This is a genomic window from Sphingomonas sp. GW821-FHT09E03 (assembly GCF_059416225.1).
This window is the reverse complement of the sequence record NZ_JBWKOS010000005.1, coordinates 55,750-113,420: the sequence shown is the minus strand read 5'-3', so window position 1 is coordinate 113,420 and position 57,671 is coordinate 55,750. Positions and strand designations below refer to the sequence as shown.

44 protein-coding genes and 1 pseudogene (2 of these 45 only partly in view) are annotated in these 57,671 nt (G+C 67.8%); 15 read left to right on the top strand and 30 right to left on the bottom strand.

Annotation, left to right across the window (positions count from 1 at the left end):
- On the bottom strand, positions 1–74 hold the start of the coding sequence (gene rplJ, locus AC07M8_RS13290; protein ID WP_267393757.1) for a 50S ribosomal protein L10. It extends 448 nt beyond the left edge of the window; only the first 74 of its 522 coding nucleotides appear in the window; its start codon is at positions 72–74; its stop codon lies off the left edge, out of view.
- Between the two features lie 475 nt (positions 75–549).
- On the opposite strand from rplJ, the gene AC07M8_RS13285 reads away from it, so the two are divergent.
- Together AC07M8_RS13285 and AC07M8_RS13280 are read left to right on the top strand one after the other, a co-directional pair.
- Positions 550–1,086, top strand: a complete 537-nt coding sequence (locus AC07M8_RS13285; protein WP_495174805.1) for a PilZ domain-containing protein — start codon at positions 550–552, stop codon at positions 1,084–1,086.
- Positions 1,087–1,239: 153 nt separating this feature from the next.
- Positions 1,240–2,091 (top strand): oxidoreductase, encoded by an 852-nt coding sequence (locus AC07M8_RS13280; RefSeq protein ID WP_495174804.1) that lies wholly within the window; start codon positions 1,240–1,242, stop codon positions 2,089–2,091.
- A 140-nt stretch (positions 2,092–2,231) separates the two neighbouring features.
- Here AC07M8_RS13280 and AC07M8_RS13275 read toward each other — a convergent pair whose 3' ends face one another.
- The 8 genes from AC07M8_RS13275 to AC07M8_RS13240 form a co-directional block, all read right to left on the bottom strand.
- Positions 2,232–2,909, bottom strand: a complete 678-nt coding sequence (locus tag AC07M8_RS13275; RefSeq protein WP_495174803.1) for a TadE/TadG family type IV pilus assembly protein — start codon at positions 2,907–2,909, stop codon at positions 2,232–2,234.
- Positions 2,906–3,559 (bottom strand): TadE/TadG family type IV pilus assembly protein, encoded by a 654-nt coding sequence (locus AC07M8_RS13270; protein ID WP_495174802.1) that lies wholly within the window; start codon positions 3,557–3,559, stop codon positions 2,906–2,908. Before AC07M8_RS13270 ends, AC07M8_RS13275 begins: the two co-directional genes overlap by 4 nt.
- Complete coding sequence (locus AC07M8_RS13265; protein ID WP_495174801.1) at positions 3,556–5,367, bottom strand: TadE/TadG family type IV pilus assembly protein; 1,812 nt, start codon at positions 5,365–5,367, stop codon at positions 3,556–3,558. The genes AC07M8_RS13270 and AC07M8_RS13265 overlap by 4 nt, the downstream gene beginning before the upstream one ends.
- Positions 5,368–5,632: 265 nt before the next feature.
- Positions 5,633–6,601 carry a CsgG/HfaB family protein gene (locus AC07M8_RS13260; protein WP_495174800.1) on the bottom strand — a complete coding sequence of 323 codons (969 nt, stop codon included), beginning with the start codon at positions 6,599–6,601 and terminating at the stop codon, positions 5,633–5,635.
- A gap of 374 nt (positions 6,602–6,975) precedes the next feature.
- Positions 6,976–7,668 (bottom strand): 50S ribosomal protein L1, encoded by a 693-nt coding sequence (rplA, locus tag AC07M8_RS13255; protein WP_267393770.1) that lies wholly within the window; start codon positions 7,666–7,668, stop codon positions 6,976–6,978.
- A 4-nt stretch (positions 7,669–7,672) separates the two neighbouring features.
- Positions 7,673–8,104 carry a 50S ribosomal protein L11 gene (gene rplK, locus AC07M8_RS13250; protein WP_495174799.1) on the bottom strand — a complete coding sequence of 144 codons (432 nt, stop codon included), beginning with the start codon at positions 8,102–8,104 and terminating at the stop codon, positions 7,673–7,675.
- A 150-nt stretch (positions 8,105–8,254) separates the two neighbouring features.
- Positions 8,255–9,106, bottom strand: coding sequence for a PEP-CTERM sorting domain-containing protein (locus AC07M8_RS13245; protein WP_495174798.1), 852 nt, complete (start codon positions 9,104–9,106; stop codon positions 8,255–8,257).
- Positions 9,107–9,289: 183 nt separating this feature from the next.
- The gene (locus AC07M8_RS13240) at positions 9,290–11,641 is read right to left on the bottom strand and encodes a TonB-dependent receptor (protein ID WP_495174797.1); all 2,352 of its coding nucleotides are present in this window, start codon (positions 11,639–11,641) and stop codon (positions 9,290–9,292) included.
- A gap of 155 nt (positions 11,642–11,796) precedes the next feature.
- Between AC07M8_RS13240 and AC07M8_RS13235 the strand changes: the two genes are divergently transcribed.
- Positions 11,797–13,632 (top strand): glycoside hydrolase family 15 protein, encoded by a 1,836-nt coding sequence (locus AC07M8_RS13235; protein WP_495174796.1) that lies wholly within the window; start codon positions 11,797–11,799, stop codon positions 13,630–13,632.
- A 40-nt stretch (positions 13,633–13,672) separates the two neighbouring features.
- Here the strand turns inward: AC07M8_RS13235 and AC07M8_RS13230 are convergent, their stop codons facing one another.
- The 4 genes and pseudogenes from AC07M8_RS13230 to AC07M8_RS13215 all read right to left on the bottom strand — a co-directional run.
- Entirely contained in the window at positions 13,673–14,341 is a 669-nt protein-coding gene (locus AC07M8_RS13230) for a spermidine synthase (protein ID WP_495174795.1), read from the bottom strand.
- A 22-nt stretch (positions 14,342–14,363) separates the two neighbouring features.
- Positions 14,364–14,756 (bottom strand): MAPEG family protein, encoded by a 393-nt coding sequence (locus tag AC07M8_RS13225; protein ID WP_495174794.1) that lies wholly within the window; start codon positions 14,754–14,756, stop codon positions 14,364–14,366.
- A gap of 52 nt (positions 14,757–14,808) precedes the next feature.
- Positions 14,809–15,810 carry an inorganic phosphate transporter gene (locus tag AC07M8_RS13220; RefSeq protein ID WP_495174793.1) on the bottom strand — a complete coding sequence of 334 codons (1,002 nt, stop codon included), beginning with the start codon at positions 15,808–15,810 and terminating at the stop codon, positions 14,809–14,811.
- Between the two features lies 1 nt (position 15,811).
- Positions 15,812–16,468, bottom strand: a pseudogene (locus tag AC07M8_RS13215) (DUF47 domain-containing protein); the annotation flags it as partial.
- 261 nt (positions 16,469–16,729) lie between these two features.
- Between AC07M8_RS13215 and AC07M8_RS13210 the strand changes: the two are divergent.
- From AC07M8_RS13210 to AC07M8_RS13195, 4 genes are all read left to right on the top strand, one after another.
- Positions 16,730–17,248 carry a biliverdin-producing heme oxygenase gene (locus AC07M8_RS13210; protein WP_495174792.1) on the top strand — a complete coding sequence of 173 codons (519 nt, stop codon included), beginning with the start codon at positions 16,730–16,732 and terminating at the stop codon, positions 17,246–17,248.
- A gap of 147 nt (positions 17,249–17,395) precedes the next feature.
- On the top strand, positions 17,396–17,953 hold the full coding sequence (locus AC07M8_RS13205; protein WP_495174791.1) for a helix-turn-helix domain-containing protein: 558 nt from the start codon (positions 17,396–17,398) through the stop codon (positions 17,951–17,953).
- A gap of 36 nt (positions 17,954–17,989) precedes the next feature.
- Positions 17,990–18,337, top strand: coding sequence for a hypothetical protein (locus AC07M8_RS13200; protein ID WP_495174790.1), 348 nt, complete (start codon positions 17,990–17,992; stop codon positions 18,335–18,337).
- Between the two features lie 38 nt (positions 18,338–18,375).
- Entirely contained in the window at positions 18,376–18,873 is a 498-nt protein-coding gene (locus AC07M8_RS13195) for a hypothetical protein (RefSeq protein ID WP_495174789.1), read from the top strand.
- A 238-nt stretch (positions 18,874–19,111) separates the two neighbouring features.
- Here the strand turns inward: AC07M8_RS13195 and AC07M8_RS13190 are convergent, their stop codons facing one another.
- Positions 19,112–21,256: a histidine kinase dimerization/phosphoacceptor domain -containing protein gene (locus AC07M8_RS13190; protein ID WP_495174788.1), complete on the bottom strand. Its 2,145-nt coding sequence runs from the start codon at positions 21,254–21,256 to the stop codon at positions 19,112–19,114.
- Between the two features lie 142 nt (positions 21,257–21,398).
- Here AC07M8_RS13190 and AC07M8_RS13185 point away from each other — a divergent pair, with 142 nt between their 5' ends.
- The gene (locus tag AC07M8_RS13185) at positions 21,399–22,493 is read left to right on the top strand and encodes a catalase family protein (RefSeq protein ID WP_495174787.1); all 1,095 of its coding nucleotides are present in this window, start codon (positions 21,399–21,401) and stop codon (positions 22,491–22,493) included.
- A gap of 124 nt (positions 22,494–22,617) precedes the next feature.
- Positions 22,618–23,403 carry a metallophosphoesterase family protein gene (locus AC07M8_RS13180; protein WP_495174786.1) on the top strand — a complete coding sequence of 262 codons (786 nt, stop codon included), beginning with the start codon at positions 22,618–22,620 and terminating at the stop codon, positions 23,401–23,403.
- A gap of 75 nt (positions 23,404–23,478) precedes the next feature.
- On the opposite strand, the gene AC07M8_RS13175 is transcribed toward AC07M8_RS13180, so the two are convergent.
- Positions 23,479–25,926: a glycoside hydrolase family 3 protein gene (locus AC07M8_RS13175; protein WP_495174785.1), complete on the bottom strand. Its 2,448-nt coding sequence runs from the start codon at positions 25,924–25,926 to the stop codon at positions 23,479–23,481.
- Positions 25,927–26,086: 160 nt separating this feature from the next.
- Between AC07M8_RS13175 and AC07M8_RS13170 the strand changes: the two genes are divergently transcribed.
- Positions 26,087–27,175 carry a LacI family DNA-binding transcriptional regulator gene (locus AC07M8_RS13170; RefSeq protein WP_495174784.1) on the top strand — a complete coding sequence of 363 codons (1,089 nt, stop codon included), beginning with the start codon at positions 26,087–26,089 and terminating at the stop codon, positions 27,173–27,175.
- 133 nt (positions 27,176–27,308) lie between these two features.
- On the opposite strand, the gene AC07M8_RS13165 is transcribed toward AC07M8_RS13170, so the two are convergent.
- From AC07M8_RS13165 to AC07M8_RS13145, 5 genes are read right to left on the bottom strand one after another with little or no spacing between them, the layout of a single operon-like run.
- Positions 27,309–28,148, bottom strand: coding sequence for an aldose 1-epimerase (locus AC07M8_RS13165; RefSeq protein ID WP_495174783.1), 840 nt, complete (start codon positions 28,146–28,148; stop codon positions 27,309–27,311).
- Positions 28,148–29,575, bottom strand: coding sequence for a sugar porter family MFS transporter (locus tag AC07M8_RS13160; RefSeq protein WP_495174782.1), 1,428 nt, complete (start codon positions 29,573–29,575; stop codon positions 28,148–28,150). The genes AC07M8_RS13165 and AC07M8_RS13160 overlap by 1 nt, the downstream gene beginning before the upstream one ends.
- 37 nt (positions 29,576–29,612) lie before the next feature.
- Positions 29,613–30,491 (bottom strand): SMP-30/gluconolactonase/LRE family protein, encoded by an 879-nt coding sequence (locus AC07M8_RS13155; protein ID WP_495174781.1) that lies wholly within the window; start codon positions 30,489–30,491, stop codon positions 29,613–29,615.
- 3 nt (positions 30,492–30,494) lie between these two features.
- Positions 30,495–31,280: a D-xylose 1-dehydrogenase gene (gene xylB / locus AC07M8_RS13150; protein WP_495174780.1), complete on the bottom strand. Its 786-nt coding sequence runs from the start codon at positions 31,278–31,280 to the stop codon at positions 30,495–30,497.
- Between the two features lie 53 nt (positions 31,281–31,333).
- Complete coding sequence (locus tag AC07M8_RS13145; protein ID WP_495174779.1) at positions 31,334–32,485, bottom strand: fumarylacetoacetate hydrolase family protein; 1,152 nt, start codon at positions 32,483–32,485, stop codon at positions 31,334–31,336.
- A 124-nt stretch (positions 32,486–32,609) separates the two neighbouring features.
- Here AC07M8_RS13145 and AC07M8_RS13140 point away from each other — a divergent pair, with 124 nt between their 5' ends.
- The gene (locus AC07M8_RS13140) at positions 32,610–34,262 is read left to right on the top strand and encodes a DUF5597 domain-containing protein (protein ID WP_495174778.1); all 1,653 of its coding nucleotides are present in this window, start codon (positions 32,610–32,612) and stop codon (positions 34,260–34,262) included.
- Positions 34,263–34,270: 8 nt separating this feature from the next.
- On the opposite strand, the gene AC07M8_RS13135 is transcribed toward AC07M8_RS13140, so the two are convergent.
- Complete coding sequence (locus AC07M8_RS13135; protein WP_495174777.1) at positions 34,271–35,782, bottom strand: tryptophan halogenase family protein; 1,512 nt, start codon at positions 35,780–35,782, stop codon at positions 34,271–34,273.
- Between the two features lie 251 nt (positions 35,783–36,033).
- Here AC07M8_RS13135 and AC07M8_RS13130 point away from each other — a divergent pair, with 251 nt between their 5' ends.
- The gene (locus AC07M8_RS13130; RefSeq protein ID WP_495174776.1) at positions 36,034–39,015 is read left to right on the top strand and encodes a TonB-dependent receptor; all 2,982 of its coding nucleotides are present in this window, start codon (positions 36,034–36,036) and stop codon (positions 39,013–39,015) included.
- Positions 39,016–39,268: 253 nt separating this feature from the next.
- Here the strand turns inward: AC07M8_RS13130 and AC07M8_RS13125 are convergent, their stop codons facing one another.
- The 8 genes from AC07M8_RS13125 to AC07M8_RS13090 all read right to left on the bottom strand — a co-directional run bounded on the left by AC07M8_RS13125 (position 39,269) and on the right by AC07M8_RS13090 (position 51,809).
- The gene (locus AC07M8_RS13125; RefSeq protein WP_495174775.1) at positions 39,269–40,900 is read right to left on the bottom strand and encodes an alpha-L-fucosidase; all 1,632 of its coding nucleotides are present in this window, start codon (positions 40,898–40,900) and stop codon (positions 39,269–39,271) included.
- 2 nt (positions 40,901–40,902) lie between these two features.
- Positions 40,903–41,715: an SGNH/GDSL hydrolase family protein gene (locus tag AC07M8_RS13120; protein ID WP_495174774.1), complete on the bottom strand. Its 813-nt coding sequence runs from the start codon at positions 41,713–41,715 to the stop codon at positions 40,903–40,905.
- Between the two features lie 106 nt (positions 41,716–41,821).
- Complete coding sequence (locus tag AC07M8_RS13115; RefSeq protein ID WP_495174773.1) at positions 41,822–44,215, bottom strand: hypothetical protein; 2,394 nt, start codon at positions 44,213–44,215, stop codon at positions 41,822–41,824.
- Between the two features lie 297 nt (positions 44,216–44,512).
- Entirely contained in the window at positions 44,513–46,861 is a 2,349-nt protein-coding gene (locus AC07M8_RS13110) for a glycoside hydrolase family 31 protein (RefSeq protein ID WP_495174772.1), read from the bottom strand.
- A gap of 130 nt (positions 46,862–46,991) precedes the next feature.
- A complete protein-coding gene (locus AC07M8_RS13105) occupies positions 46,992–47,834 on the bottom strand; it encodes a GDSL-type esterase/lipase family protein (RefSeq protein WP_495174771.1) in 843 nt (280 codons plus the stop codon).
- Positions 47,831–48,805, bottom strand: a complete 975-nt coding sequence (locus AC07M8_RS13100) for an alpha/beta hydrolase (RefSeq protein ID WP_495174770.1) — start codon at positions 48,803–48,805, stop codon at positions 47,831–47,833. The genes AC07M8_RS13105 and AC07M8_RS13100 overlap by 4 nt, the downstream gene beginning before the upstream one ends.
- A 91-nt stretch (positions 48,806–48,896) precedes the next feature.
- A complete protein-coding gene (locus AC07M8_RS13095) occupies positions 48,897–50,405 on the bottom strand; it encodes an alginate export family protein (RefSeq protein ID WP_495174769.1) in 1,509 nt (502 codons plus the stop codon).
- A gap of 66 nt (positions 50,406–50,471) precedes the next feature.
- Entirely contained in the window at positions 50,472–51,809 is a 1,338-nt protein-coding gene (locus AC07M8_RS13090) for a dicarboxylate/amino acid:cation symporter (protein ID WP_495174768.1), read from the bottom strand.
- A gap of 238 nt (positions 51,810–52,047) precedes the next feature.
- On the opposite strand from AC07M8_RS13090, the gene AC07M8_RS13085 reads away from it, so the two are divergent.
- Together AC07M8_RS13085 and AC07M8_RS13080 are read left to right on the top strand one after the other, a co-directional pair.
- A complete protein-coding gene (locus AC07M8_RS13085; protein ID WP_495174767.1) occupies positions 52,048–53,787 on the top strand; it encodes a sensor histidine kinase in 1,740 nt (579 codons plus the stop codon).
- Positions 53,784–55,088, top strand: coding sequence for a sigma-54-dependent transcriptional regulator (locus tag AC07M8_RS13080; protein WP_495174766.1), 1,305 nt, complete (start codon positions 53,784–53,786; stop codon positions 55,086–55,088). Before AC07M8_RS13085 ends, AC07M8_RS13080 begins: the two co-directional genes overlap by 4 nt.
- A 117-nt stretch (positions 55,089–55,205) precedes the next feature.
- Here AC07M8_RS13080 and AC07M8_RS13075 read toward each other — a convergent pair whose 3' ends face one another.
- A complete protein-coding gene (locus AC07M8_RS13075; RefSeq protein WP_495174765.1) occupies positions 55,206–55,445 on the bottom strand; it encodes a hypothetical protein in 240 nt (79 codons plus the stop codon).
- Positions 55,446–55,668: 223 nt separating this feature from the next.
- Here AC07M8_RS13075 and AC07M8_RS13070 point away from each other — a divergent pair, with 223 nt between their 5' ends.
- A protein-coding gene (locus AC07M8_RS13070) for a TonB-dependent receptor (RefSeq protein WP_495174869.1) crosses the window boundary here: on the top strand, positions 55,669–57,671 show its 5' portion. The gene runs 7 nt beyond the window's last position; the window shows 2,003 of its 2,010 coding nt (coding positions 1–2,003); its start codon is at positions 55,669–55,671; its stop codon lies off the right edge, out of view.

Genomic DNA, 57,671 nt, shown 5'->3' with positions numbered 1-57,671 from the left:
ACAACCACCACACCGACCTCGGCAAAGTTACGGTTCAACTCGGCAACGGCCGCGGCCTTTTGAGCACGATCCATGCCATTCTCCACGTTTAGGGCACCCATCAAAGTAGTACTTTGACGGGACCCGATGAACGGATTGCCGAAGCAACCCGCCCGGTTACAAACCGGTGGGGAAAACCCCGCCGGGGTTGTCCATCGATGGGGAAGGCACCCGGCTAACGGGCGGCAGACCGGGCACGCTGATGCGCAGCCGGCATGAATTCCTGTCCCCGTCTCGGCAGGACATTAAGCCGCGGCAAATCCGTGGCACCTGCTGTCTTGGACGGATGCGCGGCGGGCAAGCCCACCGGCAAGCGCGGGCCTATAGCGGATCGCGCGACGAGGTCAACTCGCGTTTCGTGGCGGGGGCACCGACACAGGGGTCAGCAATGTTGCCCTATGTTACGCAAAATTAACGCAGGTGAGTCATGGCAGGGTTAATGGTCGCTGATCATGCCCTGTCATGTCCTGCCTGCGCCGCCCTGGCTGCGCATCGCGATGGTGGCCGGCCATGAAGAATCGCGAGCCCCGGCGCAAGGTGATGGTCCGGGCGCGGATGCGCACCGGCGCCGATTGGGGTGACGTGGTGATCCACAACATGTCGTCGCGCGGCTTGTTGGCGAGGTCCGAGCAGCCGTGCCGGCCCGGCATGGTGATCGAGATCCGCCGCGTCCACCATATCGTCATTGGCCGGGTGGTGTGGAGCAAGGACCAATTTTTCGGGGTACGCACCCAGGACAAGATCGACATCGACGGCATCCTGGAGGCCAAGCCGCCGGCGCATCGACCCGGCGCGCCGTGCGAGAAGCAGGCGGATGCGGATCGCCGTGCGACCGCGCGCAAGATCGGCCATGCCCATGTCGCCGAGCGGGCCGAGCGCAGCCGGCTGTTCGCCTCCGTCTTCCAGTCGTGCGCGATCGGCGTCGCGGTGATCGCCGCGTCGCTCATGATCGCCCAAGCGGTCGGCGGGCTGTTGTCGCGGCCGATGGCGACGGTGGGGGCGTATCTCGAGGGTGGGCAGGCCGCCGCGGGGGCGTCGGCGAAGTAGCGGGCAGCTGAGAGGTGAGCGGCCAGGGTGGCCCATGCCTCGCGTCGCCCGAGCCGAGCAATGAACGGCACCACCGGGGTCGACCGACCGGCGGCTGAACCCGCCGACATCCCGCTGCGTTAAGCATGCCTCCGCTTGCCCGAAAGGCCCCGCATGACGCTTCCCGCTTCCCCCGTCTGGTTCATCACCGGCTGTTCGACCGGCTTCGGCCGCGATCTTGCCAAGCTCGTGCTCGATCGGGGCTGGCGCGCGGTGATCACCGCGCGGGGCAAGGAGCGGGTCGCCGATCTAGCCCAGGGCATCGAGGATCGCGCGCTGGCGCTCGATCTCGACGTTACCGACCAGAAGCAGGTAGACGCCGCGGTGAAGGCCGCGATCGCGCAGTTCGGGCGGATCGATGTGCTCGTGAACAACGCCGGCTATGGCTATCAGGCGACCGCCGAAGAGGGCGAGGAAGACGCCATCAGGGCGCAGTTCGACACCAACGTATTCGGGCTGTTCGCGCTGACGCGTGCGGTGCTGCCGCAGATGCGTGCGCAGGGCAGCGGCCATGTGATCAACTTCACCTCGGTGGCAGGGCTCGTCGGCTTCCCGGGCTCGGGCTATTATGCCGCCTCCAAGCATGCGGTGGAGGGCTGGTCCGACGCGCTGCTCGCTGAGGTGGGCCCGCTCGGCATTGGCGTGACCTGCGTCGAGCCAGGGCCGTTCCGCACCGATTGGGCGGGGCGCTCGCTGCAGCAGACCCCCAGCCGGATCGAGGCCTATGCCGAGACCGCTGCGGCGCGGATGGCGAGCACCAAAGGCTATAGCGGCACCCAGGCCGGCGATCCGGTGCGCGCCGGCGAGGCGATCATTGCCGCGGCGCAAGCCGCCGAGGCGCCGCGGCATCTGGTGCTGGGCAAGTTCGGCTATGACGCGGTGACGGCCAAGCTGAAGGAGCGGCTGGCGGAGATCGAATCGCTGCGGGATGTGGCGCTGGGGGCGGATTTTCCAGACGCGGGGTAGGGGGGCTTCTTCATCTCTTCGTCATGCTGAACTTGTTTCAGCATCCATGGCCCGCACGACCCGCGGGCTTGCCGGCCGCGAGGGGCCATGGATCCTGAAACGAGTTCAGGATGACGAGGGTGAGCTGGCACGCGTGCCGTTCAACAGGTCGCGGCGGTCGTGCCGTTGACTGCAGTCGGTGCGACGCCGATCACGCGCTGGTCGCGGACCGCCATCGACGCGGTCTCGTCGAAGGTCGTCGAAGGCAGCACCACCTTGGTGAACAGCGGTTTGTAAACATAATAGACCTCGACGAACATCGTCGCGTTCTTGGGCTGCGGCTTGACCTTGTTGGTGCCGCCCATGCCGAGCGTGCTGGTCTGGCCCTGCAGGCCGTAGATCGAGGCGTGGCTGGTCTTGGTGCCGTAGCAGCGCTGCCAGCGGATGATGTAGTTGGTCGGCGTCGCGGTGGCGACGTCGGTGGGCTCGGCCGAGGACAGGATGACGCGGCCGTTGGCTCCGAGCTTCAACGCCGCCGACTGGAGCTCGCCGCCGGCGAACGTCTCGGTGATGTTGGACTCGTACACCGTCTTGCCCGAGGCACCGGCGACGCCCATCCGCGAGGCGTTGTCGGCGATCTGCAGCGCGATCTGGCTGACCTGCATCTTGGTGATCACCCAGTTCGCATATTCGGTGCCGGTGAGCCCGATGATCAGGATCAGCGGCGAGACCAGCGCGAATTCGAGCAGGGCAAGGCCGCGCCGGTCCTGGCGCAGCCGCGCGAATCGAAAGCATCGGGCGAGCAGCGGCGGGCGGGCGGGCAGGGCAGGCATCCTCATGTGCAGTGCAGCGTCTTTGGCGAGGCGCTGTAGCTCGACTGGTCGCTGTAGGGCTGGTTGGCGAGCACCGCGGTGGCGCTCAGTGCCACGGTGGACGAGGCGCCGATGAACTTCCACAGCGGGAACATGTGCGGATAGGAGACCTTGACGGTGTAGATGGTGCGGTCCTGCGCGCCGCCGCCGGGCGTCGACGAAGTCGAGCCGCCGTCGCCGCCATCGGCGTCCCAGACGCCGTTGCCGTTGGTGTCGGTGAAGGATTCGTTGTTGTCGCACACCTTGTCGCCGTTGGTGTCGTTCCAGCTCTCGGGCACCTTGGCGGCAGCATCATTGTAGTTGCGGTAGAAGCGGCGCGTCGGCACGACCGTGGCATTCTTGGCGAGCAGCTTCACCTGGCGGGTGATGTTGGCGTCGAGCGCCGCCTCCGCGGCGGCGGTGCTCATGTCCTGCAGCGTCGAATCACGCGCCGCCTTCTGCAACAGGCCGTTGAGCTGCGCCTTCATGTACAGCGTGTGCGCGGTATCAAAGAAGCCGAGCAGCATCACGATCAGCACTGGCGCGACGATCGCGAATTCGACGATGGTGGCGCCGTGTTGGTCGGGGCTGAGGCGGGCGAGTAGGCGCGGGCGGCGACGGCGCAGCAGGCGGCTCATTGCTCGAGCCTCAGCTGGGCGATGCGTGACGCGATGGTCTGGAAGGCGGTATTGAGCGCGGTGGCGTCGGTCGCGTCGAAGAAGTGGTCGCTGTCGCTGGCGCAGGTCTTGAGCCGGTCTTTGGTGGCCTGCTCGATGCCCTGACCACCGAAGGAGATCACCCACAGCAGCGTGTTGGGCTCGTTCTTCACCGCCGTGCAGAGCGCGACAAGGCGGGTGTTGACGTCCGCGGTGAGATTGTCGTCGTCGGTGGTGTAGCAGGAATTTCCCATCGTCGTGGTGGTGCGCTGATCCCACCAGGCAACGCCGTAGTTGGAATAGTCGCACGGGCCGGCCTGGGCGTCGCCGTCGGTCATGAAGATCACGTGGCGCTGGATCACCCCGCCGCTCGAGGTGGTTGCATTCTCCGACTTGAACATGCCCTCCGGGGAGATCAGCCGTCCGCCCCACAGCATGCCGATGTCGTGGTAGGTGTTGCCGGAGGGAGTGAGCGTGTTGACGTAGGAGTCGAACACCGTGGGCGTCCATACCGTCATGCCCTGCAGCTTCTGCGCCGGCGTCGGGCAGAAGTAGCGGAAGGAGCGCATCGAGTTGTTGTAGTCGCCGGTGCTGTAGCTGGCGGCTTTGGTGTAGGGTGAATTGCTGGCCGGCGAGCTGGAGGACGAGACCGTCCGCATGTAGATCGCGTCCGGCAGCACCGGGCCATATTGCGTTGCGGGCTTCGAAGAATCCGGCACCTGGTTGATATCGGTGGTGACTGTTTGCTCCTCGACGCAGCCGTCCCAGGCCACTGATCGATCGGCGCCGTTGGTGCCGATGCCGGCGACGGTGAGGTTGGCGGACGCGGGCGTGTTGGGCACCTTGGCGGTCGCGAACGATGACAGTGCCGACGCGACGTTCATCGGGACGCTGGTCGGGCCGTAGAGCCAATAATTGTACTGAACCTGGACCTTGCAATTATAGCCGGATCCGGTGGTCTGATAGCGCTGCATCGCCGTATCAGACGGCTGATTGGAGCAGCTGTAATTGGTATCCGACCAGTTAGTCCAATAGATCGAGCGCGCCCGCGACTGATACGACCAGTTGGCGGCGAAATACGAGGCCGGCAAGTTGAGCTGGCTGATGTCGACGTTTGACGAATATGGCACGAAGCCGAAACGCAGCTGCGAGCCAGAGTTGATACCCTGATAGCTGTTGGTGGCGCAGTTCGTGCCATCGGTCTTGGCCTGAGCGAGCGCCTCGTAGAAGCACTTCACCGCGTTCTTGAGCACACTGATCTTCGAACTCGAGGTGACGCTGCAGCTGCCGGACGCGCTGGGTGCGCACGCCATCGAGCCGGTGGTGTCGAGCACGAACATCACGTCGGTGTTGGGCAATTGCATCGCCGATTCGCAGGTGACGGTGAGCGCTCTGGGGCCAAACTTGAAAAACTGCATCACCGTCATGGGGACCGTGGTGCTGACGGTGCCCTGCACGTTGGAGCCGGTCGAGCTGAAGGCGGGCGTGGTGACGCCGCTGCCATAGGCGCCGGCGGTGAAATTGCCCCAGAAATATTGGGTGGCGCTGGCCTGGGCGGTCGCGTCCCACGAGCCGCCACCCATCTGCTTGCGCCCGGCGAGCGCGCCGGCGTCGCAGGCGTGCTGGAGCCGGACCTTGGTCATGTACAGCCGGCTGAGATCGAGCGCGCCGCCGACCATGCCGAGCAGCGGCAGCATCGCCGCCGCCGCGATCGCCAGGGTGTTGCCGGCGACGTTGCGGCGCAGCCTGGTTAACACACCGATGATCCGGACTGCCGCTATCGTACCCACGCGCTTCTCGCTCCTGCCCCCGCAACCAGCGGGCTCGCAGCGGTCAATAACGCGCTAAAGGTATGATAAAGTGGAACAACCTGGTTAACGAAAACTTGCGATCCAACCGGCGGCCGGATCGGGGAGCCGTAACTGCTACGCCCCCGTTAACCATGACCGGTTACGATCAGTCCGAAATCGACATGATCACGGCAGGCATCTATACGCGAACGGGCCGGGAGCATCCGCTCCCGACCCGCGGTGATACAATCCGGCAAGCGCGGACTTATTGCGACGGCGCGAGCCGCGTGTTGAGCACCCAGCCGACATTGTCATTCTCATCGGCGACTTCCCACCACAAGCCGTCCTTCTTGCCGGTGGGATACAGAACCGATCCCGGCGGCAGGGTGCGAATCGCGGCGCCGCCGGCCGCGGCGGTCTTGCGCATCGCCACCGCGCCGATCGCGGTAAACGTCTTGGCGGGCGCTGCCTCGGCGGTGCCGCCGCTACCCGGGCGGACCAGGTTGAGCGACTCGACCAGCCTCGAATAGGCCTGAATGAACGACAGGGTGACGATGCGGCCTATATCGGTGTTCTCGTAACCACCGCCAACCGCGCCCGCGGCGCCGCCGAAGAAGCCGAGCCCGCCGCCCGCGGCAAAACCGAGATCGTTCTTGGCGGCATAGCCGTCTTCGGTGGCGATCGTCTCGGTGGTGCGGACGTTCGTGACCGAGACGATCGTGTTCGCCTCCATCTTGCGGCTGCGCAGGCCGCCGAGCACGCCACCCAGCCGGCCGCCGATCAGGCCGCCGGCGGCGCCGCCGATCGCGCTGCCGCTGGCGTTGCTGTTGGCGCCCTGGATCTCGGCGACGAGCACGTAATCGGCGGCCTTGATCTGGCCCTGGCCGACGTTCGAGCCGCGCTGCAGCCCGAGGTTGCCGCCGATCGCGCGTTCGCGCTCGGCGGCGTTGAGGCCGGTACCGCGATCGACCAGGTTGAAGCAGCCCGAGCGCTGGATCATCACCTTGAGCAGCTTGGAGGGTGGCGCTAGCTGCCACTGCGTCCAGCGATAGGGATCGTCGCCATCGGCGACCGAGATGGTGCCGAGCTTGCGCGCGCAGCGCGGCACATCGGCCATCGTCGCCTGCTGGAGCTTCTGGCCGCTGGTCGGCTTCGCGAGTTGCTGCGCCGCTGCCGGCGCCGCTGTGGCGATCAGCATCGCAGCTGTCGCCAGACTTCCCATCGTCTTCATCATGATACCCCCGGGTTATGACCAGGGCAGCGTATCGCGATGATATGGCAGTGCCAATACGGTGGCGCGGACCTGCTGGCCTAAGCGTACCAAGTGCTGGCCGGGCGCCAGGGCAGCATCGGCGAAGATATTGGCTGAAGGAACAGGGTGTTAATGGGCGTGGCGCGGCACGACGTCTTGCCACGCCGCGGTTCGTTTCGCGCGCACGCCCATCTTGTTATTACTCGATGGGGGCTGTTGAGCGACGGCGCTCGACGGGCTCGGTGGTGAGGTGCCCCAGCGCCGGTTGCTTAAGCCAGGCGACTTCTGACGCAAAAAGGGCCGGGATTGCTCCCGACCCTTTGTGTTCGAACCAGTCGCGTTGACCGGCGGGTGCGTTAAGCGCCCGCGATCTCGGCGGTGTCGACCTTGATGCCGGTGCCCATCGTCGAGGACACGGCGACCTTGCGGACATACTTGCCCTTGGCGCCCGACGGCTTGGCCTTGACCACCGCATCGACCAGCGCGTCGAAGTTGCGGCGCAGGTCCTCGGCGGCGAAGCTCGCCTTGCCGATGCCGGAGTGGATGATGCCGGCCTTCTCGACGCGATACTCGACCTGACCGCCCTTGGCGGCCTTGACCGCCTCGGCGACGTTCATGGTCACGGTGCCGAGCTTCGGGTTCGGCATCAGGCCCTTGGGACCCAGCACCTTACCGAGGCGACCGACGATGCCCATCATGTCAGGCGTGGCGATGCAGCGATCGAAATCGATCGTGCCACCCTGGATGGTCTCCATCAGATCCTCGGCACCGACGACGTCGGCGCCTGCAGCCAGGGCTTCCTCGGCCTTGGCGCCGCGGGCGAACACGCCGACGCGGACGGTCTTGCCGGTGCCGGCGGGGAGGGTGACGACGCCGCGGACCATCTGGTCGGCGTGGCGCGGATCGACGCCGAGGTTCAGCGCGACCTCGATGGTCTCGTCGAACTTGGAGGTCGCACCCGAACGGGCGAGGGCGATCGCCTCGTCGATGGCGTGCAGCTTCTCGCGATCAATGGTGATCGCCTTATGCTTCTTGGTCAGCTTGGCCATGATCTCAGCCCTCCGTCACTTCGAGGCCCATCGCGCGGGCGGAGCCTTCGATGATCTTGGTCGCCGCCTCGATATCGTTGGCGTTCAGATCCTTCATCTTGGTCTGGGCGATCTCGGCGAGCTTGGAGCGCGCGATCTTGCCCGCGGAGACCTTGCCCGGCTCCTTCGAGCCCGACTTGAGGCCGGCGGCCTTCTTGATCAGGAACGAGGCCGGCGGGGTCTTCACCTCGAACGAGAAGCTGCGATCCGCATAGACGGTGATCTTGGTGGGCAGCGGGGTGCCCTTTTCCATGTCGGTCGTCGAGGCGTTGAACGCCTTGCAGAACTCCATGATGTTGACGCCGCGCTGACCCAGCGCCGGGCCGATCGGCGGGGCGGGCTTAGCATCACCTGCAGGAACCTGCAGGTTGATATAACCTGTGATCTTCTTTGCCATGTCACTCTCGTTTCAAGTTTAGCGGTGTAGCGGGTACCCGGAGGCGCCCTCCCGCAAGCATCCAGCCGCTGGCGCAAGCCGGCGGTGTGGAAGCGCGGGCGCATAGCGGAGCTTGAGTGATATGGCAACGGGCGCGATGTCGTGGCGTGGCTATCCGGTCCCGCCGCCCGGCAATACCCCCTGTGCCATCAGCTCTGCCGCGGCGATTGCCCGCAACTGGTGGGCGACGTCGGGATGGAGGCCAAGATCGTCGGCGGCCTCTTCCCTGCCGTCCAGAATGCGCGGATCGGCCTTGGTGACGGTGCCGAACACCATCAGCGCCTCGAGGTAATAGCCTTCGGCGGTGGCGTGATACTGGTCCCACGACCACAGGCTGACCTTGCCGAAGGCAATGCCGTCATAAGGGTTCGGGTCGGCCAGCCCCTCCGCCATGGCGCGGTTCCAGGCGGGACCGACCGCGACAACGGCGTTCACTGCGGACGGGCCGGCGAGCGCCTGCCGGCTTGCCGCCATCAGGTCGTCGGCCATGCGCGTGATCGGCTTGCCGAACCAGTGACCGGTGGGCTTGTAGGTCTGGTCGGCACGTGACCAGGTGGAGACGAGATCCACCTCGGCCCGAGGGTTGCGGGCGCGCATCAGCGCGGCGAGCGCGCGGGCTGCGGCGATGTGGCGGGTGGGGTCTCCCGGATTGTCAGCATCCAGTGTGCTGTAGCCCTGGAGGATGACAACGTCCCACGGCCGATCGATTTCGGCGCGCTTGTTGGCAAGATGATAGGCGAGGTCCTTGCCCGACGACGTCTCCAGGCTGACCGTCCAATCGAGCCCAGCTTCCGCCGCAAAGGTGGCAAACAGCGCCGGCACGCCGCCGACACCCTCGCGATTGAGATCCTCCACTCGATCGGGCCGATACCGATGCACCGGCGAGGCGGCGCCGAAGGTGAAGCTGTTGCCGACGAAGAGGATGCTGCGCGCTGGCGCGGGCGCCGCGGCCACCAGTATCATGGCCGAGGCTGAGGCGATCAGCGCGACGCGCCGGCAAAAGGAGCTGCTCACCATAAGCAATCAATCTGCGGCCAATCGCGCCAAGGAGCAACTGCCGTTGCGGCGGCGACGTCGAGCTCCGGTGCTCCCGTCGCCGCCGCAACGCATGCCCGAGGGGCACGCCCGCGGGGCTGCCCGACGGCCTTAGAACCCCTTGCGCAGCGACACGAACCACTGGCGCGGGGCGCCCGGCAGCAACGTCTGGCTGTCACCGCTGGCGGTGAAGCCGTTGGAGCCGACGGTGGCGATATACTTCTTGTCGGTAAGGTTGGTCACGCTGCCCTCGATCGAGACGCCGTCGAGGAAGCCCGGGCCATGGATACGGTAGCCGATGCTGGCGTCCACCAGCGCGCGTGCGCCTACCGACTGGTCGTTGGTGTAGGTGAAGTAGCGCTTCGACATCCAATCAACACCGGCGCGGGCGAGGAAGGTGTTGTCGTCGTAGACGATCTCGCCCTTGGCCATGTGATCGGGGTTGTCGACGATCTTGCGGCCCTTGCTCGCGACCAGCACGGTGCCGGCGGCGCTCAGCACGTCGTCCTGATAGGTCGAGTGATTGTAGGAATAGCTGGCGAGCGCCGAGAGCGCGCCGAACAGGCGGTAATTGATGGTCGCCTCGCCGCCATAGCTGTGGACGCTGCCGACGTTGTTGAGCGTCGCCGGGTTGCCGATGATGCCCGCGCCGTTGGCGAAGGCGAGCAGGCGGTTGGAGAAGTCGACGTAATAGCCCGCCGCCGACATCTGCAACCCGCCGGCGTGGAAGCGGACCCCGCCTTCCGCGGTCTTCGAACGCTCGGGCTTCAGCGTGGTGCGGATCGCGTCGAATCCGGCCTGAGTGGTGGAGAACGGCCCGGTGGTCGCCGAGGAGACGAAGGCGCGCATGTTCTCGGTATAGCTCGCGAACAGTTCGGCGCCGCCGCCGACGCGGAACAGGATGCCGGCCTGGGGCAGGAACCAGTCGCGCGATTCGATCTTGCCCGCGGCGAGCGTGCCGGTCTCGAGCGTCGACTGGTTCTTGACCTGGACGCCCTTCCAGCCGCCGTTGATCACGACGCGATCGTCGGCGAGCTTGAGCGTGTCCTGCACATAATATTGCAGCGTCTCGGTATCGTACTTGCCGTCCCACTGGGTAAAGAACGGGTTGTCCTGATACTCGAGCGTCTCGCGGTTGGGCTCGGTGCCCATCGCCATGCCGTAGAAGCGGCGCGCCTGGCGGAAGGTGTTGCTCTCATACCAGCCGCCGACTTCGAAGCGGTTGACGCCGACGTCATAGGCAAGGCGGCTGACGTTGCCGGCGCGATGGATGCTGTATTCGGTGGTGCGATAGGCGAGCGGCGCGGGGTTGGTAATCGGGTTGCCGTCTTGGTCAGGCGCGCCGACCGGGGTCGCCGTATAAGGCGTGATCCAGGAGCCCTGGCCCTTGTTGTTGTGGTAATAAGTAGTCGAGCGCAGGTTGAGCTCGGGGGTGAGGTTGGCATCGACGGTGACGCCGCCGAGATAGTCGCGGCGCAGGCCGCCGGCGTCGAAATAGGCGTCGTCCACCGTCGCGTAAGGCGCCGGGAAGGCGAGGCCGGCGGTGGGGTAGGGCAAAGCGGCGGTGGCGCTGCCGGCGCGGGTGGTCTGGTTGGCGTAGACTTCGGCGAGCTGGATCGCGAGCGCGTACTTGTCGCCGATATTGTCGTCGCGGGTGCCGAGGCGGCGGATCATGTCGAGGCTGAGATCCTGGTAATCGGTCTCACGGCGATCGGAGAAATCTAGAAAGGCGGTGATGCTGCCCTGGTTGCCGAGGTCCTTGACGATCTTGGCGTCGGCCTGGTGCTGGCGCTGGTCGCCATAGCCCTTCCACTTGTCGGTCTGCAGGAAGCCGTAGCTGAGATAGCCCTTTAGGCCGCCACCGATGTCGCCGCTCTCGAGACGGACGAACGCGCGATAGGTGTCGTCGCTGCCATAGGTGCCCGAGGCCTGGATGCCGGCGATGTCCGACGGCGCGCGGCTGGTGAACTGGATGGTGCCGCCGAGGTTGCTGGTCGACGCGGTGCCGAGCGAGCCGGCGCCCTGGGCGACGGTGGTGGCGCCGATATCCTCGGAGATGATCGCGCGGCTGATGTGGAGGCCGTTGACGTTGCCGTAGCTCATGTCGCCGAGCGGCACGCCATCGAGGGTGAAGCCGAGCTGGTTCTGGTTGAACCCGCGCAGGCTGATGCGGGTCGACCATTCGTAGGCGCCGAACGCGTCGGCCGACTGGAAGTTGACGCCGGGGAGCTTCGAAATCGCCTTGAGCGGCGAGGTGCCGGGGGTGAGCCGGGCCATGTCGGCGGCGGTGACCGACTGAACCTGGCGGCTTTCGCCGAAGCCAAGCACGACGATGTCGTCTTCCGGGGCGGGAACTGACGCCTGATCGATCGGAGCGGCGGTGGCTTGTTCCTGCGCGGCGGCGGGCGCGGCGATCAGCACGGCAGGCGCGACGCCCGCGAGCAACAGATATTTGGCAATCATGTAAGTGTCCCCAACCGATAGCGGCCTGATGAGGCTGGGTGACGACGCACCGTTACGCCGCCGTGACGATGATGCGACAGATCGGTGAAGTTGGCCGTTGTGCCGCGGGTGGGCGGCAAGGTGCGGCTAAAGCGCCACACAGGCGTTCAGCCGCGATGACTTTAATGGACAATCCGGCGCCGGGCCGGACGATCGGCGATCATGGCGTGATCGGCAATCTCGAGACGGCGGCGCTGGTCGCGCGCGATGGCGCGATCGATTATTGCTGCTGGCCGGCGCTCGACAGCCCGACGATCTTCGCCGCGCTGCTCGATCCTGCGCAGGGCGGGGCGTTCACCATCACCCCGGCGCTGGACGATGCGCGCACCAGCCAATGCTATATTCCCGACAGCAACGTGCTGGTGACCGGCTGGATGAGCGAGGCGGGCAGCGTCGAGGTCACCGACCTGATGCCGCACCCGCAAGCGTGCCGCGACGACGCCGACCAGGGCACGCGCTGCGTCATCCGCCGGGTAACGGCGACGCGTGGCCCGGTGACGCTGGCGGTGCGCTGCCGGCCGATGTTCGATTACGCGCGCGAGGCGCCGGTCGCGAGCGCGGTGGCCGACGGCCGCGGCGTGGTGTTCACCGGCCAGACCATCGCGTTGCGGCTGATCGCCTCGGTGCCGCTGACGCCGGGTGAGGGCGAGGCCACCGCCGAGGTGACGCTGGCGGCAGGCGAAACGGCGTGGTTCGTGCTCGACGACCCGGCGGCGCCGGTGCCGGAGGACCGCGACATCGACGCGCTGCTCGCCGGCACGGTGGCGGCGTGGCGCGGCTGGGTGGGGCGCTCGACCTATCACGGCCGGTGGCGCGAGGCGGTGACCCGCTCGGCGCTCGCGCTCAAGCTGCTGACCTCGGCGCGCCACGGCTCGATCGCGGCGGCCGCCACCTTCGGCCTGCCCGAGGCGACCGGCGCGGGGCGCAACTGGGACTATCGCGCGACCTGGATCCGCGACGCCTCATTCACCGTCTACGCCTTCATGCGGCTCGGCTATGTCGAGGAGGCCGAGCGGTTTCGCGGCTGGGTCGCCGACCGGGTCGAGCATGCCGACGCCGCGCACCCGATCCGGATCATGTATGCGATCGACGGGTCGGAGGCGGCGGACGAGCAGGAGCTGGCGCATCTCGCCGGCTATGCCGGCAGCCAGCCGGTGCGGATCGGCAATGGCGCGCACCACCAGACCCAGCTCGACATCTTCGGCGAGCTGCTCGACAGCGTTTATCTCTCGAACAAATATGGCGCCGCGATCAGCCATGACGGCTGGGGCCATGTGTGCGGCATGGTCGATTATGTGCTTAGCCACTGGAACGAGCCCGATGCCGGGATCTGGGAGCTGCGCGATGCGCCGCGCGCCTTCCTCCATTCACGGCTGATGTGCTGGGTGGCGCTGGATCGCGCGATCCGGCTGGCGCAGAAGCGCTCGCTGGCGGCGCCGCTGGCCGACTGGTCGGCGGGGCGCGACGCCATTGCCCGCGATATCTGGGATCATTACCGCCATCCCGACCACGGCTATTTCGTCCAGACGCGTGGCGGCACCGACCTCGATGCCGCGCTGCTGATGATGCCGCTGGTCCGCTTCGTCTCGGCGACCGATCCGGTGTGGCTGAAGACGCTCGACGCGATCGGCGCCGAGCTCAGCGACAATGCGATGATCTACCGCTACCGCAACCAAGACGGGCTGGACGGCGGCGACGGCGCCTTCACCACCTGCACCTTCTGGTACATCGAATGCCTCGCGCGCGCCGGGCGGCTCGACGAGGCGCAGATCATGATGGCCAAAGGGCTCGGTTATGCCAATCACCTCGGCCTGTTCGCCGAGGAACTCGATCGCCGGGCGCTGCCGCTCGGTAACTTTCCCCAAGCGCTGACCCATCTTGCCTTCATCAGCGCGGCGTTCTTCCTCGACCGGCGGCTGGCGAACGACCGGGCCGAGGTGTGGCAGCCGTGACGACAAAGGAGGTCGCTGATCAAGCGACCTCGCTGGCGCCTCAGCCCTTGCGCGCGAACCAGATCACATGGCGCGGGCCCTTGCCGTTGCTGCGGGCGCGGACCACCACCTCGTCGGTGTCGAAGCCGGCCTGGACGAGGCGACGGGCGAAGGCCTGGTCGGGGGCAGCGGACCAGACGGCAAGGATACCGCCGGGGCGCAGCGCGGCGCGCGCGGCGTCGAGCCCGCGGGCAGAATAGAGCCGGTCGTTGGCGTTGCGGGTGAGGCCATCGGGGCCGTTGTCGACATCGAGCAGGATCGCGTCATAGCGGCCCCGTGCCGCTGCGATCACCGCGGCGACATCGTCCTCAACCAGCTCGACCCGGGGATCATCGAGGCAGCCGGCCATCAGCGTCGCCATCGGCCCGCGCGCCCAGGCGATGATCTCGGGTACCAGCTCGGCGACGGTGACGCGCGCGTCTGCGCCCAGCGCCGCCAGCGCGGTGCGCAGCGTAAAGCCCATGCCATAGCCGCCGACCAGCAGATGCGCCGCCGGCTTGGCGAGCCGCTCGCAGGTCATCGTCGCCAGCGCCTCTTCGGAGCCGCTCATCCGGCTGTTCATCAGCTCGTTGCGATCGAGCACGATCATGAAGTCGTCGCCGCGGCGGAACAGCCGCAGTTCCTCGCCGCCGGGCACCAGCGCCGTGCCGATCAGTTCGCGAGGGGTCATGCGCAAGGCTCCAAGGGGGACGTCAGAAGAAGCGGATCAGCATCAGCAGCAGGCCGAGAATCGAGGTCAGCCAGCTCAGGCTGCGGATGTAGCGGATCCCAAACAGGTAGAGCGGAATATAGACCAGCCGCGCAGCGAACCACAGCACGGCGCCGATCGCGCCGACGCCGCCGGTGTGGCCGGTGACCGCCAGCCCGAGCGCCAGCGCGACGAACGCCGCATAGGTTTCCTGGAAGTTGGCGAGCGCGCGGGCGGCGCGACCCGCATAGGTGCCGAGCGGTTGTGTCTCGTCGTCGCGCGGTCCCGCGTTCCAGTCGAGCCCGCGCTCGCGCGTCGCCAATTGCCCCTGGAGCATGATGTGGACGAACAGCAGCACGGTGGACGCGCCGAGGAGGATCAGTTCAACGGGCATCATCATTCGTCCTCGGCCATGATCATGCGGCCGCCACCCGGCAGCCGCTCCACGATCAATGCGCGAAGAGCCGCGTCAGTTCATACGCGCCGGCACCGATCAACCCGGCGGCGGGTAGGGTAACCACCCAGGCAATGACGATGCGGCTGGCAATGTTCCAGCGCACCGCCGACAGCCGCCGCGCCGAGCCGACGCCGACGATGGCGCCGGTGATGGTGTGGGTGGAGGAGACGGGGATGCCCCCCATGGTCGCCATGAAAAGCGTGATCGCGCCACCGGTTTCGGCGCAGAAACCTTGCGCCGGGGTGAGGCGGGTGATCTTGGAGCCCATCGTATGCACGATCTTCCACCCGCCCGACATGGTGCCGAGCGCCATCGCCGCCTGGCAGGCGAGCACCACCCAGAAGGGGACATGGAACTCGCCGCCGAGCAGCCCCTGCGAGTAGAGCAGCACCGCGATGATGCCCATCGTCTTCTGCGCATCGTTGCCGCCATGGCCGAGCGAGTACATCGCTGCGGAGATCAGCTGCAATTTGCGATAGCGCTTGTCGACGCCCATCGGGGTGAGCTTGATGCTCGTCCAGGCGACGACCAGCACCAGCACCAGCGCGAGCACCAGGCCGACCGCGGGCGAGATGAAGATGCCCGCGACCGTCTTGCCGACGCCCGACCAGACCACGCCGGACAGGCCGACCTTGGAGATGCCGGCGCCGAGCAGGCCGCCGATCAGCGCATGGCTGGAGCTCGACGGGATGCCGTAGCGCCAGGTGATGATGTTCCAGGCGATCGCGCCGGCGAGCGCGCCGAAGATCACCTGCGCATCGATCACCTGGGCATCAACGATGCCCTTGCCGACGGTCTGCGCGACATGGAGGCCGAACACGGCAAAGGCGATGAAGTTGAAGAACGCCGCCCAGATGACGGCGTGGTGCGGCTTGAGCACCCGGGTGGAGACCACGGTGGCGATCGAATTGGCGGCGTCGTGAAGCCCGTTGAGGAAATCGAACAGCAGGGCCACGCCGATCAGCGCGACCAGGACCGGCATGGAGACCAGCATCTCAGGCGTGATCGATCACGAGACCCTGGATCTCGTTGGCGATGTCCTCGAAACGGTCGGCGATCCGCTCCAGATGGCTGTAGATCTCGCGGTGGACGATGAACTTCATCGGCTGATCGTTGCCGCACGCCTTGAACAGCGACTTCAGCCCCTGGGCGTGGAATTCATCGGCCTGGCCCTCAAGTTCGACGAGCCGCCCGGTGAGCGAATGCAGCCGCGCCGCGTTGCTTTCGAGCTTGCGGAGTAGCGGGATCGCCTCGGCGGTGACCCGCGCGGCCTCCACCGCCACCGCCGCCATCTCGCGCATCTCGGGCGCAAACTCGGTCACCTCGTAGAGGCCGATGGTGGTCGCCGTCTGGTTCATCTGGTCGATGGAATCGTCCATCACCCCGATCAGATCGGTGATCGCCGAGCGATCGAACGGTGTCACGAACACGCGGCGCACGTCCTGAAGCACCTCGCGGGTGATATCGTCGGCATCGTGCTCGCGATCGACGATCGTGGCGATGTGTGCCGCAATCTCGCCGTCGCCGCTGAACAGCTTCTGCAGTGCGTCGGCACCGGCGACCAGCGTGGCGGCGTGCGCCTCGAACTGATCGAAGAACCGCCCCTGCTTGGGCATCAGCGCCTGGAACCAGGCTACCATGGGAGACCTTTCAATGATGGCGCGGCGCGCATGGGGCCGACCGGGGGGGCGGCGCAAGCCGAAAGTGGTGCCGCGGCGATCCCGCGGCGGGTCATGCCACCTGCGTTGCCGCGCCTATGGGGGTGAATGGATGCTGAAGCATGTCGACCTGGCGGGGCCTAGACGGGGAACAAGTCAGATCCGTGACATAGCCGGATCGGCGTGGCCAGGGCCGACGCGGCAGCAGCAGAGGCGCTGCCTCGACAGCGGCGGCGCGGCGGGGCAATTGGGGCCATGTCGTTCATCAAGCAGCTTCGCGCCGAGACCGCCGCCGATCATGACCGGGTGGATATGCTCTACGGCCGGTTCGCCCTCGACCGTGCTGCCGACTACCGGCGTATGCTGATCGCGCATGCGGCGGCGTTGCCGGCGGTCGAGGCGGCGCTCGGTGTGGCTGACGATCTGCCCGCGTGGCGGCCGCGCACGCCGCTGATCGCGGCGGATCTCGCCGCGCTGGGCGTGGCGATGCCGGCGCCGGCACCCTACTCCGCACCCGACGACGCGAGCCGCTGGGGCGCGCTCTATGTGATCGAGGGATCGCGGCTCGGCGGTACGCTGCTGGCGCGATCGGTACCTGCCGGCCTGCCGTCGGCCTATCTTGCCGCCAGCCACCAGCCCGGCGAGTGGCGCGCGCTGCTCGCGGCGCTGGAGGGGCGCGCCGCCGTCGCGGGCGAGGCATGGCGGCAGCGCGTGCTGGCAGGGGCACGGGCGTGCTTCGGCCTCTATGCAGCGGTCGTGGGGCGTGAGGATTGACCCGACGGGTGATGGCGGTCATCGAACCGCGACCCCCGCGTGCTACCTCGATCAGTTGCGTGGTGACGTCATGACGGCCCAAGTAATTACAGCGGCTTCGCGGTCCTTTGGTGACTTGGCGCCGGTGGCTATGCACAAGCGCTCATTATGAACCCGATTCTGACGTCGCTCAGTCCGCGCCAGCATGAATGCCTCCGCCTGTCATGGGAGCGGCTGACCTCCAAGGAGATCGCGCTGCGGCTCGGCCTCAGCCCGCGCACGGTGGACAGCTATATCGCCGAGGCGGTGGAGGCGCTCGGCGCGGCCGACCGGCGCGAGGCGGCGCGGATGGTGTTCGGCGCCAGCCCGCCCCCCGTGGCAGGCGCCGCAACGGCCCCCCGTAACGATTACGGGGGGGAGCCCGCCCGGGTGGCGGCGCTTGCCGCATCGGATCACGACGAGCCAGCAACGACAGGGCAGGCAGCCGCCGGGCCGCCGGAGCCGACGCCGTTCCCCGAGGGAGCGGCGGCGGCGCCGGTTTCCCTCGGCCGCCCGTTCGCCACCAGGGAGCACCCGCGCAACACGCTGACGCCGGCGGCCACATGCTTGTGGATCGGCATCATCGCAATTGCCTCGCTCGTCATGCTCGCGCTGACCACGTCGATCGGATTCGGGCTCGCATCGATCGTCGCGGACTGGCGCGGAGGACATCAGACGCATCAATGACGCCGTGGCTCCTCGTCGCGGCGAGGGGAGAGTATCATGCGCAACGAACGTCTTGCCATTGCCCGCCGGATCGCCGGGCTGCTGATCCCGCATGAACAGGAGATCGACGACGCCATCATCCGCAACGCGCGGCTGACGATGGCGATGGTGGAGGGCCGCCGCGCCGCCAAGGCCCCGCTGACGCTCGGCCAGCAAAGCCTTGAGCTGATCGCGCGCGCCAATGCCAGCCTGCTCGAGGCGCGCGGCCACGTCGCCAACGCCCATCTCGAGCTGCGCGATGCCCAATTCGCGCTCGGCCTCGGCGCGGTGTCCTACGGCGACTATGGCGAAACGCCCACCGAGCCGGCGGCGCGCGCGCCGTTGAGCGTGGTCCAGGCCGCATAAGCGTTGACGGGGAATTCGCACGGTGGTTCGGCGTTCGCGTGAACACCTTCCTGCTCTTCGTGATCCTGCTGGGGTCGTGCGCGGGCTATGCCCTGCTGTTCGGCGGGGCGTGCGAAGCATGGGCGGCGGGGCTGCAGCTGGCGGCGTTCGCGGCAGGATGGGCGATCAAGGCCGGCCTGTCGCTCGCCCTGCCGTCGTCGCATCATGTCGCCACCGGGCTGTTCGCGATCGACCTCGTGCTGCTGAGCGCGCTGGTGCTGCTGGCGATCCGCGCGACGCGGTTCTGGCCGCTGTGGATTGCCGGCTTCCACTGCGCCTCGGTCGTCGCGCATGTCGCCAAGCTGCTCAATCCGGGGATGGTCGGTTACGCCGTGCAGATCCAGCTGTGGGGCTATCCAATGCTGCTGGTGATGGCGTTCGGCACCTGGCGGCATCGCCAGCGGCTGGCGCAGTTCGGCAGCGATCCGTCATGGAAGCCGCGGCGCGGGCAGGCAGCCGATGACCGGCTGGCACAGCCGGGGCTGCTGGACGGCTGACCGCCCCGGCGGCCCGCCGACCGCGGCCGCCACCCCGTTCAACCATCTATTCACGAGCTTGCGCGGGGCGAGGGCGGGGAGGCTCTCCGTCTCGTGCAGGGGCATCGGGACGGTCGCGCGTCATGCGCGATCCGGCGGCCGCGGGAACGGCAGCCGACCGGTGTGACGGTGTGAGGGTCCTGCGCGCCGTCTCCGTTTGCTCCGGGCGGCGGGCGGGGCCCTCATTATCCTGCGTAAGTCAGTCGACCGCGAGCCGCTGCGGCTCGCCGATCGGCGCGGTCATGATTACCCTGAGTCCCGGCGCATTGTCGCCGAACTCGATCTCGCCATCGAGGCGCTGAACCATCGCCGCCATCATCCGGCCGCCGAACCCTTCGCCATCGCCCTTGCCACGGCCCTCGTCGGCGACGATCAGGCGCAGCCGGGTGCGATGCTGTTCAAGCGCAATCGAGATCGGGCCGGCGGCGCCGGCATAGGCATATTTGGTGGCGTTGATCACCAGCTCGGTGAGGATCAGCCCGATGTTGACAGCGCGGTCGGTCGGCACCAGCACCGGGGCGAGATCGAGCCGCATCTGCGCGGCCCAGTCGGCGCCGAGCGAGGTCTTCATGTCTGCGACCAGCTCGTCGATGTAGCGCGACAGGTCGACGCTCTCGACCTGATCGTCGCGGTAGAGCCGGCGATGAACCAGCGCCACTGCCGCGAGCCGCGCCTGCGCCTCGGCGAGATGCTCGCCGACTGCGGGCTCGGTGCTGCTCTTGGCCTGGAGGCGAAGGAAGGAGGCGACCAGCTGCAGGCTGTTCTGCACGCGGTGGTTGACCTCCTTCATCAGGACGTCCTTCTGCGCGAGCAGCGCGTCTTTCTCGGCGAGCGACTTGCCGAGCTCGCGGTTGAGCCGGCGCACTTCCTGGAACTGGCGCGCCTCGTGGAAGCGGCGGCGGAGGCGATGGGACGCTTCGACTTCCTCGAGCGTCCAGCGCCGGGAGCGGCCGCGTACCGTCTGCGTCCAGCTGGCGAATGAGGCACGCGGGGTGAGCGGCTTGCCCGGCTCTGCGGTGACCGCCTTGTGCGGGTTGCCCGCCCATTCGATCTCCTCGATCTGCTCGGTGCGGAACCAGAGCAGCACCGCATCCTCGTCGAGCAGCGGCAGCGCGATGACGCCGCTGGCGGGGGCGACGCCGATCGCGGCGGGGTAGGTCGCGCCGAGCTCGTGGACCGCGAGCGGCTCGCCGCCGCGCGCCTGCACCCAGTCGGCGAGATCGACGATGAAGGCATCGGGTGGGCAATGGCCACTGGCGAAGACGGTGCCGCGGTCGACGAGGGCGAAGCCGTCCGCGCCCATCATCGCCTGCAGATCGCCCTTCACCGCCTGGACGGCGCGGCGCAGCGGCTCCTCGCGGTTGAGCCGCGGCACCACCAGATCCTCGGCGGCGCGCAACCGCAGCCGCTCGCGATAGGCAGTCGCCTCTTCCTTGGCGTGGATCTGGCGGGCGAGGCCGCTCGCCAGCGTGGCACCGGCGCTGCGGATGTCGGGCGGCAGCTGGCGCGGCGAACAATGGTGGCAGGCGACCAGCCCCCACAACAGGCCGTCCTTGACGATCGAGATCGATGCCGAGGCGGCGACGCCCATGTTGTGCAGGTACTGAAGGTGGATCGGCGAGACGCTGCGCAGCGCGACGTCGCTGAGATCGGCGCCGGCGAAGGACGCGGGGCGAACCGGTGCCGGCACGTAATCGATCGTCGGGATCGCGCGGGTGCGGTTGCGCACATAGAGCGCGCGCGCTTGGCGGGGGATGTCCGAGGCCGGGAAATGGTGGTTGAGGAAGCCGTCGAGCTCGGGGATCTTGTCCTCGGCGACGACGCGGCCCGCGTCGTCGTCGAGGAACTGGTAGATCATCACCCGGTCGAACCCGGTCAGCGCCCGGAAGGCGACGGCGGCACGCTCGCACAGCAAGGGCACGCTGGTGGCACGCTCGAAACCGGTGGCGACCGCATCCAGCCAGGCGAGCGTCGCCGCGGCAGTCATTGGCTCATGTGGCAGCGGCTCCAGCTCGACCATCACCTGCTCGCCGGCGCGGTGGACCAGCGCCGAGAAGCTGCCCGCGAGCCCCGTTACCGGCCGCGGCGCGACAGCGTGAACCGTGCCGACAGACACGCCGAGGCTGCCGACCTCCTGGCCGAGCAGGTCGGCGAGCGGCACGCCGAGCCAGTCGGCGGCGAGCAGCCCCTCGATGTCGCCGGCGCCGGCAAGGACGGGCCGATCGCCCGCGGCGCTTGCGATCAGCAGCAGGCCATGCGGCTGGATGGCACCAGGAATGTGGATCGGCTCGCGATCGCAGTCGGTCAGGTCGAGCCCTTGCTCACCGGGCATGATCGTTGCCATCTTCGTCTCCAGAGCAGGGCTGCATGGCCGGATCGCGTACCTGTTACAATGGCAGGCGAGTTGATCGGTGTTAATTAGCTGGCGTGGCGGAACGTGGGGCGGCGCAGGGGGTTGATCTGGCTCAATAAAAGGAACTCTGCCGATGCTTGCCAATCATCCGGTCCGATACAGCCCCGCCGTCGAGCGGGTGCAGCCCGACGAGGCCGAGACGATCAGTGAGCTCACCGCATCGTTCAAGGAGATTCTCGACACCACCTCGCAGGATTACGGCCATGCGGTGCGCGCGGTCCATGCCAAGGCGCATGGCATCGCCCGCGGCACGCTGACGGTGCATGACGGGCTGCCCGAGCAGCTTGCCCAGGGCATGTTCGCAACGCCGGGCAGCCACGAGGCGGTGATCCGCATCTCGACCAACCCCGGCGACATCCTCGACGATTCGATCGCGCTGCCGCGCGGCCTCGCGCTCAAGGTGCTCGGCGTCGAGGGCGAGCGGCTGCCAGGTTCGACAGGCGACACGGTGCAGGATTTTATCATGGTCAACGGGCCGGTGTTCTCGGCGCCCGATGCCAAGGCGTTCCTCAAGAATCTCAAGCTGCTGGCGAAAACGACCGATCGCGCCGAGGGCGCGAAGAAGGCGCTGTCCGGCGTGCTGCGCACCGTGGAAGCGGGGCTGGAGGCGGTCGGGCTCGAATCCTCGACGCTGCAGCAGCTCGGCGGCGCGCCGCAGGTCCATCCGCTGGGCGAGACCTATTACAGCCAGACGCCGTTCCGCTATGGCGACTATCTCGCCAAGATCGCGCTGTTCCCGGTGTCGCCGGCGCTGACCCAGCTGACCGGCGACACGATCAACGCGCACAACCGTCCCGACGCGATCCGCGAGGCGGTGCGCGAGGTAATGATCGAGCAGGGCGGGCGCTGGGAGCTGCGGGTGCAGCTCAATACCAACCTCGACGAGATGCCGGTGGAGGATGCCACCGTGGAATGGAGCCAGGAGGCGAGCCCGTTCGTCACCGTCGCCACGCTCGAGGTGCCGCCGCAGCTCAGCTGGCAGCACGGCGAGACCGAGCATACCGACGACGCGCTAGCGTACAGCATCTGGCACGGCATCACCGCGCACCAGCCGCTCGGTGGCGTCAACCGCGCGCGGCGGGAGACGTATGAGTTTTCGGCCGGTTACCGGTCGAAGTTCAACGGCTGCCCGATCCACCAGCCGCAGAAGCTGGCGGAGCTGGTCTGACGCTGCGGGCGCGCACTGCATTGCCGTGCGCGCCCGGCAACCCTGGCCTATTCACGCCGCTGCCGGCTAGAACCGCCGCCATCGTGCGGCGAAGCTTCCGGCCGCATCGTGCGTTCGAGGGACCATGATCAAGCTCTTCCACGTCAGTGATGTTCATTTCGGCGCCGAGGATCCTGCCGCCATCCGCTGGTTCGCCGAGCGGGTCGCCGCCGAAAAGCCCGATGCGGTGATCATGACCGGCGATCTGACGATGCGCGCGACCCGACGCGAGTTCGAGCAGGGCGGCGCGTGGCTTCAGAGTCTGGGCGTGCCGGTGACGGTGGAGGTCGGCAATCACGACATCCCTTATTATTGGGACCCGTTCCGCCGGCTGCTCGCGCCCTATCAGCGCTATGCCGCGGTGGAAAAGATGATCGAGCAGCCGCTCGAGATCAGCGGCATCACCGTGGTGCCGCTCAAGACCACGGCGCGCGCGCAATGGCGGTGGAACTGGTCAAAGGGCCGGGTGGGCGCGAGCGCGCTGCGCCGTGCGCTGGCGCTGATCGCCGAGGCGCCGAAGGGCAACCTCATCTTCGTCGCCGCGCATCACCCGCTGATCGAGGGCGGCACCAAGGGTACCGCCAAGACCCGCCACGGCGACGCGGCGCTGACCGCGCTGGCGGCGGCGGGCGCGCATGCCGTGCTGTCCGGCCACGTCCACGACCCGTTCGACGTCCCGGTCGAGCGCAACGGCTGGACGGTGCGGATGATCGGCGCGGGCACGCTCTCGAAGCGGGTGCGCAACTCGCCGCCGGCGTTCAACGAGATCCGGGTTGAGGGCACGCGCTTCGAAACGCTGGCGCGTACCATGTCGCCGGCGCCAAAGGCGGTGCTGACCGAGGACCGCCGATCCGGCGTGACCGCAGGATAATCACCGCCGCGACGGCGCACGTCGGCGAACCTTCATTTCGAAGGGGGTGTCGACGCGTCGACACCCCGCATCTACTCAGTTCGGGCAGACCGCGCCGGCAGGATCGGTGGCGAGGCGGAGGTCGGCGACCGCGACGGTGAACGGGCCGGTCGCGGCGAGTGAGAAGGGCGAGCTGACCTTGGTCATGTCGGCGCCATGCTCGCGGAAGCATTTGAGCGGCACGCGCACCGTCTTCCACTCGCCGCCCGCGGCGAATAGCGACGCGGCGTTGACCGTGCCGCCGCCGAGCGCGAGGCTGACCGCGCCGGCCGGTGCCCGCTCGACCCGATAGGTCATCTGCAGCATCAGATCGGCGTTGGTTTCGCGGGTGAGGTCCAGCGTCGGGCCGCCGATGCGCACGGTGGCCTGGCGCCCGGCCGGCCAGCTGAGCTGGATCGCGCCTTCCTGGGTCTGCGGGCCGTCCACCGCCTTGCGGGTCACGGCGCTGTCGGTGGCGAAGGAGAAGGGCTTGGGGACGCTGCCGCGGCTGAAGAACAGGCTGGTGTTGGCCAGGCTGGCGTCGACGCCCGAGACTTCGCTGAGCTGCGGCAAGGTGACGCGCTGGGCGTAGCTGCCACCGGTGCCGAGCGCGAACAGCGGGTCGTAGCCGGTCGTGCCCTGGTTGAGGGTGAACTGGCCGGCGGACTTGGGCCAGCTGAACGACAGGCGGCCGGTGAAGTCCTTGCGCGGGCGACCCGCCGCATCGCCGATCAGCACGTCGGCCACGCCGCCGCCCTCGCTGCCCGGGAACCAGGCGGCAACAAACGCATCGGAGGCGTTGAGCTCGGGGTTCACCCACAACGGCCGTCCGGACAGGAACACCGACACGACCGGCACACCCTGGGCCTTGAGCTTCTTGAGCAGCGCCAGCGCCTGCTTGTCGCCAGGCTGGAATTCAAGCGTGCGCACGTCGCCACGCATCTCGGCATAGGGCATCTCGCCAAACACGACGATCGCGGCATCGGGCTTCTTGGTGAAGCGGCCATCGGTGCTCAGCGTCGCACTGCCGCCGCCGGCCTTCATCGTCTCGGCAATGCCAGCGTAGATCGACTGGGCGTTGGGGAAATCCTTGTTGGTATTGCCGTCACCCTGCCAGCTCAGCGTCCAGCCGCCGGCCTGACGGCCGATGTCGTCCGCGGCATCGCCGGCAACCATGATGTTGGCGCTCGCCTTGATCGGCAGCACCCCATTGTTCTTGAGCAGCACCAGCGTCTTGGCGACCGCCTCGCGGGCGAGCGCGCGATGCGCCGGGCTGCCGACCAGCTCGGGCTTGCTCTCAAACGGGCGCGCGGGATCGAACAGGCCGAGCTTGGCTTTCACGCGCAGGATGCGGCGCACCGCGTCGTCGATCCGGCTCATCGGGATGGTGCCGTTCTTCGCTGCCGCCAGCGTGGTGTCGAACATGCCCTTCCAGCTGTCCGGCGCCATCGCCATGTCTAGTCCGGCGTTGAAGGTGGCGGGGCAATCGTCGTTGGTGCAGCCGGGGATCTGGCCGTGGCCGTTCCAGTCGCCGACAATGAAGCCGTCGAAGCCCATCCGGCCCTTGAGCACGCCGGTCAGCAGCGACTTGTTGCCGTGCATCTTCTGGCCGTTCCAGCTCGAGAAGGACGCCATCACGGTCAGCGTGCCGGCATCGATCGCGGGCGGATAGCCGGCCGAATGGATCCGGATCAGCGTGTCTTCGGAAACCTGCGCGTCGCCCTGGTCGACCCCGTCCTTGGTGCCGCCGTCGCCAAGGAAATGCTTGGCGCTGGCGGCGACATGGCCGTTCTGGATGGTGCCGGTACCGGGCTTGCCCTGCAGCCCCTCGATCATCGCGCCGGCATAGGAACGCACCACCGCCGGGTCTTCCGAATAGCCCTCGTACGCGCGACCCCAGCGATCGTCCTGCGGCACCGCAAGGGTCGGGCCGAACGCCCAGTCGACTCCGGTGGCGGCGGTTTCCTCGGCGGTGGCGGCACCGATACGGCGGATCAGGTCGGGATCATGCGCGGCGCCGAGCGCGCTATTGTGCGGGAACAGCGTCGCGCCGACGATATTGTTGTTGCCGTGGACCGCATCGATCCCGAACATCAGCGGGATGGCGACATGGCCGGCGCGCTTTTCCATCGCCACCGCGGCGAAGGCGCGCGCGGTGGCGAGCCACGGCCCGACCGGTGACCGCTCGGGCGCGCCGATCGGCGGGGCACTGCCGCCGGCGAGCACGCTGCCGAGCGGATAGCGGCGCAGATCCTCGGGCTTGATCGAGGCGATGTCGGCCTGGATCATCTGGCCGACCTTTTCCTCCAGCGTCATGCTCGCCATCAGCTTGGTGACGAAGGCTTCGGTCTTGGCGTCGATCAGGCCCGGGCTCTTCGCCTGCGGCCACAGCGCCGGATGGGCGACGCTGCTCGCAGGCGCAGGCGCGGTGGTGCTCTGCTGGGCGGCAAGCGGGGCGGCGACGCTCAGCGCCGTGGCGAGCATCATCAAGGTCTTGGTGCGCATCGGGGCCTCTCCTGGATCGTTTCGATTTGCCGCTGTCATAGCAAGTTCGCCTGCGAGCGCTACCATCCTTGCCAGGAAGATGCGGCAGTGATGCACCCCTTTTTGGTGCAGTGCAGGATTGTGTCTTCTCGCCGCCGGTGCCGCTGCTACAGTCCGTCACATGGCCACCCACCTCCGCAAGCCCCGCGCCGCCAAGCGCCAGAGCGGTGCGCCGACGATCTCCGACGTCGCGCTGCTCGCCGGCGTGTCGCCGATGACCGTGTCGCGCGTAATCAACGCCGACGCCAACGTCCGCGATACCACGCGCGAGGCGGTCAACGCCGCGATCGCGCAGCTGAACTATGCGCCCAACCCGGCGGCCCGCAGCCTTGCCGGCGCGGCGCAGCTGCGCATCGCGTTGCTCTATTCGAACCCGAGCGCGAGCTACCTCAGCGAATTCCTGGTCGGCAGCCTCGATTCCGCCGGGCGCAGCGACATCCAGCTGATCGTCGAGAAATGCGAGATCGGCGATCACGAGATCGAGGTCGCCGAGCGACTGGTGCGCAGCGGCATCGACGGCGTGGTGCTGCCGCCGCCGCTGTGCGATTCGCGCGGGGTGCTCGACGTGCTGCTCGGGGCGGAGATCCCGACCGTGGTGGTCGCCACCGGCCGCGCGCCGGAACAGGCGGCCTCGGTGAGCATCGACGACTTCGCCGCGGCCAAGGCGATGACCGAGCATCTGCTCAGCCTTGGCCATGCGCGGGTCGGCTTCATCGTCGGCAACCCCAACCAGACCGCGAGCGCCGAGCGGCTCGCCGGTTATCGCGCGGCGCTTGCCGAGCGTGGCATTGCCGCCGACGATGCGCTGGTCGCGGCCGGGCTGTTCACCTATCGCTCGGGGCTCGATGCCGCCGAGCAACTGCTCGACGTCGCCGATCCGCCCTCGGCGATCTTCGCCAGTAACGACGACATGGCCGCGGCAACGGTGGCGGTGGCGCATCGCCGCGGCCTCGACGTGCCGGGCGATCTCACCGTCTGCGGGTTCGACGACAGCGCGCTCGCGACCACCATCTGGCCCGAGCTCACCACCATCCACCAGCCGATCGCCGACATGTCGCGTGCCGCGGTGGAACTGCTGGTCGGCATCGTCCGTGCCGCGCGCAGCGGCAAGGCCGACGAGACCCGCCACATGCTGCTCGATTACACGCTGATCCGCCGGCAGTCCGATGCAGCGCCGCGGCGGCGGCCGCCGGTGCGGAGCCAGGGCTGAGGCGGACCGGACGGGGCGAACGCGCCCAGTCCATCCGTCACCCCAGCGTTCGCTGGCGGCTTGGTGCGCAGGGCGAAGCGCGAGCCGCATGTCACCCCGGCTTTCGCGGGGGTGACGGGTTGGAGGTGGATGCTCAGCCCGCCGCCGTCACCGACATCGCGATCGTCCTGGTCTCGCCCGGCGCGAGCAGCACCGGCGCGGCACGGTTGAGGCCGTCGGGCATCGCGGTCACCGGCTCGACGCAGAAGAAGTCCTCGCCCGGTGGCATGAACAGGTGGAGGAAGGGCGTACCCTCGCCGGCGAGGCGCAGGTCGCCATCGGCACGGGCAATGATCGCCTCGCCCGACCAGCCGGTATAGCTGTTGTCGATCAGCGTCGCGCGATCCGGCGTGTCGCCCCCGGCCCAGTCGCCGAGGCGATCCGCGGCGACCTGCTCGGTCGGCAGCAGCCCGGCATCGACCAGCCACACGCCGTCGGCGTGGAAGCGGACGGTGCTGACCGGCCCGCGCATGAAATAAGGGTGGAAGCCGAGCGACACCGGCATCGCTCGCGCGTCGTGGTTGGTGACCGACAGGGTGACGCGCAGGCCGTCGTCATCGAGCATGAAGGATTGTGTTGCGGCATAGGCCCAGGGCCAATGCCCATCGCCGGCATGGTCGTGGCGCAGCGTCGCGTGGCGATCGCTGGCCTGGTCGATCGTCCAGGGCACCAGCCAGCCGACCCCGTGGAGCGGGTGATCCTGACCCTCGACATTGCGCGGCAGCGCGTAATGCTTGCCATCGATCGCGAAGCGGCCGTCGGCGACGCGGTTGGCATAAGGGACCAGCGGAAAGCAGGCGGTGAGCAGCGGATGGTTGACGCCGGGCGCGGTGGGGCGGAAGATATCCGCCCCGCCGCGCCGCAACGCTGCCACCGAGCCGCCGAGCGCCGGCAGGAGATCGAGGTCCCAGCCGGCGTGGGTGAGGCTGATCATCAGCCCACCATGTCCTCAAGCTCGCGCCCGCGGGTCTCGGTGACCATGGCGCGCACGAAGAAGAAGGAGACCAGCGCGGCGATCGCATAGCCCATGTAGGTGATGGCGAGGCCGGGCGAGACCACCAACGAGGGGAAGCTCACCGAGATCACCGCATTGGCGATCCACTGCGCGAACCCCGACACCGCGAGCGCCGAGCCGCGGATCTGGTTGGGGAACATCTCGCCGAGCATCACCCACATCACCGGACCCCAGCTGACGTTGAAGAAGATGACATAGAGATTGGCCGCGACCAGCGCGATCAGCCCGATGTGGCCGGGCAGGGTGACGCCGCCAGTGGCCGAGGGAATGGCGTTGGAGAAGGCCCAGGCGACGACGCCCAGAGTCACGGTCATGCCGGCCGAGCCGACCAGCAGCAGCGGCTTGCGGCCGATCTTGTCGATCAGCGCGATGGTGAGCAGGCAGGCGCCGATCGAGAGCACGCCCGAGAGGATGTTGATCTGGAGGGCATTGTCCTCGGTGAAGCCGACCGCTTCCCACAGCGTCGCGCCATAATAGAAGACGACGTTGATGCCGACGAGCTGCTGGAACACGGCAAGGCCGATGCCGGCCCACAGGATCGGGCGGATCTTGCCGGTGCGCTTGTCGACGAGGTCAGACAGCTTGGGCTTGTGGTGGTCGACCGCGAGCGAGGCGCGGATCTCGGCGACCTTGCGGCGCGCCTCGCCGGCGCCGAGCAGGCGGGTAAGAACGCCCTCGGCCTCGGCATCGCGGCCGCGCACCACCAGATAGCGCGGGCTTTCCGGGATGAAGAACAAGGCGACGAGGTAAAGCGCGGCGGGGATCACCTGCAGCCAGAACATCCAGCGCCAGGCCTGATAGCCGCCCCAGAACTCGGCGGTGGAACCGCCCGCGACCCGGGCCAAGGCGAAATTGGCGACGAACGCACCGGTCAGGCCGGAGATGATCATCACCTGCTGGATGCTGGTCAGCCGGCCGCGGATGTTGGCGGGCACCACCTCGGAAATATAGACCGGCGAGGTGACGCTGGCGGCGCCGACGCCGAAGCCGCCGATGATCCGGGCGATGATGAACACGATCGACGAACCGGCGGCGCCGGCGCCCAGTGCGCTGATGATGAACAGCGCCGCAGCGAGCATCATGGTGTTGCGGCGGCCGATCATGTCGGCGAGCCGGCCGGCGCCGAACGCGCCGATCGACGAGCCGACGAGAATCGCGCCGACGTTGACGCCGATGCCGAAGCGGCCGAGGTCGAACGCCGCCTCGATCCCCTTCTGGGTGCCGTTGATCACGCCCGAATCATAGCCGAACATGAAGCCGCCGACGGTGGCGACCGCGACGATCATGGCGATTAGCGCGCCGTTGACGCGGCTCGCGTCGGGGGCGGGTATAGTTGTGCCGTTCACTTGGCTTCCTTCCACATGATGCGCTCTCGCGGCGCTTTTACGATTCCGCCAGGACCGGCGCGACGGGAACACCCGGCACGTCGACGCGGAAGGTGAAGATGTTGCCGGCGAGCGGCTGGGCGGCGAGTTCCTCGGCCGACAGCCCCTGTCGCGCGGTGCTGGCGAAGGCGGTGAGCCCGTCCTCGCCGCCAAGCGCGATCTTGGTGACATTGGCGACCGGGAAACGGACCTCGGCGGTTTGGGTGCCGTCCGGCGCGAACCGCCGGGCCGCCCAGCCGCCGTAGAAGCCGACCCAGACGCCACCCTCGGCGTCGCAGATCGCGCCATCGGGATGACCCTTGGCGGGATCGCAGGTGAGGAAGCGGCGGCCCTCGCCGACATGGCCAGCCTCGTCGACCGGATGGGCGTCGATCGCGAGCCCGAGCGTGTCGACCAGGTAGAGCGTGCGGCCATCGGGCGCGACCGCCGGGCCGTTGGTGATCACGATCGGCGCGACCGCGGCCTTGGTCACCGCGCCGCGATGCCAGTGGTAGACGTGACCGGTGGCGTTGGCCTCGTCATTGTCCATGGTGCCAAACCAGATCCGCCCGGCGCTGTCGACCGCGGCGTCGTTGAGCCGGTTGCTGGGGGCATCGCCCTCGACCTCGGCAAGCAGGGTGAAGCTGCCGTCGGCGGGATCAAAGCGGTGGACGCCGTTGGCGAGCCCGGCGATCCAGCTGCCGTCATCGGCGGGCAGCACCCAGCCGACATGCGCCGGCGCGTCCCAGCGATCGAGCTGCTGCGTCGCCGGGGTGTAGCGGTAGACGCAGGGCGCCTTGATATCGACGAACCACAAGGCCGAATCGCGCGGCGACCAGACCGGGCCTTCGGCGAGCTCGGCGCCGACCGCCACCAGCGGGAGGGCTTCGCTATCCATGACTCAGCGCCACCCTGCGTCGATGAAATAATCGTGACCGGTGCACATCTTGGCGTCATCCGAAGCAAGAAACAGGACAAGCGCCGCGACGTCGGAGGGCTGGATCCGGCCATCGAGGCACTGCGCGGCGACGATCTCCGCCTCGCCCTCGGGCGTGTACCACTTCTCCTGGCGCGGCGTCTGCACATTGCCGGGGACGATGGTGTTGACGCGGATGTTGCTGCGGCCGAGGTCACGCGCCAGCGCGCGGGTCAGGCCTTCGATCGCGGCCTTGCAGGTCTGGTAGAGCACCAGATCGGGCAGCGCGAGGTGCCAGCTGATCGAGCCGAAGTTGAGGATCGCGCCGCCGCCGGCGCGCTTGATCGCCGGCGCCGCTGCCTGGGCGGCGAAGAACTGATGGCGCAGATTGACGTTGAGCCGCTGGTCCCAATAGTCCGGCGTCACCTCGTCGATGGTATGGCGATCGTCGTTGCCGGCATTGTTGACCAGAATGTCGAAGCCGCCGAGCGCCGCCTCGAGATCGGCGAACACGCGCTTGAGGTCGTCGAGATCGGTGAGATCGCAGTGACGATACAGCGGGGCGTGAACGGAACCGGCCGACAGCCGCTCGACCAGGGCATGGCTCGCCGCATCGGCGATGTCCACGAACGCGACCTGGCACCCCTGGGCGACGAACGCCTCGACCAGGCCCTCGCCGATCCCCGATCCACCACCGGTGACGACGACGCGCTTGCCATGCAGGCTGGGGTAGATCGCCCGGCCGCCGGCTACGCTTGTTTGTTGCAACACTGATTCATTCTCCGTCTCGTCGGCGGCGGGCTCTATACGCCCGCCACCCGATATCATGCGCCGAGCAGCCCGCGGCCCGCGAGGTTGGTCATCAGCCCACCGATGCCGAGCGTCCACGCCGGCGCGTCGCGCGAGGTGGTGACGCGGTTGGTCAGCAGGCCAAGCCGCGGATTGGCGATCGTCACCACATCGCCGAGCTTGTGGGTGAAGCCGCGGCCGGGCTCGTCGCGATCCTGGGTCGGCGCGAACAGCGTGCCGAGGAACAGCACGAAGCCGTCGGGATAATGATGCTCGCTCATCGCCTGGGCGACAAGATCCTCGGGATCGCGGCTGATCTCGCTCATCTGGCTGTGGCCGTCGAGCGTGTAGCCATCCTCGCCCTCGATGCGCAGCGTCACTTCGCTCGTCCGGACGTCGTCGAGGCTGAAGCCGTCGTCGAACAGGCGGATGAACGGCCCGATCGAGCAGGAGGCGTTATTGTCCTTGGCCTTGCTCAGCAGCAGCGCCGAACGACCCTCGAAATCGCGCAAATTGACATCGTTACCGAGCGTCGCGCCGACCACCTTGCCGCCTGCGGTGACGAGCAGCACGACCTCGGGCTCGGGGTTGTTCCAGGTGGAATCCGAGCGGATGCCGATCGGCGCGCCCCAGCCGACCGTCGACAGCGTCGGGCTCTTGGTGAAGATCTCCGCATCCGGGCCGATCGCGACCTCGAGATATTGCGACCACATGCCGTCGTCGATCAGCGCCTGCTTGAGCGCAGCGGCCTCGGGCGACCCGGGCACCACCGAGCGGATGTCGCCGCCCATCCGCTGTTCGAGCCCGGCGCGGACCTCGGCGGCCTTGGTATAGTCGCCGCGCGCGCGCTCCTCGATGACGCGCTCGACCGCCGACACCGCGAAGGTGACGCCGGCGGCCTTGACGCATTGCAGGTCGATCGGGCTGAGCAGCCGCGCCGGGGCATCGACCGCGGCGGACAGGCCGAGCGCCTCGAGCGCGCCGAGCGGCACGCCGGCAGCGGCATCGAACGAGCCTTGCGCGACCAGCGCCGACACCGTCGGGGCGACGCGCGCCATGTCATAGACCTGGCCCTGCTTGATCAGGATCGGGGTGGGGCCCTCGCCGAGATCGACGCGGCCGAGCAGCAGCGCGCTGTGCCAGTCGGCGGGCAGGGCCGACTCTAGCGACGCGGCGATATGCGACATGAAAATCCTCTCTGGTCTTGTTACCGCTATCGTACCGGGCCATAACCCCTCGTCAAGTGACCGGGACCTTCAGCGAGGCGTCCCGGGTATCCAGAGCAAGCTGGACACGTCTGAGGGGATGATAATGATTCGATTGGCCACCCTGCTCGCGAGCACGCTGCTCGCCGCCGGCGGCGTTTCGCCCGCATACGCCCAGTCTGCCCCCGCACCGTCAACCGGCGCAGCGACGGCGGTGCCCCATATCGAGACGAAGAACGGCCGCCACGCGCTGATCGTGGACGGGGCCCCGTTCCTGGTGCTTGGGGCGCAGGTCAACAATTCGAGCAACTATGCCTCGGCGCTGCCGCAGGTCTGGCCGACGCTCGATCGGCTCCACGCCAATAGCGTCGAAATCCCGGTCGCCTGGCAGCAGATTGAGCCGCAGGAGGGCCAGTTCGACTTCTCCTTCGTCCAGACGCTGCTCGATGAGGCGCGCAGCCACGACAAGCGGCTGATCCTGCTGTGGTTCGGCACCTGGAAGAATACCGCGCCGGGCTACACCCCCGATTGGGTCAAGCTCGACAACAAGCGGTTCCCGCGGATGAAGGACAAGGCGGGCAAGGACCATTATGTCCACACCCCGCTGGCCCGGACCACGCTGGAGGCCGACAAGAAGGCATTTGTGGCGTTGATCGGCTACCTCAAGGCGCACGACCCGCAGAACACCGTGATCCTGGTCCAGCCCGAGAATGAGGTGGGCAGCTATCGCTCGCCGCGCGATTACAGCGCGGCCGCCAACACGCTGTTCGCCCAGACCATTCCCGCCGAGCTGGCGCGCAAGGTGGGCAAGAAGGGGACTTGGGCACAGGCCTTCGGTGGCCAAGCGGATCGCGCCTTCAACACCTGGTACACCGCGCGCTACGTCGGCGAGATCGCCGCGGCAGGCAAGGCGGTGAAGCCGATCCCGATGTACGTCAACGCCGCGCTCGCCGGCCCCTCCAACGTCCCCGATCCGACGGGCGTCGCCAGCGGCGGGCCGCAGCAGGATGTGCTCGACATCTGGAAGGCCGCAGCGCCGGCGCTCGATTTCGCCGCACCTGACATCTACGACAAGGTCAGCGCCAACGTCGTTCAGTATCTCGACAAGTACAACCGGCCTGACAATGCGCTGATGGTGCCCGAAATCGGCAATTCGCGCGAGTTCGCCCGCTTCTTCTATGGCGCGATGGGGCGCGGCGCGATCGGCTATTCGCCGTTCGGGATGGATGACACCGGCTTCTACAATTACCCGCTCGGCGCCCGCGACCTCAGCGACGAGACGATCGGCGGGCTTGCCAAATCCTATGCCGTGTTCGCCGGCATGGATCGTGCCTGGGCGAAGATCGCGTTCGAGCATCCCACCTGGGGCGCGTTCAAGCCCGACGATGGCGCCGCGCAATCGACCGTGATGGGCGACTGGACGATCACCGCCAACTGGGGCGAATGGCAGTTCGGCCAGAAGGACTGGACCTGGCTCAAGTCCGATCCGGCGCCCTGGGCGAGCCAGCCGGTCGGCGGCGTCACCGTCGCGCAGCTCTCGGCCAACGAATTCCTGTTCACCGGCGATCACGTCCGCGTCGCGTTCGGCACCCGCGCGGGCGGCCCCGCCAATGGCATGGTGGTGCGCGTCGAGGAAGGCCATTTCACCGATGGCCGCTGGGTGATGGACCGCATCTGGAACGGCGACCAGACCGACTATGGGATCAACCTGATCGATCGGCCGGTGCTGCTCAAGGTGACGATGGGGGCGTATCGGTAACGCGTTGGTCAGCCCGCCGCGGCGCAATGGGCGGCGATGAAGGCCTCGTGGGTCGGCATCGCCTCAACTGCCTTGGCAATGGCGCCGCGAATGCGGGGCAACAGGGTTGGCAGGCGCCCCGCCGCCAGTTGCGCCATCGGATCGGGGTGCTCGGGGCTAAGGCCCTGACCCTCCATCACCGCGATCCAGCTTGGTTCCAGGAACAGATCTAATGCTTCCGGAAAGAAACGCCCGTGGCTGCGGTAGAGCGCCAGGCGCGCGGCGAGCGTATCGGGGATCGCCATGGTCCGCACGTGATCCCAGAATGGCGAATCGGTGCGTTCGGTGACGTGATAATGGAGGATCAGAAAGTCGCGGATACGCTCATATTCCGCTGCCGTGGTGCGGTTGAAATAGTCGATGTCGGCGACGGCAAATCCGCGATCGGGAAATAACGCTAGCAGCCGAGTGACCGCCGACTGAACGAGATGAATGCTGGTTGATTCGAGCGGCTCAAGGAAACCGGCGGCAAGACCGATGGCGACGACGTTGCGATTCCATGCCTGCCGGCGCCGGCCTGCGGTGAAGCGCAGCATCCGTGGCTCGGCCAACGGCGTGCCCTGTGCCGTCGCGCGCAGCACGCGCTCGGCGTCGTCTGGGGTGGTAAAGGCGCTGGCGAAGACGTGGCCGTTGCCCATTCGATGCTGGAGTGGGATGCGCCATTGCCAGCCAGCGGTCTCGGCAATTGATCTGGTGAACGGCGGCGGCGCAGCATCACGCGTGGTCGGCATTGCCAGCGCGCGATCGCATGGCAGCCAATGGCTCCAGTCCTCGTAGCCGGTAGCAAGCGCACCCTCGATCAGCAGGCCCTGGAAGCCCGAGCAATCGATAAACAGGTCGGCGCCAAGCGTTCGGCCGTCTTCCAGCGTTACGTCGCGCACGCTACCATCGTCGGCTAGGCTCGTGCCAACGATGCGACCTTCCTGACGGATGACGCCGCCGATTTCGGCGCGGCTTCGGAGAAAGCGCGCATAGAGGCCGGCGTCGAAATGAAAGGCATAGGAGATGTTGGACAGGGTGTTGCGCGAATCCTCGCTCGGCCGGCAGAATTTGCCGGCTGCCGCCGCCATGGCCGGCAGGCTGTACGCACCGAGCGGCCCGGCAGCTTCGAGATCGACGGCCCGCAGCGCTTGCCAATAATGATGGAAGGGCAGCGGCCCGATGTCGGCACCGATGCGGCCGAACGGATGGAGATAGCGGTGGCCGACCGCGCGCCAGTTTTCAAAGGCGATGCCGAGCTTGAACGTCGCCTGGGTCGCGCGAACGAACGCATCCTCGTCGATCCCCAGCATCGCGTTCAGTTCGCGGATCGGTGGGATCGTTGCCTCACCGACGCCAACGGTGCCGATTTGATCTGACTCAACCAATGTTATCGATATGTTAGCGGCAGCAAGTGCACGGCTGAGCGCGGCGGCCGTCATCCAACCGGCGGTGCCGCCGCCGATGATGAGGATCGATCTGATTTGGGCGCCGTTAAACATTTGCATTAGGTCTCCGAGACATGCCGGGTCGCGAAGCACGTCATACGCAATTTGTTTGCAACCACTAGCGTCCATCTTGACGGCCGATCCGGTCCGCGGTAGCGATAACATCAAGACTGGCCCGTCTGCCATGCGGGAAGCGAAGGCCAGCTTGTGAAAGGGGAGGACCTGCGGCGCAACCGCTGCCGCGTCATTCCCTCATGGTTTTACAGCGCTCGGCTCTCGGATGAGCCGCAGCTTGGAGGGTTTCGATGCGTATTCGGTTCAACAGCAATGGTCAGCGCTCGCGCCTTTCCTGGCTTGCAGGGGCGTCGATCGTCGCAATTATCGCCACGGGTTCGGCTGCCCAAGCCCAAGACTCGACCGGCCCGGTCCAGGCCGAGGCGGCCAAGCCTGGTACTGGCGCGGCCGCCCAGTCGGCGACGTCGCCGACCGGTGCGCTCGGGACCCCCGTCAACGGCTCGCTGCCGCGCGACGCCAGCGGAACCCAGACCGCCATTCCCGCCGATCAGGCCGGCACTGTCGAGCAGGCCGATACCGCGGCGCAGGCCGATAGCGGCCCGGACATCGTTGTCACCGGCCTGCGCGCCAGCCTTGCGTCCGCGCAGGCGCTGAAGTTCAACTCCGACCAGTTCGTTGACTCAATCACGTCGACGGACATCGGCAAGCTCCCCGACAAGAACGTCGCCGAAGCGCTGCAGCGCGTCTCGGGCATCCAGATCAGCCGCAACTATGGCGAAGGTTCCGGCATCGCGATCCGTGGCCTTACGCAGGTCAAGACCGAGCTCAACGGCCGGGACGTGTTTGGCGGCAGCGGCGGTCGCTCGCTGAGCTTCGAGGACGTGCCTTCCGAACTGCTCGCCGGGGTCGACGTCTACAAGGATCCGTCGGCCAAGGAGATCGAGGGCGGTATCGGCGGCCTCGTCAACCTGCGCACCCGCATGCCGTTCGACGAGAAGGGCTTCGTGCTCTCTGCGAACATGGGCGCCAACTATTTCGACCTTGCCAAGGACGCGCGCTTCAACGGCTCGGTGCTGGTCAGCAAGACCTGGGAAAACACCGGGATTGGTGACTTCGGCTTCCTGGTTGACGCGTCCTATTATGAGAGCTCGTTCCGCCGTGATCAGGCGACAATCGAGCCCTATGTTCCCGTCACCAACATTCCCGGTTACGCCGGCCAGACCCTGTCGATGCCGGATGGCGCCGGTATCCAGGTGACCGAGGGCAGCCGCAAGCGCCGTGGTCTCTACGCGGCCGCGCAGTGGGAACCGGCAAGCAACCTGCAGTTCTACGGCACCTTCTTCCAGTCGCGCTACAAGTTGTACACCCCTAACTATTCGAGCTTCGTGACCAACAGCACGAGCACCGATTACCTCAACAACTTCCAGCCCAACGCCAGCGGCTTCAACTTCGACTCAAGCGGCAACTTCGTCTCCGGTGGCTTCAACGGCTTCACGCCGGCCTATTCGGTGCCGCCGTACGTCAACACCGCTCTCAACGTGCAGGACAACACCCAGGTCGCGTTCTCGACCACGACCACGACCGATTGGGCTGGCGGCGCCAAGTGGCAGCCTACCGATCGCCTGCATGTCAACCTCGACCTGCAGTATGAGCGCGCAACCGCCAAGGTCGCCAGCTATACGGCCTTTGCGCAAAAGGATCTGGCGGGCTACTCGATCGATCTCAGCGGCGATCTGCCCGCGATCAGCTTCCAGCCTGCGCCGGGCACCTCGCTGACTGATCTTGCGGGCTATCGCGCCACCGCACTGATGGACCATTTCGAGGACAGCGTCGCGACTCAGAAGGCAGCGCGGCTCGACCTCGAGTGGGATTTCGACGACGATAGCTTCCTGACCTCGATCCAAGGCGGTCTGCGTTACACTGACCGCGACGCGGTCAATCGCAGCACGCCGTACAACTGGACGGCGGTGACGGCTGGCACGACGCTTAACAGCGCAAGCGTTCCCGGGTTGCTCAGCCCGTACAGCACGCTGTTCGGCGGCGACGGCGCCAACATTATCGGGCAGGTGCCGTACATCTCGGCCAACCTGTTCGACAATGCGGCGGCGGCCTTCCAGTCGTTAACCGGGCGCGGACTGTCCACCTTCAGTGATCAGGACATCAACACGCAGCGTGAGAAGACTTACGCAGGCTATCTGGCGGCTTACTTCAAGTTTAAGGCGGGGCTACCGATTGACGGCAACGTCGCGCTGCGCGTGGTCAAGACCGATAATGACGCAAGCGGTTCGGTGCGCCTGACGTATCGGACGGATCTGCTGGCGGCGACCGGCACGACCACCACCGACTCACCTTATTCTGCGAGCCAGTCGTACACGAAGGTTCTGCCGAGCATCAATTTGCGCGCGCACGTCACCGACCGCCTGCAGCTTCGCGCTGCGGCGTCGGAGGGGCTGGCACGGCCGGACTTCTCGCAGCTCAACGCCAACCGCACGTTGGGTATTGGTTATAACGCGATCCTGGGTCCGGACGGTACGACCACGATCGGTTATGCGCCGAGCAACAACAACACCGGTACCGGCGGTAACCCGCTGCTGAAGCCGTTGACCACTGACCAGGCGGACGTCGCGCTTGAGTGGAACGCGTCGCGGACCACCTTCCTGTACGGCACGCTGTTCTACAAGAAGCTGAAGAACTTCACTTTCCAGACGACGCGCAATGAGACCTATGCGGTGCCGGGGCAGGCTGATCAGACCTTCCTCGTCACGGAATATGTCAACGGCACACGCGGCACGGTGAAGGGCGCTGAAGTCGGCGGCAACACCTTCTTCGACTTCCTGCCGGGACCCCTGTCGGGCCTCGGCGCGCAGGCCAACGTTACCTATGTCGACAGCAGCGCACCCGGCGCGAGCGGCACGCTGCAGAACGGCCAGACCGTGCCGACGCAGCTCCAGGGCTTGTCCAAGTGGAGCTACAACCTCGTTGGTCTTTACGAGAAGTACGGCCTGAGCGCTCGCGTTGCCTACAATTGGCGCAGCAGCTATCTCGCCGACAGCGCCGGCAATGGCACGGGCGGCATCCCGATCTACAACCGTGCCTACGGTCAGCTCGACGCCTCGATCGGCTTCAACTTCACCCCGAAGGTGTCGGTTACCGTCGATGCTATTAACCTGACCAAATCGCGGTATGACAGCTACCAATATTACGCGACCAATCCGCGTAACTATGAGCTGAACGACCGCCGCTTCGGCATCTCCTTCCGCATGCGCAACTGATCCGTCCGCGGCGGCTCAACGGCTGCCGCGGACCACAACGTTCCTCCCCTGATCGCCTCGGATGATCGGCTTCGGCCGGTGATCCGGGGCGACTTTTTGTTTATCGCGGCGCAAGCTGGTCTTGTGAGGCGAGCGCGGGGCAGGAGCCGTGAGAGATCCCAGCTTGCGCTGGGATGACGGCGTGATCGTAGACGGTGCAGAAAAATAAGGGGGGCGAGACTTGCCGGCGTGGCCGCGCTCGCGCCCCGCCCGCTCAGACGAGCCCGCGACCCTCGATCTTGAGCACCGGCACGAAGCCGGACGCCGTCGTGCCCGGCATCGCGACATGCAGCGCTGCGCCGTCACGGCGGTGCGGCAGCGTGCCGCCGCCGAGTAGCGTCACCCGCTCGATCCCCGCGTCCTTGAGGCGATCAAGGCCTAGCGTCTTGATCGCGACATCCCCGCGCGGCGGGCTGAGGAAGAAGGCGTAGAGCGCGCCCTTGTTGGTGGTGAAGCGCACGTCCTGCGCGGTGAAGGCGCCGGCCGTCTGCTCGTTCTGCATGCCGACCTGGAGCTTGGTTGGCCCCTCGCCATAGGCGCGCCACGGCCGCGAGCCGAACACGGCCTCGTCGTTGATCGCCATCCAGGCGGTCATGCCGTCGAGGATCTTTTCCTCCTCGCTGTCGATCGAGCCGTCGCCGGGCTGCGGCACCGAGAGCAGCAGATTACCGTTCTTGCTGATCACGTCGGCGAGCCGCTGGATCACCTGCTCGGCAGTCTTGTAGCTTTTGTCGTTGAGCCGGGCGACGTTGTAGAACCAATCGCCAAGGCAGGTGTCGGTCTGCCACGGCTCGTCCCACAGATGATCGGTGAAGCCGCGTTCGACATCCTGGACGATGCCGAAGCGCTGGTTGGGCTTCAACTGCTTGCCGGTGAGGACGACGTCGATCTTGCCGTGCCACTGGATCGACCGGTTGTAGTAATCCGCCGCGGCCTGCAGACCGACCGGGCCGAACGGCAGGCCGTAATCGTCGAAATAGCAGATGTCGGGCTTGTACTTTTCCATCAGGTCGATCTGGCGGAGGAGCCATTTGGTGACATAGCCGGGATCGTTCGGCGGCGGGGTCTCGACCCACTGGCCGTCGTTGGCGTCATGCCATTTGTTCATGCCGGCGATGCTGTCGATGCCGTTCGGCATCACCGCGTGGCCGCCGGTGTAGAGCTGCTGCGGGTCGAGCCCCTCCCACCATTGGCCCTTGCCGTCGGCCTTGCGCAGCCGGAACGCGTCGTAGCGCTGGCCCTTGTGCTCGCCGACCGGATCATAGCCATAAGCGGGCTGGTACCAATGCCAGCTGTGCGCGGCATGATTGGACACGCCGAACTTGAGCCCCGCGCGGCGCGCGGCCTGTTCCCAGGTGCCGACGATGTCCTTCTTGGGCCCCACCCGCAGCGAGTTCCAGGCGTGGTAGCGGCTGTCGTAGCAGTCGAGATTGTCGTGGTGGCAGGCGAGCGACATGAAATATTTGGCGCCGGCCTTCTGGTAGCGCGCGATCAGCGCGTCCGGGTCCCAGCGCGCCGCGGTCCAGCGGTTCTGGACCTCCATCATCCCCGACACGGTCGGATGACCGTAGGTCTTGAGGTGATGCTCGTACATCGGGTGGCCCTGCATGTACATGAAGCGGCCGTACCAGTCGCCCTGCTCGGGGACCGACTGCGGCCCCCAATGCGACCACAGGCCGAGCTTGGCATTGCGGAACCACTCGGGATAGCGATAGTGGTCGACCAGCGATTCCCAGGTCGGCTTCACCGGCCCGGCAGCGACGCCCATCGGGCTTTGCGCCAGCGCGCGGCTGGCGACGCCGGTCGCGGCGATGCCGGCGAGCAGCGAGCGGCGGTTGACGTCCATGGTCACTTGGCTCCCAGGGTTTGACGGATCGCGGCGAGCGCCAGCGGCTTCATGATCGCATAGCCGGCGGCGGTCGGATGAACCCCGTCGCTCGACAGCCCGGGCTTCATCCCGCCCTCGGGCGTCGCCAGCGCGGCATGATAGTCAACGAAGGTGAAGTGGTTCTGCGCAGCATAGTGGCGCAGCCAGCCGTTGAGCGCGACGATCTGCGGGCTCGGCTGCTTGCCGGGGCTCCACGGGAAGGCGGCGGCCGGCGGGGTGGAGGCGATGATCACCTTGATGCCATGGGCACGGGCGAGTTCCGCCATGGTCGCGATGTTGCCCTCGACGATCTCCATCGTCGAGGCACCGGTGTTGCCGGCGACATCATTGGTCGCGGCCATGATGTGGACCGCCTTGGGCTTCAGCGCGAGCACGTCCTCGCGGAAGCGGACCAGCATCTGCGGCGTGGTCTGGCCGCTGATGCCGCGATCGACCAGCCCGCCGACGAACATGGTCTTGTCGAGGTTGATCCAATTGTCGGTGATCGAGTCACCCATGAACACCACACGCACCGGTTCGCCCGATGCCCTGAGCTGCTGGTTCAGCGCGTGGTAGCGGCAGATCTGGCCAAAATCGCGGGTCAGCATGTGGAGGTTCCACGCCTGCCAGCCGGGGCCGTCGGTGGGCGCCGGGTGGGCGGGGCAGGGATCGGCGACGATGCCGACCGGGTCGCCTACATGCGGGTCGCCCGGCACCTTGGTCTGTGCGGCGGCCCCCGCGGCCGCCGTCATCGCGCCGAGCAGCAGCGTCGTGGCCAGGGCAATGCGGTTCATCGAGAATCTCTCCTGCTGGGCGGCGTACCTGTGGAGCCTGAAAAGAAGAGCCGCCCGGTAACGCTACCAGCCCGTGTCTATCGCGCCCGCCGGCTTGCGCAAGCGCTCAGCGTGACGAGGCGACCGTGACGATCGCCCCCGGCGCATCACGCAGCGATATCGAGAGGCCGCCGCCGCCGGGTCGCGGCACCGCCAGCGACGAGCCGGTGAATCCCTGCGGCACCTCCACCCGGGCTGGCGGCGTCGCCGCGTTGCTGACGGCGGCAGCGAGGAAGAGCCGGGTGCCACTGAGCGTGCAGGGCTTGTCACCACCCGGACAGGCTAGGTCGTCGATCACCGGCAGCCGCACCAGCGTCGCCAGCGGCTGCCAGTCGCCGCTCGTGCCGTTCTGGATCACACGCCAGCGCAGCGGGCCGTAGGCCGCCGGGCCCAGCGCGGTACCCAGCGTGATCGTGGCGACCACCACATGCGAGTCCTGCAGTGCCACGCCGTCGGCCATGGTGAGCAGCTTGCCGGCGCTGCCGTCGGCAGTCGCGACCTCCACCTGGGTCGCGGCGGAGAAGCTGGTCGGTTCGGTCGCGCGCAGCGAGAAGGACAGGCGCGCATCGGCCGCCACGTAGCTGTCGCCGACCAGGCGCAGGCGGATCGGCCCGGTGGACGACGGCGCTTCCGCGCTATGGCCCATCAGCGTCGCGACCGGGCGCGACGCATCGATCGTCATCTTGACCGGCGCGGTGCGGCCATCGGCGAAGCTCAGCTTGCCGGTGACCGCCTGGCCGGGTTGCCAGTTGCCCGCGGCGGTGGCCGTCAGCATCAGGTGATCGCCGTCGCTGCCATGGGTGAAGGCGCCGGGGCGAAAGGCGGTGCCGTCCACCGTCAGCCCGGTGACCTGGTCGAGCCGCGCGCCGGTCAGCTCGCCGCCGGCGTCGCCGGCGTGGAGCGCAAAGCCGTCGATCCGGCTGACCTCGGCATAGCTGCGCAACGTCACGTTGGTCGGCTGCGCGGCGCCGGCCTGGCTGACCTGCAGCGTTACCTCGCCGGGCCGCGCCTTGGTGAGCGGCAGGGTCACGGTCAGCCGTCCGTTCTGGCGCTGGAACGCCACCGGTTGCGGGGCACCGCCGCTGCCGAGGCGCATCGTGACGCCGTCGACGCACGACGGCGCGGTGCCCTCGAGCTCAATGGCATTGTCGCGGCCGATCACCAGCGTCGCCGGATCGTCGCCGGCGGTCCGCCAGGTCGCGTCGGAGGCGCTCTCGAGGCGAAACTTGGGGCCGTCGAACGGCTGGAATCCCCAGGCACCGTGGAGCGTGCCGTCCGCCACCCCGGCGAGGCGGAGCTTGTCCAGTGCTCCCGGTGCGGCGACATAGCCGCCCTGTTCGGGATCGGCAGTCAGCGGGATCTCGGCATCGGGGCCGTCCTTGGTGGCGACGCGCAGCGCCATGGTCCGGGCGAAGCCGGTGGAATAGATCAGCGGCGCGCCCTCCACCGGCAGGGTGAAGCCGGGGCGGCTGACGCACACCGCGGCATTGCCATCGGTCGGCTTGAGCGGCGGCAGGTGCGGCGGCTCGACTGGCGGCAGCGCGGTGACGAGCACCGATTGCGGCTTGCGAAACGACGGCGCGGCGTTGAGCAGCAGCGCCAGCGCGTCGCCGCGGTACAGCGCCAGCGCCGGGATGTATTGGAGCTGCGCGCTCTGGAAGGCGCCGAGCAGCCGCGCGACATCGCGAACCACGCCGATATAGGGGCTGTAATAGCCATAGCCGCCCTGCGGCGTGGCGCTGAGCTGCAGCGCAATGTCGGTCGGCGTGCCCGCCAGCGTCTCGGCGATCGACGAGCTGTGGCTGTCGGCGAGCACCAGTGCGTCATGGTTCTGGGTGAGGCACGCGGCCTGGAGATCGGTCGGCTTGAGCAGGCAGCTCTGGTCGATCTTGATCTGGAGGCTGCGCGCGAGCAGCGGCGACACCCGCTCGAGCTGCGCGGGGTCGCTCGCCTCGCGACGATGGATGCCATCGAGGAAGGCATCGAGCCGCGAGCGATCGAGCGCCGCCTGGGTGAGATCCTGCGAGGCGCGCACGAAAGTGCCTGGCTTGCCGCGCACCGCGCCGATCACGGCATCCACCCCGCCGCCGGTGTCGGGGACGAGGAACACGATCGCCTGCTGGGCGCCATCGGGCACGGTGAGGCTCAGCGTGTTGCGCTTCTTCTTCCAGGTCTCGGCCTTGAAGAACCAGTTCTTGGGCGGCGGATTGGTGGCGCCGCGCATGAACGCGGTGACCAGCACGTAATGAGCGGCCTGGTCGGGCGGCAGCGCCGCGGCGATCTGTAGCTTGTCGCCGCTCGCGAGGTTGGGCACCGCCGAGATCGGCAGCGTCGCGCTGCCGCGGGTGACGCTGATCTTGAGGCTGGGGCCGGTGAGATCGAACGGCGCCGGATCGGCGGCGGCGGCAGCGGGTAGCAGCACGGCGCCGAGGGCGCAGGCGCGAAGCAATCGGTTGGTCATCGGCAGGCGCAACTCTCCAGCGTCGGCGCCTGTTGCACATGGCAGGCGGCCGCCGTCAATTGCGGGAGGCCGTCACGAGGGTGTCATCCGGGTGCAAACTTCCATCTTCCACACGGGGGTGACGAACTCCCCCCTCGTCATCCCAGCGAAAGCTGGAATCTCCCTGAGGCGCGCTGCCCGCCCGCCAACCGCGAGCCCCCAGCTTTCGCTGGGGTGACGGGATGGGGGGCGGGGTGCCGGTGAGGGCCGGTGGAGCCAGGGTGCCGTGAAGCGAGCGATCACCTGTGACAGGCGCGCCTACTTTGCGCCCGTCACCCGTACCAACCCGCCAACATCCTGGCCGGTCGGCAGCTTGCCAGCGGCGGTGAGGCGGCCGGCGCGGTCGTCCCAGTGCAGCACCGCCTTGGTGCCGTTCTTGGCGGTCTTGTAGCCATTGGTGACGCCGTCGTCGTCGTACAGCGTGAAGCTCGCATCGGCGCCAGGATAGACGCGAATGCTCTCGAGCGCCTGCTTGGTCGCGGTGCTCGGCACCTGGACGCCCATCGGGATGATCGATCCGGCGCGGACAAACAGCGGGATCTTGTCGATCGGCGCCGCGGCGGTGACCGTCTGGCCGCCGGTATAGCGCTGATTGGTCCAGTAATCATACCAGTCGGCGCCGGCGGGGAGGTAGACCGGTCGGCTGGTCTGGCCCTGCTCGGTGACCGGCGCGACGAGGAAGGCCGGGCCGAACATATATTCGTCGCCGAGCGTCGCCGCCCTGGGATCGTTCGGGAAATCCATGAACAGCGCGCGCATGAACGGTGCGCCGCTCTCATAGGTATGGCGCCCGAGCGAGTAGATATACGGCATCAGCGCGTAGCGCAGCTTGAGGAAGTTCGCGAGGACGGGCTCCGCCGCGGTGCCATATTGCCACAGCGCGGTGCCGGGGCGCTGGCCGTGGATGCGCAGCGTCGGCGTGAACACGCTATAGCCGAACCAGCGGGTAAACAGCTCGGGGTAATCGGCGTAATCGGGCGCCATCGCCGTCGCACCGGCTGGATCGAGCAGCAACGGCTGCTGGGCTTTCGGCCCATGCGGATATTGCCAGCCGCCGATGTCGCTGCCCCAATAGGCCATGCCGGTGGCGGTGAAGCCAAGGCCGGTCGGGATCTGGCGGCGATAGGCTTCCCAGGTCGCCTGGATATCCGACGACCAGAACAAGGCGCCGTTGCGCTGCACGCCGAGATAGGCCGCGCGCGACAGGATCAGGTTGCGCATCGTCGGCCGGTCCTTGGCCGATCCTTCCGCGACGCTGTCAGTGTGGAGCAGCGGGAAGACGTTGTGGAAGCGGTCACCCGAGCCGATCGAGTAGAAGCTGCCGTCGGGCACCAGATCCGGCTCGGTCTCATCGAGCCAGAACCAGTCGAAGCCTTCGCTGGCGATGTTGTCGCGGATATGATCCCAGAACCAGTGGCGGGCATCGGGGTTGGTGCTGTCGATCAGCGCGCCGGCGCGGTCGGAGCGGATCGGCAGGCCGTCGACGACATTGCCGTCCTTGTCCTTGAGCAGCCAGCCCTTGCTCGCCAGCGTGTTGAAGTAGCGCGACTCTTTTTCGAACCGCGGCCAGACGCTGATGATCGAGTGCATGCCCATGCCATGCAGCTTGTCGTTCATGCCCTTGGGATCGGGGAAATAGGTGCGATCGATGTCGAGCTGGCCCATCCGGCTCCAGTAGAACCAGTCGAGCACCATCACGTCGAGCGGCAGGCCGCGGCTGCGATAGCCGTCGGCAATGTCGAGCAGCTCCTTCTGCGTCTCGTAGCGCGCCTTGCTCTGGATGAGGCCGAACGCCGCCTTGGGCGGCAACGGGGTGGTGCCGGTCAGCCGCGCATAGCCGGCGTAAAGATCGTCGGTGGTCTTGCCGGTGATGACGAAGAACGACACGCGCTCGCCGACATTGGACTGCCAATGGGTCGAATTGTGCAGCCCGGGCGAGACGGTGGTCGCCGAGGCATTGTCCCAGACGATGCCATAGCCCTTGTTGGTGACCATGAACGGCACGCACACGGTTTCGCCGGCGGGTGCATCGTAATTGTGGCGGCAGTCGATGGTGCGGCCCTTGAGGTCGAGCACGCCCTCCTGATTCTGGCCGAGCCCGAAATAATGCTCGTCCGGCTGCACCGCGAAGCTCGCGCCAACGCGGAAGGTGTTCTCGCCGTTCACGACGTGCGGCGACATTTCCCACCCGGTCATCTCGGCGATCGGCTTGCCCGCCGCATCGGCGACGCTCAGCGACACCGGCGGCAGCGACGGCGCGAAATAACGCTCCATCTGGGTCGGCGCCTTGGGCCAGGGCTGTGCGTTGACGGTGAGGGTCAGGCCCGACGAGGCGAACACGTCGCCACTGGCATCGGTGCGATGGGTCCAGCCGGTGGCGTCGGGCTTGGCGTTGGGGCCTTCGCCGGGGGGCGCATCGACCTGCTTGCGATCGACCGCGATGGTGACCCGGACGATGTTGGGCGCATAGGGCTCGACCGAGACAAGGCTGCCGTTGCGGTTGAGCGTGGCGAGCGGATCGGCCTGTGCGGCACCCGCGAAGGCGACCAGCGAGACGCCGGCGGCCAGCGTGTGCAGCAGCGGGGCAAAGCGGGATCGAACGGTCATGCAGGCTCCTCTTGGTCGGCGCGCGACGGGGCGGAGGCGCGAGGCGCTGTGCATCTTTCTCTCCCCCGACACGGCTCTGTTCTTACGATACCGCTACCATAGCGGCGGTAGGGCGGGTCGGCTAGCGTCGTTATGTTGCTGGTTTGCCGGACCGCTTCGACGCCGGCTGAGCCTGCAGCGCCCGCTCGATCGCGGCCTCGGCCACGGGTGCCATCCGGGCGTAGCCGGCGGCAAGGGGGTGCACGCCGTCGTCGCTGAGGCCGCGTTCGAGCAGCCCCGATTGGTCCACCAGCCGAGCATGATAATCGGCATAGGCATAGCCGCGGCGGGCGCAGAACGCCCGCAGCCAGGCGTTGAGCGCGCGCAGCTCCGCCGGCTTGCGCTCGACGAGCACGTCCTTGGCCTTGTCGGTGTAATTGTTGACCGGGAGCAGCGAGGCGAACACCACCTTGATGCCATGACGGTCGGCGAGATCGGCCATCGCCTCCCAGTTGGTCTCGATCTGCTCGGGCGTTTCCTGCTGCAGGAAGCCCTGGACGTCGTTGATCCCGGCAAGGATCACCACCACGCGCGGCTGCAGCCCGACGACATCCTGATGGAAGCGCAGCACCATCTGCGCGGTGACCTGGCTGCCGATACCGCGGTTGACGTAGGGCTTGCCGGGGAAGCTCGCCGCCAGGTCCCAGCGGTCGGTGATCGAATCGCCGAGGAAGACGACGCGGCGTTCGCCGGGGCGGGGCGGCGGCAATGCCCGATCCGCCTCGGCATAGATGTAGCGCTCGCCGAAATCCTGCATCAGGCTCGGCACCAGCTTGGCGCGGAACGGCCCAAGCCACGGGCCCCAGTCCTTGTCCTGCACCACCCGGCGCTCGGGCGAGCTCTGGTAGACGGTCGGCGCTGGCGTGTTCGCCGCGTGCTGGGCACCGGCGGCGCTGCCGGCGCCCAGCAGCACCGCCAGCAGCGCGCGCTTCATGCGAACACGCCCTTGCGCACGGCATAGCCGTGGAACAGGTCGGGCCAGGCGGAGGTGGTCACGCTCTTGGGCGGGCGGACGCCGAAGCCATGGCCGCTCTCGTCGAACACGTGCAGCGCCGCCGGGCGCTGGGCGGCAAGCAGCGCGGTATAGAGCGCGATGCTGTTGGCCACCGGCACCAGCCCGTCGTCGCCCGAGTGGACCAGGAAGGTGGGGGGCGTCGCCGCCGTGACCCGCGTCTCCACCGACGCCGCCTGGCGCAACGCCGCCGGCGCGTTCTGCCCCAGCAGCATGTCGCGCGAGCCGCCATGGGTAAAGGGCGCCGCCATGCTCACGACCGGATAGATCAGCCCGGCAAGGTCGGGGCGCGCCGACAAGGTGTCGGCCTTGTCCACCGGCGCATAAACCGGTTCGGCGAACCGCGTCGCCAGCGATCCGGCGAGATGGCCACCCGCCGAGAAGCCGAGGATCGCGACCCGCGCCGGATCGACACCGAACTGGCCCGCGCGCGACCGGATCACCCGCATCGCCCGCTGGGCGTCCTGCAGCGGCACCAGCTCGCGCTTGTCCCAGCCCTCGCCCGGCAGACGATACAGCAGGATGAACGCGGTAATGCCGCGGGCGTTGAGCCAGGCGGCCTGGTCGACGCCCTCATTGTCATAGGACAGGAAGCCGTAGCCGCCGCCGGGCATGATCAGCACCGCCGCGCCATTGGGGCGGGCAGGGCGCTTCACCACCAGCATCGGCTGCGCGATGCCGGTGACGAACCGATCGTGGCGGGCCGGATCGTGCGATTGATCGTCGGCCTTGCGGACGATCCTGGCGTGGCGATCGCCCGGGATCGCGCCCGGCCACAGCGGCACCGTCTCGTCCGCTACCCCGACCTGCGCCGCGGCGGTCGTGCCGAGCAGCGTCAACGAGGCCGTCGCCCCGGCGATCAACGATCGCCGACTGATATCAATAGTGTCCACCCGCTGCTCCTGCGATCCGCTCCCGAGCGCGAGGCTGTGGCACAGCAGGCGGCGGTGCGACAAGCCGCGCCGATCGCACCGGCGCTTCGGCTCAGAAGCGGAAACTCACCCAGCCGGCGAGAAAGTCGGAGCTCGCATAGCCGGCGCGGGTCAGCGACGGGCCGGCGGCGAGGTGCTCGTAGCGGCCGGTGAACGACAGGCGCGGGCTGTACGAATAGACCAGCTGCAACCGCGCGACATCGGCGATCTTGCTCGCGGCCACGTTCTGCGTGCCGGCGAATGCCGATCCGTTAGCCCGGTACACCGCGTCGCGAACGTCGTCGCGCCAGGCGAGCTGATATTCACCGGTGATGCGCAGCTTCTTGTGCGGCGAGAAGGTGACGTTCGGTGCCAGCGCGACCAGGTTGGTCGGGGTGAGGAACAGCGCATAGCTGTAGTAGATGTTGTTGCCGAACGGCGCGAAGCTGTTGCGCAGCGTGCCGCCGGTGTAGCTGCCGCCGCCGCTGGCGTAATCGGCATGGAAGCCGATCCGGGGCGCGGTGCTGCTGGCGCCGAGCCGCCAGGTCTGCGCCATCAGCACCTGCCAGGCATCGATCTTCTGGCCGTTGAAGGTGCCGCCCTGGTGATTGACCGTCCAGTCGAGCGTCACCCGGTCGACATCGCCCCACAGCCGCGCACCGTAATAATCGCGCACCTCGCGGCCGCTCGTCGCGCCCCACGTCGTGTGGGTCGAGCGGAGCCGCCACACGAACGGGTCGAGGTAGAGCTTCGATGTGCCGAACCAGTCCGTCGGCACCACCACGCCGGCGGTGACGCCGGAAAAGCGGTGACCGTGGTCGGTGACATCGTCACTCGGACCACCGGTGCCGAAGGTGGTGTATCTGAGGTCGAACACATCGGCGCGCAGCGTCTTGCCACGCGCCCAGCCGCGCAGGCCGTTGAGCACGAAGCGAATGGTGTTGTTGTCGCGCTGCGAGGTGAGCAGGTTGGAGCCATCGGTGAACTCCTGCCGGCCGTAGCGCACGCCGAACTCGACGCCCGCGACCGTCGCGTCGCCTTCGACGAACGCCTGCTGGACGACGAGGCCGTTCTCGAGGTTGGCCGCAGGCGTGCCGATGTTCTGGCCCGAGATGCCGGCATGGGCGACCTCGCCATAGGCCCGAAGATGCGGCCCGACATGAAGATCGGCGCCGGCGACGAGGCGGTTGATGTCCTGCCGCTGTGCCTCGCTCGTGCGCAAATTGGGGTTGGTGACCTCGTTGACGCGCAGCCGCAGCTCGCCCGACAGCGTCAGATAGACGTCGCCGTCGCTATCGAGGGGGAGGAACTTGAGCCGGTCGAGCGGATCGTCGCGCTTGGCGGGATCGGCATAGCGGCGCCAGTCTTCCGCCCAGCGCGACAGATTGTAGCCGCCGGTGCCGGTGCCGTCACCGGCGGCGGCAGACGGGTAGGCGCTGACGGTCGGCTCGGCCGGGTTGCGGCTCTGGCCGGATTCGGCCGGCGATGGGGTGGTGGGCAGCGTCGTCTGCGCGGTCGCGGACGCCGCGAACAGGGCGAGCGGCAGGGTGGCGACGCCGGCGGCGCGCAACAGATCGGTCATGGGGTGCCTCCTGGCAGCAGGGTGGCGGCGCGGATCGGCGCCGGCCGGTCAGCTCATTGCGTCAGCTCATTCGGCGGGAATGGCCTCGGGGCGCAGCTGATCGACCCGCGGCGTCTCGCCGCGCAGTGCCGCGTTGAACCGATCCTGGTCGAGCGCGCCTTCCCAGCGTGACACCACCACGGTGGCGACGGCGTTGCCGATGAAGTTGGTGAGGCTGCGGCACTCGCTCATGAAGCGATCGACGCCGAGGATCAGCGCCATGCCCGCGACAGGCACCGAGGGGACGATCGACAGCGTCGCCGCCAGGGTGATGAAACCGGCGCCGGTAACTCCCGCCGCGCCCTTGGAGGAGAGCATGGCGACGCCGAGCAGCAGTAATTGCTGGCCAAGCGTGAGGTCGACGTTGCACGCCTGGGCGATGAACAGCGCCGCCAGCGTCATGTAGATGTTGGTGCCGTCGAGGTTGAACGAATAGCCGGTCGGTACGACCAGCCCGACGATCGACTTGGGACAGCCGGCGCGCTCCATCTTCTCGATCAGCGAAGGCAGGGCGCTTTCCGACGACGAGGTACCGAGCACCAGCAGCAGTTCGGTCTTGAGGTAGCGGATCAGCGCCAGGATCGAGAAGCCGCTGAGCTTGGCGACGGTGCCGAGCACCAGCAGCACGAAGATGATCGAGGTGAGATAGAAGGTGCCGACCAGCGCGGCGAGATTGGCCAGAGTGCCGACGCCGTACTTGCCGATGGTAAAGGCCATCGCGCCGAACGCGCCAACGGGGGCTACCTTCATCACGATCGCGACCAGCTTGAAGAAGGCGGTGGACGCCTGCTCGAGCAGATCGAGCACGCCCTGGCCGCGATCGCCGACCAGCGCGAGGCTGACGCCAAACAGGATCGCGACGAACAGCGTCTGGAGGATGTTGCCCGCAGTCAGCGCCGACAGGAAGGTGTCGGGGATGATCCCGGTGAGGAAGCCGGTCAGCGTCGTCTCATGCGCCTTCTCGGCGAACTCGGCGACCTTGGTGGTGTCGAGCGATGCCGGATCGATGTTGAGCCCGGCGCCGGGCCGGATCACATTGGCGACGATCAGGCCGACGATCAGCGCCAGCGTCGAGAAGAAGAAGAAATAGACGAACGCCTTGCCGGCGACGCGGCCCACCGAGCCGAGATCGCGCATGCCGGCGATGCCGGTGACGATGGTGAGGAAGATCACCGGCGCGATCACCATCTTGACGAGCTTGATGAAGGCATCGCCGATCGGCTTCATCGCCTCCCCGGTAGCGGGGTAGAAATGGCCGAGCAGCACGCCGGCGACGATTGCCACCAGCACCTGCGCGTAGAGATGGCGATACCAGGGCGGCGACACGGGGGTCGGCTGGTCGCTGGCGGGAACGGCGATGGTCATCCTGGGCCTTTCATCCTCGATCACGGCACAGTTCGTTCTTGATGACGGTATGTGCAGGATCAATGGTTTCGTCTGTTACGGCTTGTCATGCAAGCAATCCGGCATATGATGTAAAATCCTGCAACCACAGCATGATAGCGGTCTTGTTTGCCATCGCATTAGGAGCCTGGCCGCAGCTCCGGATCAGTAAATGTGCAAGATCTTGCACAGGGTAGCGATGCCGGCTAGCGGCTTGGGTATGCACGGCGTGTGGATCAGGCGGTGGTGGCGGGAGGCGGTGCTGGCGCTGGCGCTGGCCGGGATTGCTGCGACACTGGCGGGCAGGATCGCCGAGGATCGCGCGCTCAGCCGGTTTGAGGCCGCGGTGCGCATCGATGCCCGGCTGCGCGAGGCGCTGCTGACCAGCGAGATCGCGCGGTTCAGGCTGCTGCCGTTGGCGCTCGCCGCCGATCGCGACCTTGATGGCGCCCTGGCCGGCGCCGTGCCGGCGCGGCGCGCGCTCAACCAGCGGCTGGAAACGCTGGCAAGCACCACCGGCGCCGCCGCCATCTATGTGATCGGTGCCGACGGCCGCGCGATTGCCGCGAGCAACTGGCGTACCGCGCACAGCTTTGTCGGCATGGACTACCGCTTCCGGCGCTATTTCCGCGAGGCGACGCTCGATGCGCTGGCGACGCAGTTCGCGATGGGCACGGTCAGCCACAAGCCCGGCCTCTATCTCAGCCGCCGCACCCCGCGCGGCGGCGTGATCGTGGTCAAGCTCGAGTTCGACCAAGTCGAGCGGCAGTGGCGCGGCGCCGGCGGCATCACCTTCGCCGACGACGATCACGGCGTGATACTGGTGACGAGCCGGCCCGACTGGCGGTTCCGCGTTACCCGGCCGCTCGGCCCGATAGCGTCGGCGCGGTTCCGCGCCGAGATCCAGTCGGGCGAGGAGTCGCTCGCGATCCTGCCGTGGGCGGCCGCCGCGCGCGCGACGGGAGAGGCGCGGGTGACGGTGCCCGGCCAGGCGGGACGCCTGCTCTGGGTGCGATTGCCGCCGTCGCCGAACGGGTGGCAGCTCAACCTGCTGCGCGGCACCACCACCGCAGTCGACGATGTGGTGCGGCTTGCCGAGCTTGGCGCCGCGCTCGCCATGCTCGCCCTTTGTGGTGCGACGCTGGGGCTGCGTGCCCGCAGCCGCCGCCAAGCGGCGCGTACCCACGAGCTCGAGGCGGCGGTTGCCACCCGCACCGCCGAACTGCGCCGCGAGATCGACGAGCGCATCGCCTCCGATGCCCGCGCCGACCTGCTGCGCGAAGGATTGCGCCAGGCCAACCGGCTGGCGACCCTGGGGCAGGTCACGGCGAGCGTCGCGCACGAGACCGCGCAGCCGGTCGCCGCGATCCGCACTTATGCCGCCAACGGCGAGCGGCTGCTCGAACGCGGCGATGCCGAGCAGGTCCGCGGCAATCTCCAGGCGATCGGCCGGCTCGCCAGCCGCATCGGCGAGGTGACGGCGGCGCTGCGGGGGTTCGCGCGCAAGGGCACCGGCGCGATCGGCCCGATGCCGCTGGCCGAGGCGGTGGACGGGGCGCGGCTGATCCTCAAGGAGCGGCTGTCGAGCGTCGCCTTCACCGCCGCGCCGATCCCGCCGGATCTGCTGGTGCTCGCCGGCAAGGTGCGGCTGGAGCAGGTGCTGGTCAATCTGCTGCAGAATGCGATCGAGGCGCTGGAAGGGCGTGCCGAGCCGCAGCTGGCGCTGACGCTCGACATCGAGGAAGACACCGTCCGCGTCGACATCGCCGACAATGGTCCGGGGGTCGATCCGGGGATCGCCGCGCGGATCTTTACGCCGTTCGTCACCAGCCGCGCCGCCGGACTCGGGCTCGGGCTGGTGATCGCGCTCGACATCATGACCGACATGGGCGGCACGCTGCGGCTGCTGCCGTCGACGCAGGGCGCCTGCTTCCAGATCGAGTTGAAGAAAGCCGGATGAGCGAAACGCCCCCCCTGGTCGCCCTGGTGGACGACGATGCCGACATCCGCGGCTCGATCGCGCAGATGCTCGGCCTTGCCGGCTATCGGGTGACCGAGCATGCCGACGCCGCCGCGGCGCTGGCGGCGTTGGATGACGGCTTTGCCGGCGTGGTGGTTAGCGACGTCGCGATGCCCGGCATGTCCGGCGTCGAACTGTTCCGGCGGCTTCACGCGCGCGATGCCGATCTGCCGGTGCTGCTGATCACCGGCCATGGCGACGTTGCGATGGCGGTGGATGCGCTGAAGGCCGGCGCCTGGGATTTCATCACCAAGCCGTTCGACCCGGACGCGCTGCTCGCCGCGGTCGGTCGGGCCAGCGCGCACCGTGGGTTGGTGTTGGACAATCGGCGCCTTCGCGCGCTGGCAGCAGCACCGGATGGCTCGCCGCTGGTTGGCCGATCGCCCGCGATCGTCCAGCTGCGCGACACGGTCGCGCTGCTCGCCGATGCCGACATCGACGTGCTGATCGAGGGTGAGACGGGCACCGGCAAGGAGTTGCTCGCGCGGCTGATCCACCGCGGCGGCGCCCGCGCGCGGCATCGCTTCGCCACCGTCGCCTGCGCGGCAATGCCGGATGCGCTGATCGAGCCCGAACTGATCGGCAGCACCATCGCGGCGGCGGCGCGCGGCACCCTGTTCCTCGACGACGTCGATCGCGCCTCGCCGGCGCTGCAGGCGCGGCTCGCGCAATTCGCCGAGGAGCGGACGGTCCCGGGCCTTGCCGCCGGCGGCGATCCGTCGCCGGTTGACGTGCGGCTCGTCGCTACCGCCGGCGAGCAGGCCGAGGCGGCGATCGATCCGGCCCTATACTATCGCCTGTCCGCAGTGCGGCTGCGGGTACCGCCGCTGCGCGAGCGGCTGGACGACGTGCCGCTGCTGTTCGCGCATCTGCTCGATCTCGCCGCGTCGCGCCTACGCCGGCCGCTGCCCGATCTCACCCCCGCGGTTCGCCGGCGGCTGGTGGAGCATCGCTGGCCCGGCAACGTCCGCGAGCTCGCGCATTTCGCCGATCAGGTGATGATCGGCCTCGCTCCCGAGCCTGCCGGAGAGCAGGCGGCTGACACGCTGCCCGATCGCGTCGCCGCTTTCGAGCGCCAGGCGATCGTCGAGGCGGTGCTCGCGGCGAAGGGCGATGCGGGCGCGGCGATGCAGGCGCTCGGGCTGCCGCGCAAGACCTTCTACTATAAGGTTCAGCGCCACGGCATCGACCTTACCGGGCTGCGTCGAGCGGGGGCGGAACGAGAGGATGGGGTGGAATAGGCTGCCCGTCGTCGTCTCGCCGGATGCGAGGATCTCTGCGAGAAGAGGAGCCGGAAGCAGCCACGCAAGCTGGGGTGATGAATTAGGTGCGACCGGCCAACCGTGAGCAACCTCCGTTCACTCCGCCTCCAGATCCCATTGCTCGGCGACCTGCTCCACCGCGCGGCGGCAGATCTCGTCCAGCCCTTCTGGGCAATAGGCCTGTACGTCCCAATTGTGATCGAACGCTTCGGCGGGGTCGGCAAGGGTGGGGAGCATGAAATCGATTCGCGCGCCCTCGCTGTCCAGTGACAGGCGCAGTGCGGCCTGGTTGAGTTCATCACGAAGCCGTTCGGCGGAGAGCAACGGACGGTCCATACCGGTCCTAACTGCTCGCGGATCGGCAATGTTCCCGCGGCTGAACAATGCAGGTGCGGGGCATGGTTTACGGAGCCGGCAACGCCGTTAACGGGCTGGTACATATAGGTCACGCTGCGACGCAAATCGCCGGGCCGCGGTTGCCGGCGACCGGTTTGCTGATCATGGGGGCCGCATGAAGCCGTACCTGTTCGCCGCCGCCTCACTGGTCGCCACCGTCGTCATGGGCTGCCCGATCGCATCGGCGCAGACGGTCGCCTCCGTGGGCGACGATACGGGCCCCGATATCGTCGTCACCGGCCGCGGTCTCTCCACCCCCGGCGACAGGGCGTTCGACGTCGTCACCATCGATCGCGACCGGCTCGAGGCCAATGCCAGCGACCGGCTCGAGAGCGTGCTTGCCGATGTCGCCGGGCTCCAGCAGTTCCGCCGCTCGGACTCGCGTTCCGCCAACCCGACCAGCCAGGGCATCAGCCTGCGCGGGATCGGCGGCAACGCCTCCAGCCGCGCGCTGCTGATCCTCGATGGCGTGCCGCAGACCGATCCGTTCGGCGGCTGGGTGGCGTTCCCGGCCTATGCGACCGACCGGCTCGGCCAGGTCCGCGTCACCCGCGGCGGTGGCAGCGGCTATTATGGCGCCGGGGCGCTCGCCGGCACCGTGGAGCTCGACAGCGCCAAGCCCGATCAGCTGTCGCCGCTCGCCGCCAGCCTGGCTTATGGCAGCCGCGCTTCGGTCGATGCGCAAGGGTCGGCGTCGCTGGTGCGGGGCAACGGCTTTGCGACCATCTCGGGCGCCTATGCGCGCGGCGATGGCTTTATCCCCACCGTCGCCGAGGATCGCGGCGCGGTCGATCATGCAGCGCCCTATGAGCAGGCGTCGGGCGCGATTCGCGCCGTGATCGGCATCGCCCCCTCCACCGAGCTGCAGGCCAATCTCAGCGCCTTCACCGATCGTCGCAACCGCGGCACTGACTTTACCGACAACAAGTCCGAGGGGGCCGACGCCAGCCTCCGGCTGGTCGGCCACGGCCATTGGGGCTGGTCGATGCTGGGCTATCTCCAGACCCGCGCCTTTGCCTCGCAGTTCGCCTCGGTTAGCGCCGACCGCGCCACCGTCACCCAGTCGCTCGACCAATATAGCGTGCCTGCCACCGGGCTCGGCGCACGGGTCGAGATCCAGCCGCCGATCGGCGCCGGGATCGACCTGCGGCTCGGTGCCGACATCCGCGATGTCACCGGCAAGACGCAGGAATTGTACCTGTTCCAGAATGCGGTGCCGACCCGCCGCCGCGAGGCCGGCGGATCGAATCAGAACAAGGGCCTGTTCGCCGATGCCAGCACCGATCTCGGCGATCTCACCGTCACGCTCGGCGGCCGGGTGGACTTCTGGAACATCGACGATGGCTCGCTTACCGAGCGGCCGCTCGCCGGCGGCGCCGCGCTCACCAACAACCAGTTCCCGGACCGCGACGGCAGCGAGTTCAGCGGCCGAGCAGGGCTTGCCTATCGGGTCGCCAGCCTCGTCACCTTCCGCGCCGCGGCCTATCGCGGCTGGCGGCTGCCGACCCTCAACGAGCTCTACCGCCCGTTCCGCGTCGGCAACGACACCACCGCCGCCAATGCCGCGCTCAGCCCCGAGCGGCTGACCGGCTATGAAGGCGGCGTGACGCTGACCCCGCTGGCCGGCGTCAGCCTCGCCGCCACCGTGTTCCACAACCGGCTGAAGGATGCGATCGCCAACGTCACCCTGTCGCGCACCGCGACCAGCAGTTCGCTGATCCGGGAAAATCTCGATGCGATCACCTCCACCGGGCTTGAGGTCGATGCGAGCTACACGCTCGGTCATCTCACCGCGCTCGCCTCGTGGAGCCATGTCGACGCCGAGGTCCATGCCACGGGGCTCGCCGCCGCGCTCGACGGGCTGCGGCCCGCGCAGACCCCCAAGGATCAGGTGTCGGGCACGCTCGGCTGGCGGCGCGGCGGCCTCGCCGCTTCCGCCACCGTGCGCCACATCGGTCGCCAATTCGATGACGACGTCAATATCGACAGCCTCGATCCTGCGACGACGCTGGATGCCTATCTGTCGCTGCCGGTGACCCATGGGCTGGCGATCGAGGCGCGCGGCGAGAACCTGTTCGACAAGCGGATCGAGACGGGGATCAGCGGCGCGGACATCGTCGAGCGCGCTAACCCGCGGACGCTGTGGATCGGGTTCAAATACGCGAT

Bases quoted from the DNA above. Each gene is read 5' to 3' on its own strand.
- AC07M8_RS13200 (WP_495174790.1), top strand. From the start codon at position 17,990: ATGCGCAACGAACGTCTTGCCATTGCCCGCCGGATCGCCGGGCTGCTG.
- rplK (WP_495174799.1), bottom strand. From the start codon at position 8,104: ATGGCAAAGAAGATCACAGGTTATATCAACCTGCAGGTTCCTGCAGGT.
- AC07M8_RS13130 (WP_495174776.1), top strand. From the start codon at position 36,034: ATGCGTATTCGGTTCAACAGCAATGGTCAGCGCTCGCGCCTTTCCTGG.
- AC07M8_RS13180 (WP_495174786.1), top strand. From the start codon at position 22,618: ATGATCAAGCTCTTCCACGTCAGTGATGTTCATTTCGGCGCCGAGGAT.
- AC07M8_RS13190 (WP_495174788.1), bottom strand. From the start codon at position 21,256: ATGGCAACGATCATGCCCGGTGAGCAAGGGCTCGACCTGACCGACTGC.
- AC07M8_RS13075 (WP_495174765.1), bottom strand. From the start codon at position 55,445: ATGGACCGTCCGTTGCTCTCCGCCGAACGGCTTCGTGATGAACTCAAC.
- AC07M8_RS13090 (WP_495174768.1), bottom strand. From the start codon at position 51,809: ATGACCATCGCCGTTCCCGCCAGCGACCAGCCGACCCCCGTGTCGCCG.
- AC07M8_RS13095 (WP_495174769.1), bottom strand. From the start codon at position 50,405: ATGACCGATCTGTTGCGCGCCGCCGGCGTCGCCACCCTGCCGCTCGCC.
- AC07M8_RS13110 (WP_495174772.1), bottom strand. From the start codon at position 46,861: ATGACCGTTCGATCCCGCTTTGCCCCGCTGCTGCACACGCTGGCCGCC.
- AC07M8_RS13205 (WP_495174791.1), top strand. From the start codon at position 17,396: ATGAACCCGATTCTGACGTCGCTCAGTCCGCGCCAGCATGAATGCCTC.
- AC07M8_RS13080 (WP_495174766.1), top strand. From the start codon at position 53,784: ATGAGCGAAACGCCCCCCCTGGTCGCCCTGGTGGACGACGATGCCGAC.
- AC07M8_RS13185 (WP_495174787.1), top strand. From the start codon at position 21,399: ATGCTTGCCAATCATCCGGTCCGATACAGCCCCGCCGTCGAGCGGGTG.
- AC07M8_RS13165 (WP_495174783.1), bottom strand. From the start codon at position 28,148: ATGATCAGCCTCACCCACGCCGGCTGGGACCTCGATCTCCTGCCGGCG.
- AC07M8_RS13085 (WP_495174767.1), top strand. From the start codon at position 52,048: ATGCACGGCGTGTGGATCAGGCGGTGGTGGCGGGAGGCGGTGCTGGCG.
- AC07M8_RS13260 (WP_495174800.1), bottom strand. From the start codon at position 6,601: ATGATGAAGACGATGGGAAGTCTGGCGACAGCTGCGATGCTGATCGCC.
- AC07M8_RS13105 (WP_495174771.1), bottom strand. From the start codon at position 47,834: ATGAAGCGCGCGCTGCTGGCGGTGCTGCTGGGCGCCGGCAGCGCCGCC.
- AC07M8_RS13155 (WP_495174781.1), bottom strand. From the start codon at position 30,491: ATGGATAGCGAAGCCCTCCCGCTGGTGGCGGTCGGCGCCGAGCTCGCC.
- AC07M8_RS13245 (WP_495174798.1), bottom strand. From the start codon at position 9,106: ATGATACTGGTGGCCGCGGCGCCCGCGCCAGCGCGCAGCATCCTCTTC.
- AC07M8_RS13275 (WP_495174803.1), bottom strand. From the start codon at position 2,909: ATGAGGATGCCTGCCCTGCCCGCCCGCCCGCCGCTGCTCGCCCGATGC.
- AC07M8_RS13230 (WP_495174795.1), bottom strand. From the start codon at position 14,341: ATGACCCCTCGCGAACTGATCGGCACGGCGCTGGTGCCCGGCGGCGAG.
- AC07M8_RS13280 (WP_495174804.1), top strand. From the start codon at position 1,240: ATGACGCTTCCCGCTTCCCCCGTCTGGTTCATCACCGGCTGTTCGACC.
- AC07M8_RS13210 (WP_495174792.1), top strand. From the start codon at position 16,730: ATGTCGTTCATCAAGCAGCTTCGCGCCGAGACCGCCGCCGATCATGAC.
- AC07M8_RS13135 (WP_495174777.1), bottom strand. From the start codon at position 35,782: ATGTTTAACGGCGCCCAAATCAGATCGATCCTCATCATCGGCGGCGGC.
- AC07M8_RS13175 (WP_495174785.1), bottom strand. From the start codon at position 25,926: ATGCGCACCAAGACCTTGATGATGCTCGCCACGGCGCTGAGCGTCGCC.
- AC07M8_RS13235 (WP_495174796.1), top strand. From the start codon at position 11,797: ATGACTTTAATGGACAATCCGGCGCCGGGCCGGACGATCGGCGATCAT.
- AC07M8_RS13140 (WP_495174778.1), top strand. From the start codon at position 32,610: ATGATTCGATTGGCCACCCTGCTCGCGAGCACGCTGCTCGCCGCCGGC.
- AC07M8_RS13220 (WP_495174793.1), bottom strand. From the start codon at position 15,810: ATGCTGGTCTCCATGCCGGTCCTGGTCGCGCTGATCGGCGTGGCCCTG.
- AC07M8_RS13170 (WP_495174784.1), top strand. From the start codon at position 26,087: ATGGCCACCCACCTCCGCAAGCCCCGCGCCGCCAAGCGCCAGAGCGGT.
- AC07M8_RS13120 (WP_495174774.1), bottom strand. From the start codon at position 41,715: ATGAACCGCATTGCCCTGGCCACGACGCTGCTGCTCGGCGCGATGACG.
- AC07M8_RS13125 (WP_495174775.1), bottom strand. From the start codon at position 40,900: ATGGACGTCAACCGCCGCTCGCTGCTCGCCGGCATCGCCGCGACCGGC.
- AC07M8_RS13225 (WP_495174794.1), bottom strand. From the start codon at position 14,756: ATGATGCCCGTTGAACTGATCCTCCTCGGCGCGTCCACCGTGCTGCTG.
- AC07M8_RS13240 (WP_495174797.1), bottom strand. From the start codon at position 11,641: ATGATTGCCAAATATCTGTTGCTCGCGGGCGTCGCGCCTGCCGTGCTG.
- AC07M8_RS13115 (WP_495174773.1), bottom strand. From the start codon at position 44,215: ATGACCAACCGATTGCTTCGCGCCTGCGCCCTCGGCGCCGTGCTGCTA.
- rplA (WP_267393770.1), bottom strand. From the start codon at position 7,668: ATGGCCAAGCTGACCAAGAAGCATAAGGCGATCACCATTGATCGCGAG.
- AC07M8_RS13270 (WP_495174802.1), bottom strand. From the start codon at position 3,559: ATGAGCCGCCTGCTGCGCCGTCGCCGCCCGCGCCTACTCGCCCGCCTC.
- AC07M8_RS13285 (WP_495174805.1), top strand. From the start codon at position 550: ATGAAGAATCGCGAGCCCCGGCGCAAGGTGATGGTCCGGGCGCGGATG.
- AC07M8_RS13145 (WP_495174779.1), bottom strand. From the start codon at position 32,485: ATGTCGCATATCGCCGCGTCGCTAGAGTCGGCCCTGCCCGCCGACTGG.